Genomic DNA, 57,671 nt, shown 5'->3' on the forward strand with positions numbered 1-57,671 from the left:
CATAAGGTTTTATAATACCTTTTAATTTCTCGGTAAGTTCTTTTCTATCCATTTTAATTTTCAAATTTTTTAAATATTACGCATGCGTTTACATCTCCAAAACCAAAACTGGCTTTGGCAATTATTTTTGGATTATTATAGGTTGTTTTTAAAAGTACTTTTGAAGGATCAATCAGAGCAGCAATTTCAGGATGAAGATCGGCGCAATTTTTATTTCCAAACAAAAAACCTTCATAAATTTGCAGTACAGCTGCGACACTTTCGATACTTCCCGAAGCACTTAAACAATGACCTGTAAGACTTTTTAAAGAATTAGTATACGGAAAATCAATTCCACTTCGTTCCAATGCCTTTGTCCAGTTTTCAATTTCCAGACTGTCTTTTGTTGTCGCTGTTAAGTGGCCATTTATCGCATCAATATCATTTGAATTTATTCCAGAATTGACAATAGCATTTTCGATGCATTTCTGAACGGCAGTACTGTTGGGAGCTGTCATACTGCCACCGTTACGTTGTCCGCCAGAATTTACATTACCGCCCAATATTTCGGCATAAATTAAAGCATTTCGTGCCAAAGCACTTTCCAGATCTTCAACTACTACTGCGCCTGCACCGCTTCCAGGAACAAATCCCGCAGCAGAAGCGCTCATTGGTCTTGAACCTTCCTCCGGATTTTTGTTATATTTTGAAGGACAAACCCGAAGCGCATCAAATCCAGCCCAAATATACGGACCGCTGTCTGAGGTGCTTCCCGCAAGTATACGTTTTGCCTGTCCGGATTGTATTCTGTCATACGCCATCAAAATAGCTTCGGTGCCGGTTGTGCAGGCAGACGAATTTGTAGTCAGCTGATTCCCAAGTCCTATTTTTCCTCCAAGATAAGCACTTACACCACTGTTCATAGTTTGTGCAACAACAGTACTGCCAAGTCTGCGAGTTTGCAACTCATCAATTTTATAGATGCTTTCGCGAAATTTATCTATGCCCGATGTACCAGAACCAAAAATAGCACCACTATCCCAATCCGGATTTTCGTTTAGAGGCAAGCCTGCATTCGTCCAGGCTTCCATACCTGCAATAACGCCGTATAAAATACCGGTGCTGTTAAATCCGCGGAGTTCGAGTTCAGTAAAATATTGCGCTTTTAATTCATCGGATATTTGGGGTTGTCCACTAATCTGACACGAAAACTGCAATTCCTCAAGCTGCGAATTATGACGAATGCCTGAAACTCCGTTTTTAATCGCTTCCGAAAATGCGGGAATCCCAACACCGTTTGGTGCAGCTACGCCAAGACCTGTTATTACGATTCGTTTTTTCATAATTTTTGAGTTATCATTCCTGCCAGAATACCTCTGCAAACTTCTTGTCCAGCTTCATTTGTCATCACTGCACTGCATTTTAGTTTTCCGAAGCGAAAGAAAATTTTCTGTGAGCTTACCGTTACTTTTTCACTCGGATAAACCGGTTTTAAAAATTCCATATCCGCAGAAGTAAAGGCAATTACGGTATCTTTTTTAAGATCATTTCCAAGTAAATATATTCCCAAACAAACCATTCCTATTTGCGCCATTGTTTCGGTTAAAATGACACCCGGCGTAACAGGATTATCCTTAAAATGACCTTTATAAAAATCAAGTTCTTTTTTAAAAGTAAATGTTCCTGTTGCTCCATTTTCATCTGCATGCAGGAGTTCATCTACAAATAAAAAAGGCTCGCTGTAAGGAAGCTGTTTTATAATATCAGTTAATTCCATAATTTCTAAATATTACCATTGCAACAAAATTCGCTGTGCCGAAAATCCGGGACCAAAACTCAGCATTAATCCTTTTTCTCCTTTTTTGGGATTACGATTCATAATTTGTTCTAAAACATACAAAACAGTCGCACTCGACATATTGCCATATTGTCTGAGAACTTCTTTAGTATCATCAATATTTTTATCCAATCCAGAAAAAAGTTCCTCAACGGTGTTGACAATTTTTTTTCCGCCGGGATGAAATATCAGATGATCAATATCTTTAATATCAAGATTGTTTTGTTTTAAAAAAGGATGAATAATGTCGCCAAAATGACTGGCAATAGTGTCCGGCACTTCAATATCCAAAACCATTTGCAAACCTTTGTTGGTGAGTTTAAATCCCATCATATGTTCTGCATCGTAAAAATGATACATTTGTTCATCCAGAATTTCGGGTCCATTATCATCTTCTTGAGAAGACAAAAGACAACAAGCTGCACCGTCGCCAAAAATCGCAGCGCTGACAATATTCGGCATCGAAAAATCATCAAGCTGAAATGTAGCAGTAGGTGATTCTACAGCAATTACTGCAGCGCGTTTTCCCGGATTTGATTTTAGGAAATTCTTCGCATATATAATTCCTGATATTCCGGCAGCACAGCCCATTTCCGTAACTGGAAGACGTACAATATCCTGACGCAGCTTCATTTTATTGATGAGGTAAGCATCTAACGATGGAATCATAATTCCTGTACAGCTTACCGTAATAATGTAATCCAAACTCTGAGGTTCCCAACCAGTTTTTTCTAATGCTTTTTCAAGAACCTGATGTCCTAGAACAATCATTTCCCGACTGTAAATATCATTTTTTTCTTCAAATGAAGTTGCAGTAAAAACTTCCGAAGGTTCCATGATAGAGTAGCGTTTATCTACCGCCGCGCCTTCAAATATTTTTTTTACTTTTTTAATAAAACGCTCTTCCTGTCCTTCCAGCCAGACATCCAAAAAAGGAAGAATATCTTCTGTTGCACGTGAATATTGCGGAAGCTGTTTAACAGCTGTTATTATCTTTACACTCATATCTTTATAATTATCCACTGGTAGCGAAAAGCCCATTTCCAGCTTATGGTATAGTTTTTAAAATTTAGTTTTTTGGAGAAATCCTCCAGTTCATTCTTTTTAAACCCTCTTAGAATAGAAACCAGTCCGTCTTTGCGCGACATGTCATTCAGGTTAAAAATGCTGCAAATTATTTCAAAGAGTCGGTATGCTGTTTTACTGCGTTGCAGATCGTTTACTACAATTCCTGTTGAAACATTATTATAAATTTGTTTTAGAACGTCTTCTATTTGCGTACTTGTAAAATGGTGCAGGGTTAAGGTGCATAATCCGATATCATATTTCAGAGAATTAAATTCAGAGCTAAAAATATCCAAACATTTATATTCAATATTTTGAAATTCTTTAGAAAGATCTTCGGCATAACGTATAGTAAAAGCATTAGCATCTATGCCTATTAATTTAAAAATGCGTCCATTTTTTTTACCATATCGAGCCAGCATACGGAGCATATCGCCGTTACCACAGCCAATATCTACAATGGTTACAGGTAAAGAAATATCTGTTTTTGCCAGTAACTTTTTTAATCCATGAAGCGTTAGTTTATTACCTCCTAACAACTGGTTGATTTTTGCAATTTGGTTTAGAGCATCAATTAATTCTGCGCCTTCAAGCAAAAAATCGTCCATTATCTCCGTTTCTTCAGTTCTATATTTGGTGCTTAGACTCATTTAGTTAATTGTTATGGGGCTGCCATGTGTCTGCCTGATTATTTTTGAAAGTAAAAACGGCATTGATGCAGTGGCTGTTGTCATTATAGATGTAAAAGTTTTGTATGTTAAGGCATTGGCTAAAAGCCTGCCGATAAACAATCTCCTGCTAAAATGTTTTTTCCATTCCTTGGTATACTTTTTTTCTAATAAAATGTGTGATTCTATTTTACCGCTGTAAAAATCCAAGACCAGTTCTGCTGCAATTTTTGCGCTGTGTATTGCCATTGCCATTCCGTTACCGCACATAGGATGTATAAGGCCTGCTGTATCGCCAATCATTAAAATATGATTTTCTACAGGACTTTTTTTGTCAAATGAAATTTGGCTGATGGTAAGTGGTTTTTCGAAAACAGGAGTGGAACTTTCAAAAATAGATCTTAACTTTTTGTTTTTGAATACTACTTCTTTTTGATAATCATCTATGTTTTTATATTTTTTAAAAGTTTCATAATCGGCCAGATAACATATATTTATAATGTTTTTCTCCACAACCGAAACGCCGCAATAACCACCCTGAAAATTATGCAGCGCTACAAGACTATTGTCAAATTCTCCGGTATAATGACCTTTTACGGCTAACCACGGAGATTTTTTAGCAATAAAATTTCGAGCCAGAACCTGATCAATATTAGATCTTTTTCCGTAAGCTCCCAACACAATTCTGGAAGTCAAAACCTGCTGTGAAGTTTTTACAGTAAAAATGTTATCATCAAAAGAAACATTGGTTACGTTTTCTATAATTACAGTACAGCCATTTTCTAATGCCTTTTCATATAAAAAATTATCGAGCGTATAACGACTGATTCCAAAACCGCCTAATGGAAGTTTGGTGCGGGCTGTTTTACCATTTTCTGCCGAAAATTCAAAATTTGAGATATAAGACGGCTGTAGTTCTGAAACGTTTATGCCAAGCCACTGAAGGTATGGTAAGATTTCATTTGAAATATATTCGCCACAAACTTTATGTCGCAGATAAGGAGATTTTTCGATAAGAGTTACATTTAATCCTTTTTTAGATAAATGCAGTGCACCTGCGAGACCGGCAAGGCCTCCACCAATTATTAGTACATCTGGATTTACTCTCATACTACCAATTTACTCATAAAATATCAAATGATGTTAATGATTGAAGATAAAAATATTCTCTGCAGGTTAAAATATTTTCGCTATAAGTTTTTGATATTGAAATATTTATAATATCTTTAACATTGCACATGGGAATTATGTAAGATTTGTTTATAATTTTGCAAGCGACAAATCAGTTATATATTAAGATCCCAAATCTGCTGTTTAACTTTAGTTACTATAATTTATGAGAATACTTTTTATAGCACTTCTTTTATCTTTGAGTTCTTTTACAACTTTTAATGTAACGAACAAAAAAGTAATTTTATCTGAGATTGAATATACAAGACTCAACGAACATGTAAACGAAATTAAATCTTGTACTGCTGCTAACAAAGGTTACAGCAGGAAAATTGCTTTTCTGGTTGACATGAAAATCAAATCTGGAAAGAACCGTTTTTTTGTTTACGATCTGGAGAAAAATGAAATTATTGACCAAGGGCTGGTAGCTCACGGATCAGGTTCAGAAACTGGAATAAAAGGCGATATCCTTCAATTTAGCAATCTTCCTAATTCTAACTGCACATCACTTGGCAGATATTCTGTAGAGAAATCTTATAAAGGTGTTTTCGGAAAAGCCTTTAGACTTGCAGGTTTAGACGAAAGCAACAGCAACGCTATGAAAAGAGCGGTAGTTCTGCACTGTTATAAAGAAGTTCCAGATGATGAAAAGGAATATTATATCATCAATAGCCACGGCTGCCCTATGGTTAGTGAGCAGTTTTTTAAGAGATTAGAAAAAATTATTGATAGTTCGGATTCTAAAATAATGCTGTCTGTTTATTATTAAATAAAAGCCATCACAGCTAAAATATAAATACAAAAAAAGAGCTTCAAAGCTCTTTTTTTCGTTTATAGTGGTTTCGGAGCAAACAACCATTCCATCAATTACTTTTTTTCATTTTTAAGTTTCACGTTGAATTTACCTTGATAAGGATTATCTGCCATTTGTGAATGTCCGATAACCAAAATATAATTTCCTTTTTGCTCGAGCTTAATTTTTAAATCCATTCCAAAAGGTCCGTCTGAGCTTTTATCGGGAGAAATAATTTGATTAAAACGAATATTTCCTTTACCTGCAGCAGGAACGATTTCTGCTGTAAGTTCTGCAGGCTCTTCATTTTTAAATTTTAAGTATATTTTAGAATGAATAGAATCTAAAGCGCTTTCTGCAGTATAAAAGCCTTTTTCATCTTTAAAATTCATAAAGATAGTGTCGCCTGTCTGCTTATTGTATTCTTTACTTACCACTTTGCTTTTCTCCGTTTGATTTGTATCTGAAACCATGATAGAAGTAGAAGTGTTTTTGTTTTCTTTCTGCTGGCATGAAAGAAAAAACACAGCGATTAGAAGCATTAAGAGATTTTTCATAATAGTATTTTTTAATATAGCATCTCAAATTTACTTCCTTTTCATGAAAGTGTGTTACATAATAACATTTGGATTTTGTATCAATAAATAATTATTATCTCTTTTTATTGGGCTTTAATTTAAATAGCTCTTCAATAAGTTAGCAGAAAAAGGATCCATAATTTCTTTTAAATCAAATCTTCTTTTATTAGACATTACTAATCCTGAAAGATTAATTGGCTGGAATTGCAGGCTTTTTAAAAAAGCTCTTACAGTGTTTTTTGAATCTGCATGATCTGCTATAAAAAAGATTTCATCATCTTTTTTGTGTAATTCAGCAGTATTTATCTGCAGTTTTATTGGATTAAATAATTTAACGACATGCGCAGTAGGCAGTATAGAGGCAGTAATTTTATAAGTGAGAGCATTAGTAATACCCGATAGCAAATATTGTGGGTCAAATACAAGATTGCTTGAGTGAACCACTATTTTTCCTGTCATATCAGGTAAAGCATTAAGTACTGTTTCAAGATCATCTTTGGGAATAAACAGCAGTATAATATCCGCAGAAGCAGCCTTTTGTATCGTTGTGAGTTCTATATTGGCTTCCATTCTTTCAATGGTTTCCTGCACAAGGCTATTACCTCGGGGATTGTGTATTAAAATATCATATCCGGCTTGAGCAGATCTGCGTGCCAATTCAAGAGTTAAGCTTCCAATTCCTATAATTCCTATTTTCATATCTGTGAAATTAATTCTTATTCCATTTTAATACATTGTTAGGATGATGTCGATAGGAATTTATTTAACCACTTATATTTTAGTATATTACCGTATTCATCTTGGATATAAATTTATTAAAACGGAATAAGATACGAGTAGGTATTTCTACCTGTTTATAATTTATTTTCACTGTAATGACTTTGCTCAGAATTTCAGAATTAATATAGCATTCAATGTTATTTTTTACACTCAAATAGTCTTTATTACAAAACTTGATTCGTAATATTTGTTATCTTTATTAGATTCAATAATTTACACATTTAGACTATGGATAATTTGAAAGCAGTAAAAACTTCTATTGACAATATTTTCGTTAATGAAAGTGAAATTCCTGAACAATACAATGTACCGGTCATTCACCAGCGTGAATATCTTCTCAATGGCGAAATAGTGCCATGGAACGGACCGGTTACTGAAATTTTTTCTCCTGTATTTGTAAACGGTAGTGCAGGCCTGGAACGCCGGCTTTTAGGATCGGTTCCACATACAACTTCAAAAGAAGCAATAGAAGCCATGAATGCAGCAGTTGCGGCCTATGATGATGGTCAGGGTATTTGGCCGACTATGAGTGTTGAAGACAGAATAAAATGCATGCAGAAATTTGTAGGTCTCATGATTGAACAAAGAGATCTTGTAATTAAATTGCTGATGTGGGAAATTGGTAAAAGCAATCCTGATTCTACGAAGGAATTTGATAGAACTGTTGAATACATTGACGCAACAATTGATGCATTGAAAGATTTAGACAGACAATCTTCCAGATTTGAACAAGCAGAAGGAATTCTGGCACAAATAAGACGTTCTCCACTGGGAGTTGTGCTAAGTATGGGACCATTTAATTATCCGTTAAATGAAATTTTCACCACTTTAATACCGGCGCTTATAATGGGAAATACGATTTTATTTAAACTTCCTAAACATGGCGTTTTGGCGCATTACCCGTTATTAAAGGCTTTTAAAGAGGCTTTTCCGCCTGGGACGGTAAATACGCTTTATGGAAGAGGTGCTGAGATTATTTCGCCGCTTATGGAAAGTGGAAAAGTCAATGTATTAGCTTTTATTGGATCCAGTAAAGTGGCTAATGGCTTAAAGAAACTGCATCCGCAGGCCAATAGACTTCGTTCTATTTTAAGTCTTGATGCGAAGAATGCAGCTATAGTAACAAAACATGCTGATCTTGATGTAGCAGTAAACGAGTGTCTTCTAGGTTCTTTGTCATTTAATGGACAGCGATGTACAGCGTTAAAACTTATATTCGTACAAAAAGAGATTGCCGATACTTTTGTGAAGAAGTTAAGTGATGCCGTTGCCGCGCTTAAACCCGGACTGCCGTGGGACAAAGACGTAAAAATCACACCGCTTCCAGAAGTAGATAAACCAGATTATCTAAAGAAATGTATTGAAGATGCAGTTGCTAAAGGTGCAAAAGTTATTAATGAAAATGGCGGTTACACGAATAACTCTTTTGTTTTTCCGGCGGTAGTATATCCTGTTAATGATACGATGACATTGTATCACGAAGAACAATTTGGGCCAATTATTCCTGTAGTTCCTTTTGATTCTATTGAGGAGCCAATTCAATACCAAATTAATGCAAATCATGGAATGCAGGTTAGTATTTTTAGTGAAGATCCGGCCGAAGTTTCTAAACTTATTGATCCATTTGTAAATTTAGTGAGCAGAGTCAATATTAATTGTCAGTCACAAAGAGGGCCAGATGTTTTTCCATTCACAGGAAGAAAAGACAGTGCCGAAGGAACATTGTCAATATCAGATGCCTTAAGGTCTTTTTCAATACGTTCGCTTGTCGCTACAAAAGCTACTGAAGCCAATAAGAAATTATTCAATTCAATAGTGCACGATCACGACTCCAATTTCTTAAGTACAGATTATATTTTTTAAAATTAATTTAAATTTTACAGAAGCGCCATCTAGATAATGGCGCTTTTTTGTTGTAGTAATATCAGTAATTTTTATCTGATTTTAATTAAAAAAGTTTAGTCCAAGGATTATCGGTACGAAAAGGAACTGCTGGAAATCCTTCTTTATTGATGAAATTGGATTTGGCGGTTTCGTTCCATCCAAAACGTGCGGAAATGGGATGCGGAACTTCGACTGCAGTAAGAACTACTTGATTTCCTTTTATTTCTGCTTTTGCGGGTGCAAATTTCCCGTCTGTTCCGGCTATGCAAAACCAGTTAAGCGGTTTTCCGTCACGACTTGCCAGGCCACTTCCTATACTTTTAAAAGTAATTACAATACTTTGTCCGGTTGTCTTCATTTTTTCATATACAGGCCCAGAACAAACAATTTTCTTTTGTCCGTAGGTTTTGTTTGCGGCAAGAAGACTCAAACGTCGGCCTACTTCCCATTTGTATCCGGGATGGAGATCGGGGATACTGTCGACTAAATCTGTAATGGCAATTCTCCCCGTATTTTTTATATGCAAGGCAAGCTCCTGTGCTTCCCAAAATTCAGGAAGACTTTCTGTAGTATGTGGATGTTCATCTTTGGTGGTAGAATAGGAGTAAGGAGCAAGTTCAACAAAGTAAAAAGGCATTTTTTTGTCATTCCAGTCACTTCTCCAGCTTTCTATCAGTGTTTTAAATTTGTAGGTATAGCTGATATTTTCGTTTAAGAAACAACTTGATTCTCCTTGATACCAAAGAAAGCCCTTCAAAGCAAAAGGAATTAAAGGCTGTATCATTGTGTCATAAAATTTACCAGGCTTGCCGTCATCGGTGTTGGGTTTATCCAGCATTTTTTCATTTTTCATCTGAATAAGTACTTCCATTTTTGAAGTTTGAATCCAAGGTTCAATTCTGCTGCCCGGCACTGCCGCTGAAATCATTCCGATGGGCACATGTAATTTTGAATACAAATCTTTAGCAAAATAGTAACCAACAGCCGAAAAATCTACTAAAGGTTTTCCCATTGCGTTGTCCCATCCCAGATGCTCAGGACTAGGATCCATGTATTTTCTACGGTCGAGAAAAATACGGATATTTGGATTGTCTGCCTTATTTAAATCATCTTCCGGCGGTTTGTATCCTTTTACAGCGGTTTCAAATTTACTGTATTTTCGCATGGCATATTCCATGTTTGATTGTCCAGAGCAAAGCCAAACTTCTCCGATCAGTATATTTTTAAGAACAATTGTATTGGTTCCTTTAATAGTCATCTCGTGCGGAGTAAAAGATGCTTTCATGGGTTTTAGTTTCACTATCCATTTACCAGAATGGTCAGCAATCGTTGTTTTATTTTGCCCGGCAAAATCTACCGATATTTTTTCGCCAGCACTGGCAGTTCCCCAAATCGGTACTTCTTTTAACTGCTGTAAAACCATGTTGTGTCCCAGGATTTTCGGAAGGTTAACCTGACTGAAAAGATTAAAAGTATATAGAAATAAAATGCTTATTGACGGAAGAGTCCATTTATTGAAATACATATTTTTCAGTTTCTATAAAGTTACGGATGTCAAAAAATATCCGATACCTTTTTCTGTTAATGGGAAGGAGGTGTTATTATCCAGAATTATTATTAGTTAACTAATTAACTTTTAATGGATAGTTTCAAAAATAAGAAAATAGCGTTCTGTTTGTATCCTGTTGTATCCTGAGAGGTTTAATTATTATTTTTTAGACAACAACGGCTTGATTTTATCCTTTTAGAATGCTTAAAATATTTCACTGAAAAAAAACTTATATTTATGCTATGAAACTAGATAATAAAGCGGTCATATCAAATCTAAAAAACTTTTTTCAGAAGGAAGAAATTAGTGCTAAGACTGTTCTTGTACAAGAAGGAAAGATGGCGCAAAATGTCTACTATATCGAAAAAGGAGTTGCCAGAGCATGGCTCAATAGTGATGATGGAAAAGAAATTACTTTTCAATTTCTTTTTGAAGGAGATTTTATTTCCTCTTTTGAAAGCCTTCTTAAAGGAGATCTCAGCTGGTATAACATAGAAACTATCGAGCCGTCAATAGTATATAGTATCAAAACTGAAGAACTAAAAGAAAAATTCAATTCTTATGAACATATAAGAGAGTTTTATTACCAATACATTCAGGAGCGATTGATAAATTATCAAAAAATATTATTATCCCGTATTAAGGACAAACCAGAAAAAAGGTATCAAGAATTAAGAAGACAGTCTCCGGAAATTATACAGCGAATTCCACAACACTATATCGCATCTTATCTTGGAATAACTCCTGTTTCATTAAGCAGAATTAGAAATAGAAAGTGATTAATTAACAATTGTTATCGTAGGGAAGAATCGTCCATAGTAATTTTGCATAAAAATTATACATTATGACAATCTCATTTTCAACTTTATCAATTTTACTTCCTGCTGCTATTATGTTTCATGTAACGGAAGAATTTTTATTTCCTGGTGGTTTTTCAGAATGGTACGCAAAATTGGTACCGCCTAAAACGACAACAGGTGGTATTAAATATGGTTATCTTGTATGGATTAATACATTCATGATGTACGCCTGTATTTTACCGCTCTTCTTTGGTGAAACTAATCATGGAATTTCTATTTGGTTTGCTGTCAGTGCTATTGCAGCAATGAATGCTTGTTTTCATATTTGGGGAGTTCTTAAACTCAAAAAATATTCACCTGGTGTAATTACGGGTGTATTATTCTATATTCCACTTTTTATTATTGGAGGAATTCAATTGATCTCTTCTGGAGATCTTTCTTTAACCAAAGCAATTGTTTTTACAGCAGTCGGAGTGGCGTATCATATTTTTTCAGTTTTCAGACAGGGAAAGTAACAAAGCTTGTACAAACACAAATAAAAAAAGTCCTAATCAACGATTAGGACTTTTTTTATGAAAGAATAAAATTCTAACCTATACTTGCTAAACCTCCCGTATTTTCTTGGCTTTTTAGCAAAAAGATATCATCTCCGTTTTACCCGTTTCAGAATAAAGGCTTAAAAAATTAAAAAAATCACAGTCGTTTTTCATTACTTGTCTCAAGACAAGTTGCGCGGCTTTTATTCACACGTTCTTTGCATAGTAATAAACAAATAAATACTATGAAAAACGAAAACAACAACGCACAGCAGGAATTAAATTCCACATTATCTAAAAGTAAAAACACTATTGTAATAGTTCACGGTGCATGGTCATCAGCAAACGACTGGCACAATGTTGCGGGCTATCTTAATGCAGCAGATACTAATCTTATAACAGTAAATCTTCCTGGTCATGGTAATGATCAAACACCCGTATCGAATATAAGTTTACAGCTTTATGTATATGAAGTTTTAAAAGCAATTGGTAATGAAACTGATGTTACCCTAGTAGGTCATAGTTTTGGCGGAATCATTGTAAGTGAGGTTGCAGAGCTAATTCCTTCTCAGATAAAAAAACTAATTTACGTTGCTGCATTTATTCCTAAAAACGGAGACAGCTTACTATCAATAGCACAAACTGATTCAGAAAGTTACGTAGGTAGAAATCTTATTGTAGATGAATCAGCAGGACTTGCCAGTATAGTAAAAGAAGCTATTACAGAGGTCTTTTTAGCGGATGCACCAAAACCGGTTGCAGATTATGTAAGCAATAATTTAAGACCTGAACCTCTGGCTCCTTTAGCTACTCCTGTAACTTTAACAGATGCAAATTTCGGTAAAGTAAAAAAGACATATATCTATAGTCAAAATGATCGTACTATCAGCTACTCGGTGCAACAAACAATGGTTGCAGATGCCGAGGTTCTTAGAACATATTTACTTCCATCAAGCCATACACCTTTTATAGTTTTTCCCGAAATACTATCGGCTATCATAAAACTTGAATCAAACTAAACAAATTCAAAATTAATAACATTTTAAAACCAAGATCATGAAAAAATTCAAATTGATCCAGATGGCCATTGTTGCCTGTATCTTTATCTTATCCTCTTGTTCTAATGATGATGCTCAGAGTAAAAAATCTAATTATGTTCTTGTTCATGGGGCATGGCAAGCTCCTTATGTATGGCAGAAGGTGAAAGAAAATCTTGAGAAAGACGGAAATCAGGTAATCGTTGTCGAACTTCCGGGCCATGGCAATGACCATACTTCACCAAGTACAATAACATTAGATCTTTATAAAGAAAAAGTAATTGATGCCATTTCAAAAGTTAATGGCAAAGTTATATTAGTCGGACACAGCCTTGGCGGAATAATTATTTCTTCAGTAGCAGAGGCAGTACCTGCAAAAATTGAAAAGCTAGTTTACATCGCTGCCTATTTACCAGCTTCTGGCCAGACACTTGATGAACTGGCGCATACGGATCGTGATTCACAGCTGGGTATTGAAGGTAATCTGATAGTTGATAAAGTAAATTATCTGATTGATGTAAAACAAGACCAGATCGCTAATCTTTTTATTCAGGATGGCTCTTTAGAAATTCAAAATCTTGTAGTAAAAAATTACCGCACAGAACCGCTTATCCCTTTTGTAACTCCTGTAACTGTGACAGCAGCAAATTTTGGATCGGTTAAAAAGGTTTATATCAAAACATTACAAGATCACGTTGTGTCGCCCTATTTGCAGGACAAAATGATTACAGCTGGAGAGGTTAAATCTGTATATAAAATAAATACCGGACACAGTCCATTTTTATCACAACCTGATACTCTTAGCTCACTTCTTATCGAAATTTCAAATAACTAAATATCACATAATCATGAAAAAATTAATTTTTGTAGTAACAGTACTTTTATTTTCAGCAGTCACTATCTGCGCACAAAACAGTAAAACCAAAAACGAGGCGACAATTGTTATAGTTCATGGAGCATGGTCATCGTCAAATGACTGGCAGCATGTAACCGAAGATTTAACAGTAGGAGGAAGTTCCGTAATTTCTGTTAATCTTCCCGGACATGGGAGTGATAATACACCAATTTCCGCTATAAGCTTTAAGCTCTATGTAGACGAAGTTAAAAAAGCAATTGGAGACAGACAAAATGTTATTTTAGTAGGGCATAGCTTTGGTGGTATTGTTGTAAGTCAGGTAGCGGAAGAGATCGCTCCTCAGATAAAAAAAATAGTCTATGTTGCGGCTTATGTACCTAAAAATGGAGAAAGCCTGTTGTCAATTGCTCAAACGGATGCAGAGAGCCACGTTGGTAAAAATCTTATTATTGATGAAAAAAATGGGATTGCAAGTATAAAAAAAGAAGGTATTGCTGATGTTTTCCTTGCCGATGCGCCTAAGCAGGTAGCAGATTATGTAGCACAAAATTTAAAGCCAGAACCTTTAGCACCATTAGCAACTCCTGTTACTCTTACAGAAGGAAAATTTGGAAAAATAAGTAAAGTTTTTGTCATGACTTTAAATGACCATACTATCGGATATACGCTACAGCAAAAAATGGCTAAAGACGCTAATATAGAAAGATTGTACAGTCTTCCATCAAGTCATACACCTTTTATAATGTTCTCTCACGTATTGGCTCAAATCATTGCTTTGGAAGCAAAATAAGAAAAATTAAAATAACAATTTAAAATTAGGAATCATTTACTCATTAGAAGTATTAAAAGATGCATTCAGATAAATTATGGTTCCTGACTAAGAAATAAATTAAAATTTAAATGAAAACAAAAGAAAACATTTTTACAACAAAAGAATTTTTACATCAGACTGCTCCAACAAAGGTTATAAAGGTAAATGATGTAGATTTTACATACCGTTCTTTTGGTAGAAAGGAAGGCATACCAGTTGTATTTTTACAGCATTTTACAGGAAACATGGACAACTGGGATCCGCAACTGACAGATGCAATTGCTACTGACTATCCGGTCATATTATTTAACAACAGAGGAGTGGGAAGCTCTAAAGGAATTACTCCTGATAATGTTTCGGCTATGGCGCAGGATGCTGTAGATTTTATTCACACTTTAGGTTATACAAAGGTTAACCTTTTAGGATTTTCTCTTGGAGGATTCATAGGACAGCAAATAGCTGCAGATTATCCTGAACTTGTTTCTAAACTTATTTTAGCAGGCACAGGTCCTAAAGGAGGAAAAGCGATTGCCCAGTTAGAATCACATTTGCAAAAAGCCTATGTAGATGGACCAGACAGGGTATTGATTAATCTGTTTTTTAGTAAAACGCCAAATAGCATTAATGCGGGCGAAGCTTTTTTAGAAAGACTGGCTCAAAGAGATAATGACAGGGATATGCCAAGTAGTCCTGAAACCATTACCAGTCAGGCTAAAGCGATAATTAATTATGGTTCTGCTATAGATAATGATAATACACAGCTAAAATCGATAAAGCAGCCTGTACTTATTGTTAATGGGAATGAGGATGTTATGGTAGATTCAAGTAATTCCTATACAATGCTTCAGCATATTCCAAATGCAAAATTGGTACTTTGGAGCGATTCAGGGCATGGGGTGATTTTTCAATACAGTAAAGATTTTGCACAGGAGGTAAATACATTCTTGTCTAATTAAAATGAATTTATAAAAGGAAATACAGGCTATTGTGTTGTTGGAATTGAATTTTATTTAACTTGCAGCATCCACCAGCACGCCTGTAATACTCTCAGAAGTCTAATGTTAAATATGAAATAAATGGATAAACAGGGATTAAAAAATTATATTATAAAAAATCTACCATTTCCGGATCGCACCTTAGATGATGTAGTGGAATATTTTGAAGAGATTTCCATTTCTAAAAATGATTTTTTTCTTAAAGAAGGAAAAGTAAACGATCGCTATTTCTTTTTGCAAAGCGGTTTTATGAGAGCTTTTACATATGATACTAATGGCAATGAGATTACAACAAATTTTTATAAAACAGACAGCGTCGTATTTGAAGTATCATCATTTTATCTAAAAACACCATCTACGGAAAATATACAAGCGGTTACAGACTGCAGAGGATATGCAATAAGTTACGACCAATTGAATTTATTACTGCATACCATTCCGGAGTTTAGGGCTTATGGGGTTAAGATGCTGGCAAGAGAATATGTTTTGTATAAAAAACGTGCTTTAGAATTAATAAATCTCAGCGGTGAAGCACGTTATGAAAACCTTATCGCTACAAATAAAGAAGTTTTTCAGCATGCCCAACTTAAACAAATAGCGTCTTATTTGAATGTTACGGATACTTCCTTAAGTAGAATTCGCAGGGAATTCACGAAAAAATAATCTTGGAGAGAAGCTTAATTTTGCAACATCAACAAATAATTTGAGTCACTTATTTTATAAGAAGTTCAAGTATCGATTAAAGTTCAGTATGGAAATAAACCATCTCAGGAGTTAATTATGAGGTGGTTATTTTTTTTGATCTATAAAAAGGAAAAAGAATTATTATTCATAAAAAAAGAGATACAAGACTTTATAAATCTTTTTTATTTTTGCTTTATATCTTAATTATTAGTTTTTTTATTGTGAGTTAAGTTAAATTCGTATAAATAAAGTTAAGACTCATTGTGTTTATTAGCTAAATTATCAATTTATGGTTATTTGCTTAATAGATGATTAAACCATATTAATAAAAATAAAATGATTCAAAAAAAAATTATCCTGTTTATCATTCTGCTTCTTTTCAACACAGGATTCAGCCAGCAAAAACTAAAGCAGTCAATTAATGCAAATTGGAAACTGTATAAGGGTAAAACAACTCTTGTTGATTTAGAAAAAGATAAAAACCTGAATTGGGAAGAAATAAATTTACCTCACAGTTGGAATACACAGGATGTAATGGACGATCAATGGGGATATTACAGAGGAGAAGGCTGGTATAAGAAAACAATATTTGTGAATCCAGACTGGAAAAACAAATCGGTTAATCTTTATTTTGAAGGTGCAAATCAGACAACAGAAGTTTACATCAACGGAAAAAAAGTGGGTTCTCATATAGGAGGATATACCGCTTTTAGTTTTCCTGTAAATGATTATTTGGACTTTGAAAATCCTGAAAAAGGAAATGAACTTGTTATAAAAGTAGACAACAGTTTCAACGAAGATATTCCGCCACTTGAAGCTGATTTTACTTTTTTTGGAGGTATATATCGAGATGTTTATTTGGTTGCTGCCAATGAAGTTCATTTTGATATGGATAACCTGGCTTCGGATGGTGTTTTTGTAACGACTCCAAATGTATCTGCGGAGAATGCAAAATTTCAAATAACCGGAAAAATTGAGAACAAATCAAACCTTCCCAAACAATTAAAAATTACCACAACTTTATACGATGCCGATAATCTTGCAGTCGCAAATATTAGTTCTGATTTAAAGATAAAGCCAAATTCAAAAATCGACTTTAAACAACTTTCGGAGAATATTCAAAATCCAAAATTATGGTCACCTGATCAGCCGTATTTGTATAAGGCAGTTTCTGTTATTTCAGATAAGAAAACCAAAGAACAGTTAGATCTATTTACGGCACCAATTGGTTTCAGATGGTTTGAATTTAGTGCAGACAAAGGTTTTAAACTAAACGGAAAATCCATGAAATTAATTGGAGCCAACCGTCATCAGGATTACAAAGATCTTGCAAATGCTTTACCAGATGCTTTGGCCGAAAAAGATATGCAGCTCATTAAAGATATGGGCGGTAATTTTGTTCGCGTATCACATTACCCTCAAGATCCATCAATACTTGAAGCTTGTGACAGATTAGGTTTACTTGCGATGGTGGAAACTCCTGAAGTAAATAGAATTACTGAAACAGCTGCTTTTGAAACCAATAGTCTAGAAATGCAAAAAGAAATGATTCGTCAAGGCTATAATCATCCAAGTGTGATTATTTGGGCCTATATGAATGAAATTTTATTACGCCCAAGATATGATCAAAAATCTGAAGAAAGAAAAACGTATTATCGTAATCTTGCCGCGCTGGCGCAAAAACTCGAAGATTTAACACGACTTGAAGATCCTTCGCGATACACTATGATACCCAGCCACGGCAGTTTTGATTTGTACAATGAAGTTGGATTAACTAAAATTCCAATGATTGTTGGGTGGAATTTATACCCTGGCTGGTATGGCGGTACATTTTCCGGTTTAGAAACATTTCTGGAAAAACACCATAAAGTATTGCCGGATAAACCATTAATTATAACCGAATATGGCGCAGATGCAGACAGAAGAATACGTTCTAACAATCCGGAAAGATTTGATAAATCGATGGAATATGCAATGCTTTACCATAAACATTATTTAAATGCGATTCAAAATTTAGATTATGTTGCCGGAGGAGCGATTTGGAATCTGGTCGAATTTAATTCTGAAGGAAGAGCAGACAGCTGGCCGCACATGAACAATAAGGGAATTGTTTCGTGGGACAGAATTCCAAAAGACGCGTATTATTTCTATCAGGCAAGATTATTAAAAACACCAGTTGTGAGCATTGGTTCTAAAAACTGGGTCAATCGTTCAGGCACTTTGAGTTCTGAAGATGATAGTGTGTATTATGAAAATTTAGAAGTTTTTTCAAACGAACCAGAAGTAACATTAAAAATAAACGGACAAAGTTTAGGAAGCCAAATCGTAAAAGAAGGTTCGGCAATATTTAAAGTTCCATACAAAAATGGACAAAATTTAGTTGAAGCGTTTTCTACTAAAAATGAAAATGTAAAAGATTTTGCATTAATTAATTTTACACTTTACGGTCCAGATTTAAAAAGTAAAAAGCTTCCTTTTGAAAGTATCCGAATTAGTTTAGGAGATAAAAGAGAATACACAGATGAATTAACACATCAAAACTGGCTTCCGGAACAGCCTTATCAAAAAGGAAGCTGGGGTTATGTTGGAGGACAAGTGTACAAACTTCCGGGAAATCCATCAATTCCTTATGGAACCAATAAATTGATAAAAGGAACAGAAAACGAAGCCATTTACCAAACGCAGCGAGTAGGTATTGAAGGTTTTAATTTTGATGTGCCAGACGGAAAATATGAAGTTACACTTTATTTTGCTGAATTTCTTTCGGGTAATACCAGAGAAGCTTTAGTATATAATCTTATAGAAAAAACAGAGAAAGAAGAAAAAGCATTCCGAACTTTTGATGTCTTGATTAACGACGAAATATTTCTTGAAAACTTTGGAAATAATAATTATTTAGAACCTGAGAAAGCCATCAATATTAAAACAACAGTCTATGTAAAGGATGGAAAAGGAGTTAGGGTTGATTTCAGAAAAAAAACCGGACAAACCATTTTGAACGGAATCGAATTAAAGAAAATCTATTAATTTTTAAATAAAAGTGGATTCAATGGGCAAAGCTAAAGGCTTGTGTGGCTGAAAATGCAACATCTCTGCTATTAACTGCCCCAAATTTACTTTCTGGTTTTTTCATATAAACTTATTTTTATCAGAAATAATTTTAGTGTTTCAATGTGTAATTGATTTTAAAATAATGACTTCAGAATATGTATTCTAAAAAAAGTTTAGAATTTAAAAGGAATCAAAAATCAGCATTGCATTACAACTTTAAACTAACTGCTAAAAAATAATTCATGAAAAAATTAAGTAGAATTACGTTAGCGCTTACATGTGCTTTAGGATTTGCATCATGCTTTGAAAATTCCGGACAAGAACAAAAAGAGATGAGTTTAAATACCAATAATAGTGCTGATAAAAAAGCTGCATCTTCTTGGGTAAAACAATTTGAAGATACATTTGATGTAGGTTCGACACTTTCTAAATGGACAAAGGTACAGCGTACGGATTATAATTCTAATTATTGTGATTATAACAGTTCTGTTCCTACAATACAATTACGAGACGGAAAAGGGTGCCTGGAAATTAAGACCTCAAAGCTAAGTGCATCTAAATATCAATCGGGATTGGTTAAGTCTGTTTATCAATATAAACCAGAAAATAACACTGAATATGTACTGGCCGCTACTATTAAATTATTGGCAATGGACGGAGCTAATTATAGATCATTTACAGATACTTACGGAGCTTGGCCGGCTTTCTGGTCTGTTCAGGAAAACGGATGGCCTACGCATGGAGAAATTGATATTATGGAAGGTTATTCTTTTGCGCCAAATGCATCTCGTTTTGCATCAAATCTTTTTTATGGCACAGCCACGGGTGCTAATCAATTGGCAAATCAGGCAGAGCGACAATATCCGGGTACATTTAATGTAAATGCGAACAATGGATGGCATTTGTACGAATGTTACTGGAAAATGAAAGACAACGTTGTAACCGTAACTATAAAAGTCGATAATACAACTGTTTCTACTTATACTAACAGCAATGTTTCGAAACTTAATTTAAATAAATTTGAAAACCATAATATAATTTTAAATATGAATGTGGGATCAAATGATTCGAGTTTTATAGATCCTAATAAGATAAATTTATTTACAACTGTTATGATGTGGGTAGATAATGTTTCGGTTTCTAAGCGATCTATCTAACAAATAACAAACGATTAAAGTATTTAAAATCGAATAAAATTATCAAAATAAGATATAAAAAAAAAACACCACCTTTTAAAGTGGTGTTTTTTGTTTTTGATATCTATTAGAAATATTTACATTTAGTTTAAACCTTCCAAAAATCCTGTATGAGCGCTTTTTATAGCAAAATTTGAATCGTATAATAAAGGCCAGTCATTTCCTGTGTGATTTAGTTCTGTGCTGTACGGAATCCAGGATTCGTTGTCTTTCATTCCCCAAATCGTTAAAGCATATTTATTTGCCGCCGGAAGCGCATTATAAAGCTGAACGATCTCTTTGTATTTTTCTTTTTGAGCCAGTCTTCTTTCATTGGTAAAAGTAGATATATCATTAAATTGATTTACCTGTATATCCAATTCCGAAACATGAATTTTCAGCCCTTTTGCAACAGCTTTATTAAGATCAGTTTCTATTTGAGCTTTGGTTGGGCTTAAATAAGTGTTGTGCATCTGGAAACCAAGACCATCAATTAGTTTACTTGCTTTTAAGTCATCTACAATACTAAAAACTTTATCCTGTTTTGGGATATTAGTTGAGGTCGCATAATCATTATAAAACAATAATAAATTGGTATCACCTGCTGCAATTGCAGCGTTTCTAGCCCATTGAAAACAATCTTTTACATAATTTGGTCCCATTCGCTGCAAGAAAATAGTATTTCTCATAGCGCCGCCATTGTCATCTACAGATTCATTAACCACATCCCAGGACTTTACTTTTCCTGCATAATGAGTAACAACATCCGTAATGTACTTTTTAACTTCTGCAGCAAATGCAGCATCGGTACCAGAAAAATCTTTTAACCATTGCGGCACCGCATTGTGCCATACCAAAGCATGACCATGAACATTGATGCCATTGGTATTTCCGTAAGCAACAATTTTATCTGCTACAGTCCAGTTGTAAACACCGCTTGCAGTAGAAATTTGATCCATCTTCATTTCGTATTCGGCAGAAATACTGCTAAATTCATTTTTCAAAATAACATCATAAGGACTTCCGCTCGTTAATTGTGAAGCTTTTATTGCCATACCTACAAAGAATGGGTTTGCGAGTTTATTTACTTTTACCTTTAAAAAAGTTGGATCTTCCGGAATACCGTTTGTACCTGTAGTTACCACGCTAATAACATTAGAATAATCTGAAATTTCTGTATCTGATTTAGCTCTAACTCTGTAATAATACTTCGTACCTCCGGTTAGGCCAACTACAACTTCGTTTAAATCGGTAACTGGTTTTGCATTGTAGTTTGGGACAAAAGAGGCAAAATTTTCGGTTGTAGAAACATCTAAGAGATAGCTTTTTGAATTAGAAACGTAATTCCATTTTGCTTTAAAACCATTATCATTTACATCTTTTGGGGCGTTTGCAATTGGCGTTTCTAAATTAGCAGCAGTTTCGTTATCGTCTTTTGAGCAGGCATTTAAAAAAAAGACGAGGCTTGCCAGCGCGAGCACTAGTAAAAATTTAATTTTCATACTGTTTTTTATTATAGAATATCCTTTTAAGGGAATATTCTTATTTATATTTTCTGGATTATTGATTAGGATATAAAAGAGACTGCTTTAATCACAGTCTCTTTTAAGTTTAAAATGCATACCAAGAATTATTGGTAACGAATTTTAATATTATCAAATTTTATTGCACTAGGATTAGGTGTGTCTCCCTGAGCGATTCCAACTTTAATTTCATTAATTTTAGAAGGATCAAGCGTAGCCGCAGAATTTGCTCCAAAACCATAATTATCTTTAAAATCAGCTATTGATATTGTTTTTGTGGTCCAATTAACATCAGTTACTTTAAAATTGTAGCCATAGTTTATACCATCAATAGTATTCAATTGAATGGCAAATTGAGCACCTACAACATTTGCACTTACATCAATATCTATAAAAGCTCTTGTTGCATCATTATTTGATGTACTTAAGAAATTAGATCCGCCTCCGGCACTGCTTCCGTTATAACCATTGGCAGTTGAGCCAGTCCATACTAACGTTGCATAATTGCCTGTTGGACCGCCTGCAGTATTGGTGCTAAAACTATCTACATCGCCATAAGAAGTCCATGAAGTTCTTAGACCATTGCCATCAAAATCAGACACAAGAATTACCGTGGCAAATTCTATTGATTTTGTTGCTTTTCCTCCCGGTGTAGTAATGACAAGTTCAGATCCAGAGACTGCATTTGCAGGCAGACCAATAATGATTGAAGAAGAGGAATTTACAGAATAACTGACTGCTTTTCCTGCTAATGTTATCGAAGAAACGTTGTAAAACCAAGTACCTTGAATTTCTAGTGGAAATCCCGGAGTTGCTACTGCCGGAATTGTTTTTAGAATTGTTGGTAATGGCTGTAAAATTTCGATGTTTTTAGTTACCGAACCAGCCGCCGTTAAAAACGTAATAGGCTGTACTCCAAATCTGCTTCCTAATTTTTCATCAAAGGGAATGGTAAAAATAAACGACTTATCTGAATTATAGTTTGGATTAAAAGAGATGTCAATTTTATCATCCAGTGTTATTTTTTTTAATCCTTTTAAATTTTCACCTTCCACTCTAACTTTAGTCGAAGGAAACGTCTGATTGAGTAAGTCTCCCGGTTCTGCAACCATTGCATCTACATTTGGAGTAACCATATCGTCATTTTGACAAGCTGTAAATGCAGCCAGAGTCAAAAGAACTAAAATGCTATATTTTATTTTATTGATCATAGTTATAAAAATTAATTGAAGTTAAAAGGAACCGGAGGTTCTAATAAAGATGGATTCGTATCAATTGCAGACTGTGGCAATGGTAATTCGAAATAATTGCTTCCCGGAGTTATTTTTCTGGAAATTAAATCTGTTCTCGCATCGTCTGAATAAAAACCAACTTCCTGTTGCGAAATAATAGCTGTTGCTTCGGCTATACCGCGACGTTTTAAATCAAAGAAATATTGTCCTTCAAGTGCAAATTCAACCCTTCTTTCATTAAACAAATCATCTCTTGTAAGTATCGTTTTAGGAGATAATCCAGCTCTAGATCTTACTTCATTAAAAGAACTTAAAGCTACTGATGAAGTAGTAGAACTTGCTCCTGCCAAAATCGCTTCAGCATTCATTAATAAAATATCAGAATATCGTAATATAATCGTGTTTTGAGAAGTTCTCATAAAGAACACATCGTTTCTTTCGGCAGCAGAACCTACAATGTATTTTCTAAAATTAGCTGCAGTAGACGAGTATATTTTTTTATAAAGAAAACCTCCTTGATTTTTTAATAATTCAGGGTAAAAATCGCCATCGGTCATGATCGTATTTTTCTTTCTCGTATCCTTTGGTTCAAAACCATTTTGCAAAGAGATAGAAGGAAGGTAAACTCCCCAGCCGTCACCACCGCCTGTTATTCCGGTGCCTCCGGGAACAATATAGGCCTGATTTGTATTTTGTGTTCCCCATTCTGTAGCAATAGCTTTCCATTGCAGGGCAAACATACTTTCTTTGCTGTTGTTGTTTTCCGGACTGCTAAATAAATTTCCGTAATCCTGAATTAAAGAATATTGCTGTCCGATAATTTTTTGGGTTAAATCGGCACAGGCTGCATATTCATTTAGAGTTAAATGCACTTTTGCCAGTATACCCATTGCTACCGTTTTATTTACATATCCTTTCTTTGCAGAAGTTTCAGGTAAATTTGCCACAGCATATTCTAAATCCAGTTTTATAAATTTATAAACATCGGCAACAAGATTTCTTTTTGGCTGTGCCGCAGAACCCGCTTTGCTAATTATAGGAACAGCACCAAAAGTTCTTACCAGATAGAAATAGGCATTTGCTCTCATAAATCTTGATATCGCAATAGCATTTTTATAAGATGCTTCAGGAAGTTCGCTTTTTCGATCCTCAACTAAACTCATTAAATTGTTTGACTGGTCAATAACCGAAAACAATGAAACATATCCTTCTGTTAAGATTGGATTTTGTGAGGTTACCTGTGCATCTTTAAACTGCGCATAAGCACCATCAAATGTAAAAGCGTTGCCGGCATACATATCCCCAACAGCAATTAAGAATTTATCATTAAAAGTAAACCATGGCTTAAAATATAAACTCTCGGCTATTCCATCAAAAGCAGTAACTCCTTCCGGTAAATCGCCCGGTGTTAATTGATTTTCAGATGGTGCATCCAAAAAATCATCTGAACAGGAAAACAAGGAAAGCAATGGTATGAGCATTCCCATCATAAAAAGTTTAAAAAGTTTTTTCATAACTAATATTTTATGTTAATGATTGTAAATCATTGTGTTAAATGTGTTTTTGTTGAAAATTTTAGAATTCTAAATTCAGTCCTACAGAAGTTGTTCTTGGTACAGGATAACGTCCTAAATCAATACCGCTAAGGGTAATGTTTTGATCTAAATTTCCAAGCGCAGGATCAAATCCGGAATATTTTGTAAACGTGTATAAATTTTGAACATTTACGTACAATCTAACTTTAGAAATAATAGAATTTTCGAATATTTTGTTTGGCAGATCATAGCTCAACGAAACGTTTTGAATTCTTAAATAAGAACCATCTTCTACAAATCGATTTGAAATCCTTCCGTTACCATTTGGGTCAGTAAGTGAAATCCTCGGTTCATTTGTGTTTTCGTTTACTCCCGCCTCAAAAGAGTTTAATGCTCTTGTAGTTACATTGGCATATCGATCTCCAAATCCTGGGTAAATACCATCAGTATAATGACGTGTAAAATTGTAAATCTCGTTACCCTGACTTCCTGTTAATACAACAGACAGACTAAGGTTTTTATATTTAAAATTATTAGTGAATGAATAGGTAAAGTCTGGAATTGCACTTCCGATAGCGGCCTGATCTTTAGCATCAATTTTTCCATCACCATTAAGATCTTTAAATCGAATATCTCCAATTCCAGTTCCAGCTTCCTGAGTTGGTCCTGCGGCCAGTTCGGCAGCATTTTTAAATAATCCATCAGTAACATAGCCATAAAATTGTCCTACCGGTTGTCCTTCTGTAGTTCTGGTAACTGTATATAAATCAAATTGTACTTTTCCTAAAAGCGATTTTCCTTCACCCTGAAAACTAGTCAGCTCATTATTATATTTTGAGAAAATAATAGTACTGTCCCATGTAAAATTATCAGTAACAATATTTCTTGTATTTAATGAAAGTTCAATTCCTTTGGTAACAATTTCGCCTGTATTTAAATAGTAGTTAAGTGCACTTTGATTAGATTCATCGTTGATTTGTTTTGTCAAAAAGTTAGAAGAATTTTTAACATAATAATCAGCATCTAATTTAATTCGGTTGTTAAACATTCCCAATTCAAAACCGGCATTAAAAGACTTTAGCGACTCCCACTTAATATCCGGATTACCTAAATTGTCAATTGTTGGAGATACACCGCCAAATGGAGACGAAAGTAAAGATAGAATTGTCTGGTATCGGTTTGCCGGAATGTTTTGATTTCCTACTGCACCATAACCCGCTCTAAATTTTAAATAATTTACAGTACCTGATAAAGGCTCAAAAAACTTTTCGTTGCTTACTGTCCATCCACCCGAAAATGATGGGAAATAACCCCATTTGTTATTAGGTCCAAAGTTTGAAGAAGCATCTGCTCTTAAAGAAGCAGAGAACGAATATCTATCAGAAAAACTATAATTTAATCTCGAAATATAAGATGCCATAGACCATCTTCCAGAACCATTTCCGTTAAGAGCAGTATCAATATCACCGATGTTTAAATTGGTAAAATCCCTGTTTAAAAACTCACCGGTTCTGTAACCGCTTAAATATTCATAACGGCTTTCCTGTGCTTCCTGACCTAATAAGAAAGTAAAATTGTGTTTCTCATTTATCGTTTTATTATACGTTAGGTAATTTTTAATGTTCCAATAGTAACTTTGGTCTTGCTGTTTGAAGGATTTATTTAAAAGTTCAGACACATTTCCTAAAGTATACTTTGGGGCAAAAGAACTGCTTTTTGAAAAGTTTAAATCATATCCTAATTCTGATCTAAAAACCAAACCTTTGATAAGCGTAAAATCGGCAAATAAATTACCATTAATTTTAAATCTTTCTGTAGTAGCATTATTGTATTCTGATAATGCGATTGGGTTAGTAGCCTCATTTGCCGAAGATCCTAAACCGCTTATTGGTCCTGCAAAAGAACCGTCTGCATATCTAACCGGTAATTCTGGAGACTGTCTTAAAGTGTTCATAACCAAACCACCTCTGTCATCGTTTCTTACTACTTGCTGTGACGAATGACTTACGGATAAATTGTTCCCAATCTTTAGCCAGGACTTCACATTAGAATCTACATTTAAACGCATAGATAATCGGTTAAAATCTGAATTTAAAACAACCCCTTCCTGATCAAAATAGTTTAAGGAAGTATAGTAACGAGTTCCTTCTTTTTCGCCGGAAAAAGACAATTGATGATTGTACATTGTTGCCGATCTAAAAAGCTCATCCTGCCAGTTTGTTCCATTCCCCAATAAATTTGGTTTTTGATATTGATAGGGAACAGGCTCGCCGTTTAATTTGAAAATTTTTGTTTGATACGCAGCATATTGCGGTAAGTTTAAAACATCAACAGAATTTGTTACTTCCTGAGTGCCTAAATAAGTCTCGTATGTAAACTTTGATTTTCCTTTTTTTCCTTTTTTGGTTGTAATTAAAACAACACCATTTGCACCATTAGATCCATAGATTGCCGTTGCCGATGCATCTTTTAAGATATCAATAGTTTCGATGTCTGAAATATTTAAACCAGACAAGGCAGAGTTTTTAGTTTGTCCGTTTCCGCCGCCTAAAGCGCTAAATGAAAACGAGTCATTATTTTTGTCTGCAAAAACCGGAGTTCCATCAATAACATACAAAGGTTCATTTCCATTAATAGAAGTAATCCCTCTAATTTGAACAGAAATTCCTCCTCCGGGAGTACCTGAATTTTGAGTAACATTTACACCGGCAGCTTTTCCTACCAAAGCCTGATCTAAAGAGGTGAAAGGTTTGTCTTGAATATCAGAAGCTTTAATAGAAGAAACAGCTCCATTTATATCTTTTCTTTTAGAAGTTCCATATCCAATTACAACAACTTCATTTAATTTTTCGAGATCATTAACCATGCTTACCTGCATCGGTGATTTTGTATTTGCCGGCAATGATAAATTTCGATAACCCACATAACTAAAAAGAAGTATAGCTTGTGGTTCTACATTATTTAAAACAAAACTACCGTCAAAATCGGTTGCTGTTCCGTTTTTTGTTCCTTGTACTAGTACGCTGACACCTGGCAGACTTACACCGCCCGATGTTACTTTACCTTTAACAGTCTGCGCAAAGAAAAAATTCCCCCACATAAGTACTATTAAACACAATAGTTTTTTTAATGTTTTTTTCTGCATAAAATTGGTTTGTTAGAGTTTAAATAATTAGTAATCTTGGTTGAGAAATATTTAATAGAAGCATCTTTGATGACTCATTTTTTGGAGTTTAGAAAAGATTTCTTTTTCTTAAATATTTCTTAACGAAAGTAAAATGTAGAGGGGTGCTATTGTAGAACAGATGATGCATATTGTGCAACAGATGATGCAAAAAAAAGGCTCATATAAGCCTTACCTTCAAAAAAGGCAGATAATTCTTTAAAACAAGAAAATGAGGTATTGCTAGAAATAAATGAGAAAAAATAGTATTTGTTTAAAAAAAATGATAATATTTTTTAATATCTGAATTTTATAAACGAATCTAAAAGATTGCTTTGAAAGAAAAATTTACCTCAAAAAAAAGAGCTCCGATGTTAAATCGAAGCTCTTTCTGGAAGTAATTATAGTCTTTTCACGACAGTTTTTGGTGCTTTATTCCTTTGTTCTTTTTTCCTGAGTAGGCAAGTGGCCATATTTGATTTTATAACATTTTGCAAAATAGGAGGGAGAAGTAAAGCCAACTTTATAGCTTATTTCATTAATATTATTGTTTCCCTGTTCTATTAATTGTTTGGCTCTTTCTAATCGTACATTTCTAATAAATTCATTAACAGAAACACCAGTCAAAGTTTTTATTTTTCGATACAGCTGACTTCTGCTTAAGAATATTTTAGAAGATAATAACTCTACGGTCAATTCAGGTTCACTGATATTTTCATTAATAAAGTGTAGAATTTTTTGAATGAAATCATTATCCAGCGACGTTGTTTTTTCTTTTCCAAGTTTTGTAATTCCCCTGTAAAATTTCTTAAACATGATTTGTCTGCTAGTAATAAGCTGTGCCAGACTAGATTTTAAAATATCCAATTCAAATGGTTTACTTAAATAGATATCAGCACCAGAATCGATGCCTTCTAAGCGGTCTTTTACCATTGCTTTTGCAGACAGCATTAACAACGGAATGTGACTTGTTTTTAAATCTCCTTTTATGTTTTTGCACAACTGCAGTCCATCCATTACCGGCATAATAACATCTGTAATGATTAAATCGGGTAATTTTTGCACAGCAAGATCGTAACCTTTCTGGCCATTTTCGGCAACAATAACCTTATACGATTTACTTAGTTCCTGTTTTAGATAATTTCTTAATTCAGGATTATCTTCAACAATCAATACTGTATAGGATTTTGCAGTTTCAACGACAAGGCTTTCTGTAATTTGATCGGCAAAATCATCTTCTTCTAATTGAGTATCAGCAGAATCAAATAAGAAATTGTTTTTAGTTTTTTCTATTTTAAAAACTTCATTAATAATTTCACTTTTCTTATAAAAGGATTTACCTAAAGGAAATGTTATCTTAAATTGTGTGCCTTGTCCGACTTCGCTTTCAACATCAATTTTTCCTTTATGAAGTTCAATAAATTCTTTTACAACCTCTAAACCAATTCCCGTACTGCCATAATAATCCTTATTTACATTATTAACCTGATAAAACCGGTCAAAAATTCTATTCAAATCTTTTTTGCGGATTCCCGAGCCGGTATCTGTAATTGTTATTGAAAATGAAGGCACTTTATTTCCGTTAATCAACAGTTCGTTGTCTGCAGCTGATTTGTCTACAGCAATAGTGATAGCACCATTATCGGGAGTAAATTTAAATGCATTTGAAATGATATTAAACAGCACTTTTTCTAACATTTTAGGATCCAGCCAGTCTTCAAGTTCATCAAGCGGCGATTCAAAATTAACAGTGATATTTCGCGCAGCAGCTTCTTCATCAAAATAGCCGATAATTCCTTGTGTAAAAGCGATGACTTCAATTTTCTTAGCCTGAAGTGAAATTTTGTTAAACTCTAATTTATTAAAATCCATAAGCTCATTGATAAGCCTGGAAAGCCTGTCTGAGCTTTTGTGTACTATTTTTAGTTTATTATGTATTTCCGGTGATATTTTCTTGCTTCGCAATATATCTTCCAAAGGATTAATAATTAGTGTAAGCGGTGTTCTGAATTCATGCGAAATATTGGTAAAAAACTGCAGTTTCTTATTGTTTAATTTCTCTAACTGAATTGATTTTTCTTTTTCTAAAATGATGGCCTGTTTGGCTTTAAAACGATTTTGATAGATTTTATTAAGATAAAATATCACGAAAATAAGAATAGACAGATAAAGTAAATAAGCCCAGAAAGTTTTCCACCACGGAGGTAATATTTCTATTTTTAGTTCTAATTGAACGTTGCTCCAGGAACCGTCTGCATTGGCAGATTTTACTTTAAAAATATAATTTCCGGGCGCCAGATTTGTATAGGTTGCAGTTCTTTTATTACCAACATAATTCCAGTCATTTTCAAAACCTTGCAGATAATAGGCATATTGATTTTTTTTGGCATTATTATAATTAATTCCCACATATTCAATCGTAAAAACCGACTGTGTATAGTTAAGAACAATTTCTTTTGTCTGAGAAATTACTTTGGTTAATGGCGACGAATCTTCATTTGGCTTGACAGAGCGGTTGAATAATTTGAAATCACTGAAGTAGAGCTTTGGCGCTTTTTCTGATTTTTTAATTTCATTCGGATTAAAATAATTTACACCCTCGTAACTGCCAAAATACAATTCTCCATTCCCATCTTTAAAAGCTGCATTATTATTAAAATCGTTGTCAACCAGACCATCGTCAGTATTAAAATTGGTGCTTTTTTTATTTTTAAAATCAAGCTTTGTCAATCCAGAGCCGCCGCTTATCCATAGAGAGCCGTTATTATCTGAAATGATTGCACGAACGGATTTTTCTTTATATCCGGGAAAATTATTGTAATCTGAAAAATGCTTATTTTTTTTATTGTAACTAAACAAACCTTCGCCGTCTGTGCCTATCCAGATTGTTTTATCGTTAGTCTCATAAATGGATAGTATAGTTTGAATACTGTTGTATTTTGTTGCGTCACTGAACATTGCATTGCGCATATTGGTTACTTTAAAACCTGAGTCGCCTTTTAAATTGACCTGATATAACCCTAAAATGGTTCCTACCCATAGCACATTGTCTGAGTCTACAAAAACTTTACGAATAAAAGCATTATCCAGTGTATTGTCTGCAAAGGGTTTAGAGTCACAATGAACAAATTTGCTGCTTTTGTTATCATAATAATGCAGTCCTTTTATAAAAGTTCCAATCCAGATTCTGCCGCTTGAATCTTCAGAAAAACTAAAAATACGATTCGATTTTAATGCCTCTGTATTTGCGGTGTTGTAGTTTATGAATCTGGTTGTTCCGTTTTTCAAAAAATAGATACCGCGATCCCAGCTTCCGATCCATATATTTTCTTTACTGTCTATAAATATCGTCTGGATATCTACCGCATCTAAACCAGCATAATAATTCTGGTTGTTTTTGTTAACATGAATGTAGCGTTTATCGTTTAGATTATAAATATCAAGCCCGCCGCCTTCATTACTAATCAATAAATTGCCTTTTTTATCTTTTATTACAGAAGTTACATAACTGGTCTGTAGTGAATTATCGTTATTTACGATTGATTCCAGCGAATTGAATTTGTTGTTAGGTTTGTCAAATACGCCGAGACCTTTATTAAAATATCCCAGCCAAAGGCGTTTTTCTTTGTCTTCAAACAAAGACCATACAGAATTAGATTTTAAGCTGAAATTATCATACTTACTGTGCAGGTATTTTTGCAGCAGCTGTCCTTTATAATTTACGACCAACAATCCATCATTTTCAGTACCGCAGACGATGTAATCCATGCTGCTTTGTACAATTGATAAAATTTTGTTTTTGGTAATAGGAAAATTTTCAAATTGATAATTGTCTGTTTCCGGTTTAATTTTTATCAGGCCATTTTCAGTTGTTCCAAGCCACAGATAGCCAAATTTATCTATAATGATAGTTTCGGTATCTTCTAATAAAGGTTCTCGTTTAAATTTATCTTTATATACTTGTTTTATCTTCCCCGTCAGGTCAATCTCCAAAAGACCATAACTAGTTCCTACATAGATAATTCCCTGCTTATTTTTAACGAAACATTTCACTAATATATTGGGCTTGCTTAATAAGTCTGAGTGAACTAAAGAAGATTTTAAAGTCTTAATATTAAGTTTGAATAATCCAAAACCATACGAGCCAAGAATTAAGTTGCCATTATTATCCTCGATGATTGTTTTTACCGTAATAGGCTGATCATAACCTTTTGTAATGGCATCCTCAATATTAATTTTAGTAAAATTATCCAGCTCTCTATTGTATAAACACAAGCCTTCATCGGTACCAACCCATAAATTATTATTGGAGTCAATAAAAGTCGTATAAATAAAATTGCTGTTTACAGAACCTGGTTTTTTATTGTATCCGTACCCAAAATAATTTACACCATCATAACGGTACAAACCTGCACCGCTTGTTCCGATCCAGATAAAGCCATCGTTATCCTGAATTATAGATGAAATGGCCCTTTTTGAAGTGGTTTCCTGTATGCTTCTAAATTGGTAGTTGTCAAACTTAGCTTGTGAAAACAGACTATTTATAACTGTAAAACAGCATAAAAGGATATATTTTATATTTCTCATTTCCATAGTATTGATCAACTTTTTTTGAAAATAAAATTTGAAGTGGTTTTGGTTTAAGCGATTGTAAAACAATATTACTAAATGTAATGCTTATATTTTGATCTCAATTTACATATTGCCAAAAACCTGAGTACAATTAAAATTCCGAAAGAATTAATCGTACTCAGGTTGTAGAATTGTTTAAAATAAATCCTAGTTTCTGAAAGGATTTATTTTAAATCTCATGTTTATTTTAATTCAAAACTGTCGGTAAGACCTTCATTAGAATTCCAGCCAACCATAATTTTAAAAGTTCCCGGTTCTACTAAATAATTTCCGTTATTATCATAAAAACCAAGTTCTTTATCAGTCAAAGTAAAAGTTACGGTTTTAGTTTCTCCTTTTTTTAAATTCACTAATTCAAAACCTTTTAATTCTTTTATTGGTCGAACGATGCTTGCAAATTCATCATGAATATACAATTGTACAACCTCTTTTCCATCATAATTTCCAGAGTTTGTTACTTCAACCGAAACTTCAACTTTTTCTCCTTTAGCGAAAGCGGCTTTATTCAATTTTAAGTTTTTGTAATCAAATTTAGTATAACTCAATCCAAAACCAAACGGAAACTGAGGCGTTTTCTCGACATCCATATAATGTGACCAGAAAACATTTTTATCACTGTCAATTGGTCTTCCTGTGCTGTATTTGTTGTAATAAATCGGAACCTGGCCCACATTTCTAGGGAACGACATTGGTAGTTTCCCACTCGGATTATAATCTCCGTATAAAACCTGAGCAACGGCATTTCCGGTCTGAGTTCCTAATTGCCACGCTTCTACAATTGCAGGGATATTTTCTGCAGCCCACGGAATTGACAACGGACGACCGTTATTTAAAACTAAAACTACATTTGGGTTCACTTTATAAATTTCTTCTAATATTTCCTGTTGCAATCCTGGAAGATTTAAATCGGTTCTACTGCGTGCTTCACCGCTTTGAAAACCATATTCTCCTAAAACCATTACCACAACATCGGCATTTTTTGCGGCTGTTTTTGCTGCTTCAAATCCGCTTCTATCAGTTGTATTGAAAACAGTTTCAGTTAAGAAAGTTGCTTTTTGCGAAAGTAAATCTGCTCCTTTCTCAAAAGTCAGTTTATTGTCTTTGTATTGCTGCATTCCTTCTAAAACCGAAATGGCAGTATTATCATCTGCTGCAATTCTCCAACTTCCAAGCGGACTGTTTTTATCGTTTGCCAAAGCTCCGATCAAAGCGATTTTTTGTCCGGATTTCTTTAGTGGTAACAAATTCTTTTCGTTCTTTAAAAGTACAATTGACTTTTTCGCCATATCCAAAACTCCGTCGTTATTAGCTTTGCTTCCAACAACTTCTTTCTCACGTTTTTCGTCGCAATATCTATACGGATCATCAAATAATCCTAATTCAAATTTCACTCTAAGAATTCTGCGAACGGCATCATCAACCAAACTTTCTTTTACTTTTCCAGATTTTACCAAATCGACCAATTTTGCAACATACAGATACGATTCCATATCCATATCAGAACCTGCAATTACCGCTTTTGCTGTAGCATCTGCTTCATCTTTTGCGTAACCGTGAGCGATCATTTCGCGGATAGAAGCGTAATCCGAAATCACAAAACCGTTAAACTTCCATTTTCCTTTTAAAATATCTCTTTGCAAAAAGGCATTTCCAGTTGCAGGAACACCATTCAAAGTATTAAATGAATTCATAAACGTACGAACTCCTGCATCTACAGTCGCTTCAAACGGAGGCAAAACCGAATTATACAATTTAGAATTGCTGATATCTACAATATTATATTCCAATCCGGCTTCAACAAATCCATAAGCAGCAAAGTGTTTCGCACAGGCTGCAATAGTATTTACTTTTGCAAGATCGGCAACCGTTTCTCCTTGAAAACCTTTTACTCTTGCGTAACCTACTTTACTTCCTAAATACGGATCTTCTCCTGCGCCTTCCATCACACGTCCCCATCGCGCGTCGTTTGCAACGTCTACATTTGGCCCAAAAGTCCAGTTTATTCCAGATGCCGAAGCTTCATCTGCTGCAATAGATGCCGATTTTTTAATCGCCTCTAAATCCCAGCTCGCCGCTTCTGCCAGCGGAATCGGACTTAACGTTTTATAACCGTGTATTACGTCAAAACCAATAATAAGCGGAATTCCCAATCGGGTTTCTTCAACCGCAATTTTCTGTACGGCACGAACTTCTTTTACTCCACGAACGGTAAGCATCGAACCGACTAATCCTTTTCGTAAATGTTCATATTTTAATTCGGCTGTTCCGCCTTTTGGTGCAGGTCCTGTAACATCCCAAAAACCGTTGTATTGGTTCATTTGACCGACTTTTTCCTCTAAAGTCATTTCTTTCATTAGAAGTGAAATTCGTTCCTCAATTGGTTTTTTAGGATCAAGATGTTTTTTCGCTTGGGAATAACCATTTGCAGAAACGATTATTAATAATAATGCATATTTTTTAATCATGTTTTTTGTTTATATGTGGTTGATGTTAGATTTATTGAAATAGTAAGTTGTAGAATTTAAAAGTCAAAAAGTATGAAAACAGTTGAAATTTACAGCTGTAAATGTAGTTTTAGAGCGGTAATTAAAGCAGCAGATTTGAAGCATTATGTGAAACAAATGTTGTATCTGCAGTTGTAACACTCTAAAATCAAATATTTTATTATCTCAGAAGGAATAAAATATTGTAAACTGGCGGTAGCCACAATTCACCATTTTATTTATACTGGTTTTTATTTTTTCAAATTCAGTATAATGGCTGATGATTAGAATATTTCAGGATTTTTTTAGGCAAGTACATTATTTCCGAGTAAACGAAGTGATATAATAAAGAAGAAAAATTTATTTGTTTAGCCTGAAGAAGTGATATAAATTAATTAGCTATTATAACTGAAGTTTTAAAATAGCTTTAGCTTTTTTGTAGCAAAAATGGTATAAGGTGCACTTAGATTTTAAAGACAAAAAGACAATATTCCATCAAAAAATTAAAATAATAGCAACAATAAATGGATATGCAAACAAGAATATCTTAAGCTGTTTGCATATCCAAAAATACTAAGGCAGTTTACAGCGCACTAATCTTTACAGAGCTGGCTTTATCATTAAAACTTCCTAAACAACTATTATTTCCTGTTACTACAATAGATTCTCCTCCAAAATTATCATTCTGATACATTGTAATTTTGTAACCGTTTTCTAAACGAACAGATGACAAATCATCATTTGCGATACCATACGATTTTAACTGAGCCAATGTATAATTACCAGCAGGCAAAGCGATTGCATAACCCGTATAATTGCAATTTTGATAAAGTGTTACAATACCTCCGGCACCAGCATTGTATTTATTGTTGATATAAGTGCGCGATAAATTACCTACACCATCAAAATAATTATCTGCTAATTTAGCAGGGTCAGTTGCAAATTCGCCTCCTTGTACGATAGCGTCATTTCCATCATTCCATGCCCATGGAGCATTGGCACCACCAGTTTTAAAATCATTTCCTGTAAATCCACCACCCGGACTAGAAAACAATTGAGTGTTAAATCGTTGATCCCACAAACCTCCGCTTTCAAAAATATCAACCAGTTTATACTCTACATAATTATCATAATTATCAGCTGGTATTTGTGCAGTTCCGGTTGCAGACGGATAGTAAATAATTCCATCTCCGTCAATATCATGCTGTGGCCATGCTTTAAGACTGTGTCCTTTAGCGTCTTGTGCAGTAACAGGATGCAATTCTCCATTATAATCCCTCATTTGTAATGTTCCATCAATACTTTCCAATCCGCTTACAAAAGAACTGCCGGCTGGCACGTATGAAAAGAAATCAGAATGACTTACTGTAACAGCTCCTTTTAAAGAACCATAGGTAGAACCATCTTTTTCAACAATCATTAATACGCCTTCTAAATCATTTTCATGTTGATCTAAAGAGTATAAAAGAGGATTATCTGTCCAATCTCTTGGAGAAAAGAAAGCGTAAGTAATAAACCAGTGTGTATTTGATTCTACTATTGAATAGTAACAATGTGCCGCTAAAGAATTGGCAAAAGCAGGAAGATTGTTCCAGTTGTTTAAGCCATTCCAGTCATTATCGTAATTTATAGCAGTAAGGTAATCTGATTTTCCTCCTTCTGCATAAGTTCCTGTAGCGTCAACATCTTTATAATGAATAGGCGCCCATCTTCTTGCCAAATCAGAAATTGCCGATGTACTGACTTTTTTTGTGATGTTTTGCTGTTCTTTTACCACAGTAGAGTTGATATCTGCTTCATCAAGAGATGTGTCCTGACATGAAAATGTAATTGCAGATAACACCATAATTAAGACTTTGCTTAATACATTTTTTTGATTCTGTTTTTTCATAATTCTAGTTTTAATTGTTTATAACCTATTTAATTCATTGATTTAATAACTTTTTTAAGCAATAATCAGCCGAGAAAAAATAATGATCAGCAGTTGGAAACTTTATTCTGAAATTTTATTGATAGAACCTATTTGAATTATAATTCTTACTGTTTATAAGTACTATAAAAGAGAAATCGTACTATCTAAACATGATTACGATATGGTTAACAAAAAGTTAACAAGATTTAGATTGTTTATTTATGGTAGCTGTAGAGATATTTTAGTAAATATTGTAGTGAAAAAACACTTATTGTAGAAGAAGTAAATAACAGTAAAATGTTCTTTAGTGATAATAAAATGTAAATTTAAGTTGTTGTATTAGAGTAAAATAACTATTTTTAAAATCCCAAAAAACAAATTTTTACAACCTATAGCTAACCATCTTAAATTCAGTTATCATGAAGCGGTTTATAAGTTTAACGTTGAAAAAATTCAAAATTAATTTTTTTGAAACCACAATTCCAGAAGGAAAAAAATATATAGAAAAAGGAAAACAGTCTTTTTTGCTGCATCAGTTTCAGGATGCACTGCTGTTTTTTAATAATGCAATTGATTCTGGTTTTGAAGACGAAGTTTATGAATTGAGAGCTTGCTGTCTTCAGAAAATGAACTGCCACGAAACGGCAATTGAAGATTTTGATAAGGCTATAGAATATAATCCTTTAAAGTTTTCCAATTATTACAGTCGCGCTTTGTCTAAAAAAGCAATTTTAGATTATGCAGGATTGGTCGAGGATATTAATAATGCAATATATTATTATAAAAAATCTTTAATTTTAGATAATGTTATATTGAAGAAATTTGAAAGCGAACTCCTTAATGTAAAGGCTGATTTAGAGAAACTAACTCCCAATTTCCATCATATAAATAAAAGACCTTTACTAGAAATCAGAAATTTAATTGGAGATTCGTTAAGACTTATTAGAAAAGCCAGGTTTAAAAATCATAACCGAACGAATTTACCAATTATAAGTATAAAAAAAGCTGTCTAATACGACAGCTTTTTAACTTTCCAATTTAAAAACAAATAAAACAATTACACTGTATATTTTTTTCTCAGTAAAGCAATTTCTTTTGGTCCAATACCCATTTCCTGCTGAAGGAAATTTTCAATACTTCCGTATTTGTTTTTAAGCCCATCAAAAAAAGCACGAATAAGTTCTGGTCTTAACGCCATTTCTTTTTCTATTTCTGCTTCTGTAAGACCGCTCATCTGAGCCAGCGGTGCCAGCATTTTTTTATTCATCTGAAGAAGGTAAACGTTTGAAGCAACATAATCTGCTTCGATCGTTTCCTGTGGTACCTGCAGCACATATAAAAATAATGCAGTTGCCATACCGGTACGGTCGCGTCCTCCTGTGCAATGGTACATTACGGCTTCTTTATTATCGGCAGTTAAGAGCTTAACAAACAAAGGGCGAAATCGGTCTCCGCTGTATTTTACAGCATCAACACCATAAAATTTTTCAAGAAAATTCCCTTCCTTTAGAAACTTAACCATTTGCGTTGGATTCGGCAAACTGTCACTTCCTGCAGGACTCAAAGTGTAATCTGTGTTTTTAGGCAGACGATCTGGTGCAGCTTTTGCTTCTGCTACACCTCTAAAGTCTATTACAGTATTAATTTTTTTCTTTTCCAATAAAGCTAAATCGGTGTCTGTTAATTTATCAATTCCTGCGCTTCTGTATACTTTTCCCCAGGCAACTTGTTTTCCGTCCGTAGTTTTGTAACCGCCAACATCTCTAAAATTCATTCCTCCTTTTACCGGTACCAATCTTTTAATACTGTCGGTAAGTTGTGCTGATGCTAACATTGGTACTAGAATTGCCATTGTGATTATTGCTTTTTTCATTTCGTTTATTTATTTGTGTTTATTATTTTTTAAAAAATATCATATCTAAGGCCTGCTTGTCCACGGCTTCCGTACCATTCCTGAGAGGTAATACGACGCTTTTCGTTACCCATGTACATTTTTACAGGAGAATCGGTCAGGTTATTTAACTCAACAAAAACTTTAAGTTTTTTTGTAATGCTGTAAGTTGCAGACGCATCAAGAGTAAAGTTTGAATCTGTCCAGATATAATAATCAGGACCCAATTGCTGGTTGATGCTTTCTACAGAATTTCCGCGGTAATTCCCTGCAAGACGAATCATTAAACCATTTCTTTCATAAAATAGAATAGCATTAAAAAGGTTTTTAGACTGATTCGGCAGACTGGTTTTATCATTTACGACAGTTGTTCCGGCAGTACGGGGAACTTCTGTTTTAGAATCGATAAAAGTATAATTGAATTCTACACCAAAGCCGCTCCAAAATCCGTTAAGGAAATCGAATCTTTTGTTGATTCCAGCTTCAAATCCAGCCAAAGTCGCCTTGTTTAAGTTTTTTGCCTGCGTAACTAAATAATCTGTTCCGGCAATATTCTGCATGCTGACATCGGTGAAAACCACATCGGTAATATTTTTATAAAAAGCACCTCCGGAAATTAATCCAACATTATCAAAGAAATATTCGCCCATTAAATCAAAATTGTTGCTGAATGTAGGCTTCAAATCAGGATTTCCCTGTGTTATGGTTTGTGGTGAAGATGTAGTATTGGTAGAACTTCCTGGTGTCATATCACCAAAATTCGGACGTACAAATGTGCGGGTGTAAGCAGCACGAAGATTTGATTTATCGCTTAATTTATATTTTAAATGAAGCATAGGAAGAAATGCATTATAATCATTTTCAACTTTTGATGGACTTAAAGTCACCACGGCCGGCGTTCCTTCTGTAGTTGCTTTTGTTCCGTTTAAAGTCATATCAGTGTATTCATTACGAAGACCTCCAACTATTTTTAGATTTTCTGTTGCATCTATTTCTGCCATGGCGTAACTTGCAATTACACTTTCGTCTCCTGTATAAAAAGAAGTTGCGTTAGTTTTAGAAGTAAAATCCATAATTCCGTTCGCAGTCTGAAAAGATTGTCCAAACATATTAAACAGCTGATCTTTAGTTAATGGATTTACAATAAACTGGCTAAAATCTCCATTCATGTTGCCAAAGAATTTACTTCCGCTAGGAAAATTGGCTGTCTGCAAATTAGATAGCGGAACCAAAGCAGGCGAATTTGGAACTCCGGCTGCAGCTCCCGGAAGATATACAAAATTAGATCCGTAAGTGTTTGTTCTGTCTTTGTGACGGTATTTGGCACCAAACTTCAGATTTACTTTAGAACTGGCTTCGACTTTTAAATTCAACTGACCAATTTGATCTCTTTCACTATTATCTAATTGCGCAATTACCAATTGACTCAATAATAGTTTAGACGGATCCATAACTTCATTTGGATCGGTTAAACCCGTTTCAAAATTATTAACTGTTCCGCCGACTCCGTTTGGAGAATCAAAGCCCCAATAACGTTTTCCGTCGCTTGAAAGATCATTGAAGCCGCCTGTAATTTTTTGGCGGAAAGTTGCAATAGGAAGACCTTTATTACCAGAAGTAGGAGGTGTGTCCAGATAATATTCTGATTTGTGATTGCTGTAACTCCAGTCCAGTTTGAATTTTTCGCCTAATTGATGATCACCACCAACTTCAAAACCATTTAATGCCGTTTGGTAATGAGAATATCTGTAATTGTATTGAAAACGGCTGTTGGTATAATCGATATAAGATTCGTACACTGGGCGAATGTCATCAAATTTGTTCGCCATTCCTCTAAAAAATATTTTATCAGAAGCTGTTATTTTATATTCTGCACCAACATTTAAACCTTTAGTTTCGCGTTCGCCCATGTAACGTTTGAAAAGTACTGTATTAAGAGATCTTTTTTGTTCTACAACAGTTGCGCCCGTATTATATGTTGCTTCAAAGGCATCAGAACCCCATTGTCTGCTCCAGATTGCTCCAGAAACAATTACGCCTAATTTATTATTGAAAAAACGGTCTCCGTAAGTTACAGAAGCATTATAAGTTCCGTTTTCACTAAAAGTATTGTAACCTCCGGCTGCACTTACGTTTAATGTACGTTTAGATGGTGCGGTGCGGGTAATAAAATTAATAGAACCTCCAATTGCATCGCCTTCCATATCTGGTGTAATCGCTTTGGCAACTTGCACGTACTGAATCATTTCAGACGGAACGGCATCCAGAACAGAAGAACGGTTTCCCATAACATTTGAACTTGGCAGACGATTTCCATTAAATAAAGTAGAAGTCCAGGCAAAAGGCGTACCTCTTACCGTAGCCTGATCGGCTTCACCGTGATAACGGGCAACGGCAACTCCCTGCATACGCTGAACAGCTTCGGCAGCATTACGATCCGGAAGTTTACCAATCGCATCGGCAGCCATAACATCCATAATAGCAAGCGAATTCTTTTTGATGCTGTACGCTTTTGCCTGCGATGGCGCCATTGTACCAGAAACTACAATTTCTTTAAGCGTACTGGAACCATCTGGTGACATTTGTACAAAACCAATATCATTGATTCCTTTTACTAGGTTTACAGTAACCGATTTTGTCTCAAAGCCAATATAACTGATTTCGATTGTAACTTCTCCTGTACTTGGAGCGTTAAACGTAAAGGCACCTTGTAAATCTGAAATAGTTGAATTTTGAAATGTCTTACCAACAATATTAGCCGTTGGCAGAGTACCAGTATCGCTGGTTACGATTCCTTTAATAATCTGGGCATTTGCCGGTAATAGAAAACCGACTGTAAGTAACACAATAAAAAGAGCTTTTGTGAAAACCTGTTTTTGCTTGTGTTTAAATTTGCAAGAGTTTTTTAGTAACATGGTTGTGTGATTTTTTGGCAAATTTGTTACGAAATATAATGTACCACGACCGTCTAGATTTATAACTACTTAATACAGGTGCCAATTTGTAGATTTCTTTATAAAGGCTTGTTTTATAAAGGATTTAAGATTGTTATTAAATTGTTACGAATCAGTTTTTTTGCAATTTGAAAACATTTATTTAACCCCGCAGAAGTACTTTAGCACAAAGATTTCAGATGAAATATATTATTGCTATAGGAATATTTCAGGCATTACTAGCCGTAGTTTTACTTTTAAGAAGCAGGTACCGCACCAACGCCGATGATTTGCTGATTTCGCTCGTGGTTTGCATCGGACTTCATCTTTCTATCAAATTTTACATTTTTAGTTTTATAAAAGATCAGGAAGTATTAAATATGCTTAATACTTTTATAGGTTTCTCTTATATTCCGCTTCTATACCTTTATATGCGGAAAACCATCAACCCGGAATTTGTGCCTTCCTCAAGATGGTATCTTTTTTTTCCTTTAATGCTTGGTGCAATTGCCTATTTTTCTACAATATGTGTTTTGGCGGCTGGATCTCCAAAAGGACATCAGTTTTTATATTGGTACAACACAATAACACTTTATACATTACTTTCGTCAGATATAATTTTTTCCTGTACTATTATTTATATAGCAGTAAAAAAATTATCTTCCAGCTGTGTTGAGAGAAAATTGATTGTACAGCTTGCTTCGCTTTTTCTATTAATTGGTCTAATAGGTTCATTTATGACCATTTTTATGCCCAATGCTTTTTCTCTTAGTTACCTCGGCAGAAGTGTTATATATGCATTACTTATTTGTATTGTAATTAGAATCATCACTCATAAATATACGGTCACTATCGAGCCTTTGTTAGAAAACTCTAAAGACGAAAACGTATTTAATGAGATTGACTTTTCTGCCACTACAGAACTGATAAGCCACGCAGATTTACAAATAGATACTATAAGTTTATTTACAACACAGCCAGTATCAAACACAATTGTTATATCCAAAAAGGAGCGCCCCGCACCACAAAAGCGAAAAGAAATTCTGCGCGAGAAAGAAATGTTTAAAATACTGCTCAAACTTGAGGCAGCAATGGAAGCAGAAAAACATTTTACAGACAGCGAATTAACAATAGACAAACTTTCTAAGCTTACAAATCAGAAAAAATATCATGTGAGCGAAACGTTGAATCATTTTGTAAATAAACCATTCTATACCTTTATAAATGAGTATAGAATTCAATATGTAAAAGACAGATTAGCGCAATTGACTATGCAGAATAAGAGTGTAAATATTCTTGAATTAGCCTATGAAGCAGGATTCAATTCTAAGTCTTCCTTTAACAGGTATTTTAAAGAAGTGACCTCAAATACACCAACAGAATATCTTAATTTGATTTCTAAAGAAACTGTAAATTGAAAAACATAAACCAAATTATATTTTCGTAGGATTATATTTATGTTTCGATTCAAATATTCGATTTTTTTCTAATAACAGCCTCTTAAAAGCCTTCTAAGCTTTGCTATAAAAACTTAACATTGAAATACATATAATACTATTTAGATTTGCGCTCGACAAAAAAACAACATAAAAAAATAGACCAACAAAAATGGAAATCTTAAGTTTTTTAAAACCTAAAAAACAGAAACGATTAGTTTCTGAAAATGATTTAACAGCCAATCTGGGCAAACACTTTAGACTTGCAACAGAATCACTTGTAAGTTTACGTGATGCATCTGTTGAAGAAGAGGATGAATTAAAAATTGATTATTTTTTTTACTCAAATTCTCTTGAAAAAGCACAAAAATTAGAAAAGGAAATCCAAAAAATGGATTACATAGTAAATTATGGACCTGCGCCACAGGATAAAAATCTTTTCGTAATTTCCGGAAGAACCACAGAAATTAAAATGATGCACGAATCCCTAAGTAAATGGGTTGGTGAAATGTGTGAATTAGGATATAAGTATGATTGTAATTTTGACAACTGGAAAATTGTTTCTGAGTCGAAATAATCTAATCGTATAGCTAATGATAAAAAAAATCCTAATGTAAATTAGGATTTTTTTTATTGTATTTTTAATAGAAATCCTTACCACATTATCAATGTTAGCTGAGGTTTAAATTATAGTTAATAGCTGATTGAATTTAATATTAAAAGATAAATAATGTTGAAATTTACTTCTAATTAATCTTTACTCCTTAACACCATTATAATGCAGCATCACCTTATTCCCTCAGAGATTTCATGGCTTTCTTTTAACAGCTGTATTTTAGACGAAGCAGATGATACTGCAAATGCCTTATATGAACGAATTAAATTTTTGGCCATTCATTCTTCTAATCTTGATGAGTTTTTCAGGGTAAAAATTAATAAACTGCAGAGAAAAAAAACAAAGAAAAACAGTGAGTTACTAGATAAAATTTTAGCCGAAGTTAATCTGCAGCAAAATAGATTTGGAAAAATTTGGAGCAGTTCTATTCTACCAGAACTCCGTGCCAATAACATCATATATTACGAAAATCAGGAAATCCTGCCTGAACATCTGCACGAGATTGAGTATTTTTTTAAAAGTATAATTCTCTCCTACATACAAGTAATTTACATTTTAGAAAAGAAATCAAAAGTTCATTATCTAAAAAATCGCGGCTTATATCTACTCGTAAAACTTAAAGATATTTCAGGAAATTTTAATTATGCTTATTTAAACATTCCATCAGATAAAGTAGATCGTTACAAGCAATTAAAAAGTATTGAAAATCAAAACTATATCATTTCTATTGACACCATTATCAAAAATTGTTTGTCTGTTGTATTTCCTCATGCAGAAATTGTTTCCTGCAACGCTGTAAAATTGAACAGAGACGAAAACTATCAGATAGAAGATGAAAACTCAGGAGATTTAATAGCCAAAATCGAAGCTAAAATCGAGCAGAGAAAAAACGGATCATCCACCAGATTTCTATATGATTATAATATGGATTCTGAATCAATTCTGGTATGCAGAAACACATTTCGCTTAAAGGAAAATGAAATGATAAAAGGAGGAACCCATCATAATTTATACGACTTATTTAAATTTCCCAATCCTTTAAAACCAGAACTTCAAGGACCAAATTATCCAAGCCTCAAACATACTGCTTTCGAAAACAGTAATTCAATTTTTGAAATTATCGAAAAACAGAATCAGTTGCTGCATTTTCCTTATCAGTCCTATTTTTACGTTCTTCAGTTTTTTAATCAGGCCGCTGTGCATCGGGATGTTACCGAAATACAAATAACTTTATATCGTATTTCTTCCCAGTCCTTAATTGCAAACGCTTTGATAAGTGCAGCAAAAAATGGTAAAAAAGTAACAGTATTTGTTGAGGTTAAAGCTAGGTTTGATGAATACAACAATTTATTCTGGTCTAAAGAAATGAAGAATGCCGGAATAAAAATTATCCAAAGCATGCCAAATTTAAAGGTTCATGCTAAAGTGGCAATGGTTACAATGAAAGACCAGCTTGGTAAAAAGAAATATTTCAGCTACCTGTCAACGGGAAATTTCAACGAAAGTACGGCAAGCATTTATGCAGATTTCGGTTTTTTTACTTCCGAAAGAAAATATGCAGCAGATTTGACCCGCGTATTTACGTTTTTAAAAACGAAAAAGAAATCAAAAGTAATAAAACATCTTTTGGTTGCAGGATTTGAAATGAAAGAGCGATTAATAAAGTTGATAAACAATGAAATAAAAAACAAAAAAGCTGGAAGACCTGCATCTGTATTTTTAAAAGTAAATGGTGTAGACGAAAAAGATATTATTGATAAACTGATAGAAGCAAGCAGGGCAGGTGTCGAAGTCACGCTTATTGTACGCGGAATTTGCACGTTATTGCCGGGAATTAAAAATACATCCGAAAATATAAAAATATACAGGATTGTCGATATGTTTTTAGAACATGCCAGAATTTACAAATTTGCAAACAATGGTCATGAAAAGATCTATTTGTCTTCTGCAGATATGTTAAGCAGAAATCTAAACAGAAGAATCGAGGTTGCTTTCCCGTTGCAGGATGAAAATCACATTGCAGCAATTAATCAGATTATTGAAATCCAACTTGGTGACAACACCAAAAAAAGAACGATCAATAACTGCGGAACAAACGACATAATTAGAGAGGAGAACGCAATAAAACGCAGAGCACAAACCGAAATTTACGACAGATTAGCAGAACGTAATTAATCTTAATATTTTTTGTAATGATGCACCATTATATAATCAAAAAGCTCTGTAAAACAGAGCTTTTTGATTATAAGTGTAAATACACTAAATTTTATACTTAATTAATCTTAACCAAATGCGCTTCAATTGCCGCTCTGTCAGATTCATATTGTGCAGGAAGTTTTAAGTTTTTACCTAATTCTTCTACACTTTCATCTACCATAAATCCAGGATTTTCTGTAGCGATTTCGAATAAAACACCGCCCGGTTCTCTAAAATAAAGAGAGTGGAAATAGTTTCTGTCAATTTGTGGTGTAATAGACAATCCAAATTCTTCGATTTTTTCACGGAAGTGCATTAAAATTTCATCATTTGCAACTCTAAAAGCAACGTGATGAACCGTTCCGTTGGCATTTAAACCGCGTTTTTCTTCAGCCAATTCTACTAAGTCAACAATAGCAGCATTTTCTACAGCATCTGTAGCATAACGGTAACGGTTTACATCTTGGTCAATCAATTTATAACCAAATATTTCGGTTAAAACTGCAGCAGTTGCTTTTATGTTATTTAAAGTCAAAGTAATATTGTGAAAACCTCTTGTTGCTACATCAGCTTTTACTTCGTCAGTTTCCCAGGCTTTTCTGTTATCCTCTGTTTTAGATTCAATTAACTCTAATTTCAAACCGTCGGGATCTAAGAAAGTCAGGTATTTTTCTCCGAATTTTTCAGAAGGTTTATTATAAATTACATTGTATTTTTCAAAACGTTGCTGCCAGAAATCCAAACTTCCTTTTGGTACAGAATAACCAATTTCTGTAGCCATTCCAGAACCTTTTCTTCCCTGTTGAATTCCTTCTCCCCAAGGGAAAAAAGTTAAGATTGTTCCTGCGCTTCCTACTTCATCACCAAAGTAAAAATGGTAAGTTCCCGGATCATCAAAATTGACTGTTTTTTTGATAAAACGAAGTCCTAATATATTAGAGTAAAAGTTGAAATTACGTTTAGCGTCACCTGCAATTGCAGTAATATGGTGTAAGCCTAAAATTTTATTTTCCATGGTATTTTTATGTATTAAATTGTTATTGATTTTGTTTTACAAATTTACGACCGTTATAGTGCTGCATCGATTAACCTAGATTAAGAAATAAAAAGGAATCCTTTTTTTATTGCTCAAACAATATCCAAATAACATTCCGTTTGTTGTAATGTGTTGTTTAGTAATGATTTATATTGTTTAACATGTTTTTTATTCTACGATATATCGTAATTTTATAGCTGTAGAATTTCTTTATTTCTAAAATCGATAGTAATTAAACAAAGGCTATTTCTTAAATTTACAAAATACCACACCAATTACGATTTATGCAAAACCCGACAGATCAAACTGCAATAATGTTAAACAGACTGCAGGAAAGAGAACGAGAACAAATAGCGATTTTGTCGATTTGCAAATCACTTTCTGAGGCTTTAACCAAACAAGAGTTTCATAGCGTTGTAAATGATATTTTAAAAGAGCATTTTTCTTTTGAAGATTTTATTTTGGCTTCCGCGAATGAAAATGAAACCGACTACGAAATCTTCTATCAATATTCGGAACAAAAAAGAACTGAAAACAAATCTTATACTATAAACGACGGCTTTTTTGATCTTTGCATGGATTCTGCCGATACTGTTATTTTCGACTTAAAAACTTTAACAGAGAAAAAAAATACACTTCCAGATTATCTTCATTCGATAAACAATAAAAATTTTAAAAACGGAATCGGGATTTGTCTCCCGTATATAAAAGGAAATCGAAATGTACTTTTTCTCTTCTTTAAAAACGCTGTCACATTTAGCAGAGAATCCAATCGAATTATTCGTGGCATTGCTACACAGCTTTCTATCACGGTTAGAAATATTAAAATAGCATCAGAATACGAAAACAATTTATCTGAATTAAGATTTTTGAAAAAGAATTTAGGTGAAAGAAAATCAGAAACTGTAAATACGGATGCCGAAGGTTTTTACGGAATTGTTGGCAACAGCAATGCAATGAAAAACGTTTACGAATTGATTTCGCAAGTTGCACCATCCAATGCTACTGTTTTGATTTTTGGAGAAACCGGAACTGGAAAAGAATTAATTGCGAGTGCAATTCATCAATTATCGTCGTTTTCTAATGAAAGAATGGTGAAAGTAAATTGCGCCTCGATTCCAGAAAATTTAATAGAAAGTGAATTGTTTGGACATGAAAAAGGCGCCTTTACAGGAGCGACAGATTTAAGAATCGGCAAATTTGAACAAGCCCAAAACAGCACGATTTTTCTCGATGAAATAGGAGAACTTCCTTTGGAATTGCAAGGAAAATTGCTCCGCGTTTTACAAGAAAAAGAAATTGAAAGAGTAGGAGGCAATAAAAGCATAAAAGTAAAGGTGCGAGTAATTGCAGCAACAAACCGATCGCTCGAAAAAGAAGTTGCCGAAGGCCGTTTTAGGAGCGATTTATTTTACAGACTGAATGTATTTCCCATTTCACTTCCGGCTTTGCGCGAACGTCCGGGAGATATTGAAATCCTTGCAAATTTTTTCTTGGAAAGACATTCGCATAAAATCGGAAAAAAGATAAAAGGTTTTTCTAAAAAAGTATTAAATAAAATGAATGCAAATGCGTGGCCGGGAAATGTGCGTGAATTAGAAAATATGGTAGAACGCAGTATTTTGTTTGCCAAAGAAGAGGTGATAAAAGAAATGACTTTTTCGGAAATTTTTAGAACAGAATCTTCAAATTCTGAAACTGATTTTTGTACCAAAACGTTACAGGAAATAGAGAAGGAACATATTCTAAAAGTCGTAAAAAAATGTGGCGGCAGAATTTCGGGACCGCAAGGAGCAGCTGTTTTATTAGATTTGCCGGGAACAACTTTGATTTCTAAAATGCAGAAATTAGGCATTAAAAAAGAACATTTCTTAAGCTGATTTTATTCCTGAACCACATTAATTTTTCCTGAAGAAACGGCCCAAAATACCAATAAAAGCATATTAATAACGAGCGCAATTGCCGGAAACTCAAACGAAATTGCAAACGCAATTAAATAAGTTGGGAACCCGTACAGATAATTATTTCGAATTTTTCTGATAGCAGAATCTGTAATATCGGGACGTAAAAGGTTTCTGTTTTTACTCGCAATAAACCACAAAAGATTGTACGAAATATTGATAAAAACAAAGATTCCCGTATAAACTGCAACAGCAATATTGGATGCTTCGCCATTAAAAAAACGTGCCAGTAAAGCAGTCGGAAACGAAACAGCAGAAACCAGAAAAAGAATCAATCCGTTGGCAAACATAATGGCGGTATTACGGCTGTAAATCTGCTTGAAAATCTTGTGATGATTGACCCACATGATAAAAATGCTGAAAAAAGAAAGCGTAAACGCCAGATATGTTGTCCATTCACCTTTTAAATAAGCTAATAATTGTGCACCGTTTTTTACGATATCGGCATTCGGCGTGTGAAGATCTAAAACTAAAAGCGTGATCGCAATGGCAAAAACAGCATCGCTGAAACCTTCGATTCTTACCGTTTCTTTTTCCATTTTATAAATTTTTTAAATAATTGAGTGTAATTGTTTTAACACGTAGGAACATAGTTTTTTAGGTTTTAAAAAAGACGTTATGTAAACGTAATTCATTCCGAAAGCTTTGTCAAAGTTCAAAACTTTGACAAAGCTGCCATCGCTAAAGCTATGTGTTTAAAATAATTTTATAAATATTGATTTCCGGAGTTTTGGTTCAATATTTTTTGTTTTGTGTCCTTTACCGGTTGTGTCTTCCACCAATAATATAGAACCGGTATTAAAAGTTCTTTTTTCTCCCAATGAAGTTTCGATTTCTACACCGCCATCTAATAAAACAATATATTGGCGATCGGGCGCATTATGAAAATCATAATCGTAAGCAGGTTTTACTTCTCTAAAAACAATTGATTTTACGGGTTCATCTTCAGATAAAAACCCGATATCGCCATTATTTTTTAACGGAACTTCGAAGTCTTCAAAATGACTTTCGCCATTTTCGTTGCTGTAAACTCTCGTAATCTGAATCATTATTTTTTAGAAAAAACAAGTTTATTTGCCCAGTCAATTTCATCCTGACTAATGGTGTGTCCCATATTTTCGTAGATTTTTTTGGTCACATTGGCGCCCATTTTTTTAAGAAGTGCTTCAGATTCGTTTACGCGTTCTACCGGAACATGAAAATCGGGATCGCTCGTTCCGATAAAAATTGGTGTGTTTTCAAAGTTTCCGTGATAATGCTCTTCGTACACTTTATCACCAATAAGACCGCCAGTAAAAGCGACAACGCCGCCGTATTTTGCAGCAAGTCTGACTGTAAATTCTAAAGCGAGACAAGCACCTTGCGAAAATCCCAGGAAATAAATATTTTCTTTTTCGATTCCGTTTTGTTGTACCGCTACTAAAACCTGATGTACGGCTTCTAATGAATTTGAAAAGGAAGGTTCGTTCTCCTGAATTGGCACCAAAAACGAATACGGATACCAGGTTCTGTTTTCTGCCTGAGGCGCAACCAGCGCAAAATCTTCAACATCAAGATGTCTGGCAATCGAAAGAATATCGTGTGGCGTTGCACCGCGTCCGTGAAGCATTATTAGTGCTTTTTTTGCTTCGTTTAAAGGTACTCCGGCTGTAATTGTATCTAAATTCATAGCTTAATTTTTTTAAAATTATTTTTTCCAGATATCCAGATATTCATCCGGATTCTTTGTGAATTGTGCATGTACATACGGACACAATGCTTTAACCATCATTTTATGTTCGCGTACATAAGAAACCATTTCGTTTAGCAGTTTTTTTGCGTATCCTTTTCCTTCACCTTCTGGTTCAACGCCTGTGTGGTAAACGGTTAGTAAATCGTCTTTTAGGCTTACGGTCATTTCTCCCAGTTTTTTATCATCAACATAGAGATTAAAATTCCCGTGTTTTTTTTCGTCTAGTTCAAGTTTTATTGTTTCCATATTTTTATTTTTTTTTAACCGCAAAGTGCGCAAGGTTTTCGCAAAGGTTCACAAAGTTTTTTTTGTTGGTTTTATAATTACAAAGTTCGCTAAGCTTGCGGTAAAGTCAGCTTAACCTAGATTAATAATATCTCTATTTTTTTATGTTATTTGTATAAAAAGCTTTGCGAAAACCTTGCGCACTTTGCGGTTAAACAACACAAAGCAATTTAATTATATCCTTGTTTAATCCCCAATTTTTTCATTTTTGAATACAAAGTCTGTGGCTGCATTTGCAATACTTCTGCTGCACCGCCCGGACCCGAAACTTTCCCTCCACAATTTTGAAGCGCATTCATAATATGTTCTTTTTCCATTTCTTCCATCGACTTCATTTTGCCGTTGTTTTCCTGAAAAGGAGTAGAAGAAACATTTGAGGGAAGATCAAATTTTTCGATTTCGTTTGATTTACAAAGCAATACATTTCGTTCTATTAAATGTTCCAGTTCGCGAATATTTCCCGGCCATTCATACTGAAGCAATTGCTGTAAAGCCGAAGCACTGATTCCCGAAACATTTTTCCGTGAACTCGCAGCATATTTATTTAAGAAATAATGCGCCAAAGCTTCAATATCTTCTTTACGCTCTTTTAAAGGCGGTAATTCTATCGGAAAAACATTCAATCTATAATATAAATCCAGACGGAAACGGCCTTCTGCCACTTCTTTTTCTAAAGATCTGTTGGTTGCGGCAACAACGCGAACATTAATTTTTATGGTTGAATTGCCACCCAATCGCTGAATTTCTTTTTCCTGCAAAACACGTAATAATTTTACCTGAGAATCTAGAGGTAATTCACCAATTTCATCTAAGAAAATAGTTCCGTTGTGAGCCTGTTCAAACTTTCCGATTCGTAATGTATTGGCTCCTGTAAAAGCACCTTTTTCATGTCCAAAAAGTTCCGATTCTACCAAAGATTGTGGTAAAGCAGCGCAATTGACCACAACAATCGAATTTGATTTATGATTAGAAAGATCGTGTATGGCGTGCGCCACGCGTTCTTTTCCGGTACCGCTTTCACCCAAAATCAAAACCGAAGTTTCTGCCGGAGCAACGATTTTTATTTTTTCAATTACTTCTTGCAGCACTTCGCTGTTTCCAATAATGCCGTTGATTTCTTCTTCTCTAATTTCATTCGGAATGGCAATGAAACTGCCTTTTTCTTCATTGTATCTGTATTTGGCAATGTCCAGCATAACAACAAGGTCACGTTCGCGAAAAGGCTTTACCATAAAACCGTACGGATGCGTTTCTTTCACCGCTTCCAGAGTCGATTGGTTGGTATTCGCAGAAATATACAGAAACGGCAATTGCATTTCGCGCAATTCCCACGCAAGGTCAATTCCGGTAAGATCGCCTTTCAGCATAATATCGAGCAAAACCCAGTCTGGTCTTTTTTCTGAAATTAATTTGCGTGCCTGAACCACAGAAGAAGCTATGCCGGTTATCTCGTAACCCGCTTTGAGCAGCATGATTTTTAAGTCGTTTGCTACAATAAATTCGTCTTCAACAATTAGAATTTTCTCCTTCATTACTTGATTTATATAATTGCAGCAATTTCTGCCGTTCCTTCAAATTCTGTATTTCTTGTAAATGTGATTTTGATTTTCAGACCGTCATCGTTTTTCATTTCAAAAACGCCGTCAATTTGGTCTGTTAATCCCATCATTAAATTCATTCCAAGTGAATTTCTTTCTATATCTTCAAAATTTTCAGGAAGACCAATTCCGTTGTCTGCAATAATTAGCGTGTAATTATTTTCTCCGGTATTATTTAATTTAATATTGACATTCCCTTTTCGATCTTCCGGAAAGGCATATTTTATCGCATTATTTATCGCTTCGTTTATAATTAATCCCAGCGGAACAGCTTGTGCTACATCAAGATACACTTTTTCTGTGTCTAAAACAAAATTGATATTCTTGTCGGTATCAAAACATTCTTTCATGTAACTGATTAATTCAAAAATATACCACGACATATCGATATTTGCCAGATTATCAGATTGATATAATTTTTGATGAATGAGCGACATGGCGTGCATTCTGTGCTGGCTATTTTGTATCGCCATCAAGGCATCTTCATTGTCCAGATAAGCCGATTGTGTATTTAATAAACTAATGACAATCTGAAGGTTGTTTTTAACACGATGATGAATTTCCTTTAAAAGCCATTCTTTTTCGATCAGCATTTTTTTGTTGAGCTCGTTCTGTTCGTTAATTTCCTGACGTTTGATTTCCAGCAGTTCGTTGTTTTTCTTTTTCAATCGAAATTGATTGTATAAAAGCGATAAGAAAAGCAGCAAAACAGCAACACTTCCTATAAAAACATATCGAATTACGCGATCATTCTGAATTTGTATTTCTTGTAATTTTCCCTGTTGTGTGAGCAGTTTAATGTTTTTGTCTTTTTTCTCTGTTTCAAATTGAAGCTGTAATGCGGCAGATTGTTTCAATTTTTCGGAATTAAAAATAGAATCGCGAAATGACTGATGTCTTTGCAAATGTTGTATCGCAGATTCGTATCTTTTACTGGCATGATCCGATTGAAAAGACAAAAGTTCGATCTGTGAATAAAGAATCAGCTTATTTGATTTTTTAGCAAATTCTTTAAATTTTTCGATATAAGCGTACGTTTTTTCAACCTGACCAGACTGCTGTAAATAAATGATAATTCCGGTCAATTTATAAGCCAGACCAGCATCAGATTCCTGATAGTCTTTTAGCATTTGGTCGTAATAGGGTTTTGCTTTATCAAGCTGTTTCAGCATAGAATGACAAACCAAAAAGATAAAATTCTGCCTCAATTTAATAATCGCATCTTGCGGCGGATAATCTTTTGCCGTGAGCGTTACAACCCGAAGTGCCTCACGATATTTTTTTTGCTGGCAATACAAAGACGACATATTGTAACTAATGGTGTTTATGTCATTTATATTCTTGTTTTCGAGAGCAATTTTAAGCGCTTTTTCGAAATTAGAAAAAGCCAGATCGTATTTTAAAAGATCATAGTAGACTAGAGCAAGATGGTTGTAAATAGTACAAAGCTGATAACTGTTGTCGTGAACTTCTTCGGCTGTTTTTTCGGCCATCAATGCGTATTGCAAAGACAATTGTGTGTTTTGCAGAATACCGTAATTGTCAGACATTAACGTATAAACGCCTTGCAATTCTTTGTAATTGATACTTTTATATAACGCAAGTGCATTGTCTAAAAGTTGCAAAGCTTTTTGGTTTTCTTCGATACTTCCGTAGTAATCGGCCAAATCTTTTAGGGCATCGGCTTGTTTTTTGTACGCTCTGCTTTTTTTGTAAAGCGGTACCGCCATTTCCAGATATTTGATTTTTTCTTTTACATCTTCGGTTTCGTAACCTTTGTACGCACAAAGTTCTTTATAAACATCGGCTTGCAAAACCGTAAGATTGTTTTTTTTGGCATACGTCAAAGCATTATTCGTAATAACCAATCCCATTTTAGAATCGCCTTTCTCTCTTAGAATCTGAGCTTCCAGAAGAATGGTTTTTCCTTTTCCTGCCTTATAATCAATTTCGTCGCTTACTAATTTGGCCTGCGCATTTGCTATTGCAGCATTGTCAAGATCTTCCTTAAACTCGCCTGGTTTAGTAAGATAATAAGTGCTTAAAGCTAAAAGCAATTCGACCTTTTGGTTGTCGCTTTTAGCTCTGGCAATTTTCTTTTTTAAGAGAACAGGATCTTCTTTAGACTGTGCAATTGTATTAGGATTTGCAAATAAAAATATAGACAAAGTACATAAAAAGCGTACATGGTTTTTAAGGAAAAAAATGGTGGTATTATTCATTTTTTAAAGATAATCTATTATCAGAAATCTGCAAATCCAAATCCAGTTTTGTCTAGTTATTTCGGTGATACATGTAGCAAATTATCATTGCTGCGCCTGGCAGAACCAAAGTTCCCAAGCCAAAAAACTTTCCGGCAACGGCACCCAAAAAACAGCCTACAAGAAACCCCAAAATGGTAACTAATTGTTTCTTAAAACTTAACACAAGTTCAGGATCTTTAAGTCCGTTTTTTAGCAGGTTTCCTAAATCAAGAGAAGCTTGTGTCACATTTCCCGTCATCATAGTTGTCGGGCCGTGTGTTTCTTTAGCATACAATTTTCCAAAAGCATTCTGAAGTCCCATTGCAAAAACGGTTGTCATCGCTACAACATATAAAGTCCATTGAGAAAAGATTTCTAAATAACCAAAAACATACGAAGCAATACCGCTTAAAACCAATATAATACCTTCCCAAAACAAAATCGTGTAGCGATTGGTGCTTTTTAAGGCAATTCTTCCTCCCGCAATTACTGCTAATATAAACACAGGAAAAGTCAGCAATTTTACCCAGGCATGAATATCAGAACCTTTGATGATTTGATAAGCAAACACAATAAAGTTGCCCGTAACGTGTGCCGAAAAAATCGAATCTGCAGCAACAAAAGTCACCGTATCGCAATAGCCTGCAATCATAGTAAGCAGCAGGGTTACGTACCAAATATTTTTTTGTAATTCCATAAATATTAATTTAAGTGAGCGCGAAGCATCCACGCCATTTTTTCGTGATTTTCTAAAAGTCCGGTAATGTAATCGCTCGTTCCGGCATCGTGAAGTTCTGCTGCAAAGCTGTTGATATTTTCACGTAAGTGAATCAAAATGCTTTCGTGATCGGCCAATAAATCTTTGATAAAACCTGCAGCATCATTTTTTTCTCTTGATTCTTCTGTAAGGTGTGTTAAGGCTAGAAATTCTTTTAAAGTTCCCGGCGCATAATGACCTAACGTTCTGATTCTTTCGGCAACGGTATCCATAATTTCATCCAATTCTTCGTATTGTTTTTCAAAGAAAAGATGTTTGTTGTAAAAATCTGGACCTTCGATATTCCAATGTGCTTTTCTTGTTTTGGTATATAATACAAATTCGTCTGCAAGAACTTTGGTTAAAACATCCACTACTTTTGAGATGCTTTCTTGTTTGATTCCGATGTTTGCTTTCATTTTTAAATTAGGTTTAATAAATAATAATCAAGTGAATATTTTCCTGCTCCAAGCGCAAGAATTAGTAATAAGGATAAAGTGTACATATAAGGAACGTCGCGAACTTCGAGCGAATCTTTTCTGTGCACTACAAAATAGCCTACGGCTGTTACACCAATGGTTGGCAAAACCACAAGTCTTGTTGCAACGCCCAGAATAATCAGAAACGGAACTACAGTATCGGAGAAAGTGGCAACTAATCCGTTTAGTTTTTCCGGCAGATGTAACGGATTCGGAACGTGTTCTCTTTGTCCGTTTTCAACTCTGAATTTCTTCATTCCGTGAACTCTAAAAAGTTCTACGGCCAATAAAACTCTGAATATTAAAAGAGCAATATTATTGAATGAAGTTCCTAAATCAGAGTAAAGGATTTGTTTTATAAGGTCTATCATTTTATTTCGATTTAAAAAGCAAAACAAGAACAGCCAAGCGCGCCCCAGAATGCATTATAATTATTGACTGGAACATTGCTTAATCTTGCGGCGTCGTGATTGTGTAAGTGAACATCGCAGCTGCCACTGCAACTGTGTATTTGTGATGTTAGAGTTGGTTTTGCATGAGTATGAGCATTTTTCTCAATCGTACTCTGAAAACTGTTTCTCGCCGGATATCCGTTGTAAATATTGGTTGGCGACCAATCTGGCAGAATCGGAATGTGCGGTGGTGAAAACGAAGAAAAATCTCCATTAGCGTACACAATTTTTCCGTCGACAATCGTTAAATCGGCTTCGATTTTTTTAATGTCTTCATCATCAATATTAAAATAATCACGATCTAAAACCACTAAATCGGCAAACATTCCCGTTTTAATATCACCTTTTTTGGCTTGTTCCTGCGAAAACCAGGCGCTTCCTCTGGTGTATAATTCCAGTGCAGTTTCTCTGCTTAATCTGCTTTCGTTGTACAATTGTAAGCCGCCAACTGTTTTCCCAACCGTCATCCAATACATAGAAACCCACGGATTGTAGCTGCTTACTCTGGTAGCGTCTGAACCGCCGCCAACGGGAACTTCCATTTCAATCATTTTTTTGATTGGAGGTGTGTTTTCTGCTGCTTTTGCGCCGTATCTATCTGTAAAATATTCGCCTTGATACGCCATTCGGCTTTGTACTGCGATACCGCCGCCAAGATTTTTTACACGTTCGATGTTTCTTTCGTCAATCGTTTCAGCGTGATCAAAAATCCAAGGCAGTCCGTTAAAAGGAATTTCCTGATTTATTTTTTCGAAGACATTCAAAAATCTAGTAATGCTTTCGTTATAAGTAGCGTGAAGTCTAAACGGCCAGCGGTTTTCGACCAAAAGGCGAACCACTTTTTCCAATTCGGCTTCCATGTTTTCTGGTAAATCCGGTCTTGGCTGTAAGAAATCTTCAAAATCTGCAGCAGAAAAAACCAGCATTTCGCCCGCACCATTATGTCGGTACATATCGTCACCCTGATATAATTTTACGGTATCAATCCAATCGGAGAAATCTTCAAACTCGTGTTTTGGTTTTTGGGTGAAAAGATTGTAAGCGATTCTAACCGTTAATTGTTTCTTTTCATTCAATTCATTCACCACTTTATAATCGTCTGGAAAATTCTGAAATCCACCGCCGGCATCAATAACACTTGTAATTCCGAAACGGTTCAATTCCTTCATAAAATGACGCGTCGAATTGATTTGATGTTCGTACGAAAGCGTAGGACCTTTTGCCAAAGTCGAATACAAAATCATGGCGTTTGGCGTTGCGATAATCAATCCGGTTGGTTCGCCTTTAGAATCTCTTTCAATTTGTCCGCCTGGAGGCGCAGGTGTATT

Annotated in this window: 45 protein-coding genes (2 of these 45 only partly in view); 16 read left to right on the forward strand and 29 right to left on the reverse strand. The window is 34.4% G+C overall.

Translation table 11 applies throughout. The annotated features are described in order from the left end of the window. The 6 genes in view from EV144_RS14655 to EV144_RS14680 are tightly spaced (at most 12 nt apart) and all read right to left on the reverse strand, a layout consistent with a single transcriptional unit that may run on beyond the window. On the reverse strand, positions 1-52 hold the 5' portion of the coding sequence (locus EV144_RS14655) for an acyl carrier protein (protein WP_134149894.1). 203 nt of this gene lie to the left of the window's left edge; the window shows 52 of its 255 coding nt (coding positions 1-52); it begins with the start codon at positions 50-52; the stop codon falls past the left edge of the window. 1 nt (position 53) lies between these two features. Beyond that, entirely contained in the window at positions 54-1,322 is a 1,269-nt protein-coding gene (locus EV144_RS14660; RefSeq protein ID WP_134149895.1) for a beta-ketoacyl-[acyl-carrier-protein] synthase family protein, read from the reverse strand. Further along, on the reverse strand, positions 1,319-1,756 hold the full coding sequence (locus EV144_RS14665; RefSeq protein ID WP_134149896.1) for a 3-hydroxyacyl-ACP dehydratase FabZ family protein: 438 nt from the start codon (positions 1,754-1,756) through the stop codon (positions 1,319-1,321). Before EV144_RS14665 ends, EV144_RS14660 begins: the two co-directional genes overlap by 4 nt. A gap of 12 nt (positions 1,757-1,768) precedes the next feature. Then, entirely contained in the window at positions 1,769-2,821 is a 1,053-nt protein-coding gene (locus EV144_RS14670; RefSeq protein WP_134149897.1) for a type III polyketide synthase, read from the reverse strand. Beyond that, positions 2,818-3,531, reverse strand: coding sequence for a methyltransferase domain-containing protein (locus tag EV144_RS14675; protein WP_134149898.1), 714 nt, complete (start codon positions 3,529-3,531; stop codon positions 2,818-2,820). The genes EV144_RS14670 and EV144_RS14675 overlap by 4 nt, the downstream gene beginning before the upstream one ends. Next, on the reverse strand, positions 3,532-4,659 hold the full coding sequence (locus tag EV144_RS14680; RefSeq protein ID WP_134149899.1) for an NAD(P)/FAD-dependent oxidoreductase: 1,128 nt from the start codon (positions 4,657-4,659) through the stop codon (positions 3,532-3,534). It abuts the gene before it with no gap. A 226-nt stretch (positions 4,660-4,885) separates the two neighbouring features. On the opposite strand from EV144_RS14680, the gene EV144_RS14685 reads away from it, so the two are divergent. Beyond that, entirely contained in the window at positions 4,886-5,488 is a 603-nt protein-coding gene (locus tag EV144_RS14685; protein ID WP_134149900.1) for a murein L,D-transpeptidase catalytic domain-containing protein, read from the forward strand. A gap of 98 nt (positions 5,489-5,586) precedes the next feature. Here the strand turns inward: EV144_RS14685 and EV144_RS14690 are convergent, their stop codons facing one another. Both EV144_RS14690 and EV144_RS14695 read right to left on the reverse strand, forming a co-directional pair. After that, positions 5,587-6,069 carry a hypothetical protein gene (locus EV144_RS14690; protein WP_134149901.1) on the reverse strand — a complete coding sequence of 161 codons (483 nt, stop codon included), beginning with the start codon at positions 6,067-6,069 and terminating at the stop codon, positions 5,587-5,589. Between the two features lie 114 nt (positions 6,070-6,183). After that, positions 6,184-6,789, reverse strand: coding sequence for an NAD(P)-binding domain-containing protein (locus tag EV144_RS14695; protein WP_134149902.1), 606 nt, complete (start codon positions 6,787-6,789; stop codon positions 6,184-6,186). A 309-nt stretch (positions 6,790-7,098) separates the two neighbouring features. Between EV144_RS14695 and EV144_RS14700 the strand changes: the two genes are divergently transcribed. Then, positions 7,099-8,733, forward strand: a complete 1,635-nt coding sequence (locus tag EV144_RS14700) for an NADP-dependent glyceraldehyde-3-phosphate dehydrogenase (protein WP_134149903.1) — start codon at positions 7,099-7,101, stop codon at positions 8,731-8,733. Positions 8,734-8,818: 85 nt separating this feature from the next. Here the strand turns inward: EV144_RS14700 and EV144_RS14705 are convergent, their stop codons facing one another. After that, positions 8,819-10,279 carry a sialate O-acetylesterase gene (locus tag EV144_RS14705; protein ID WP_134149904.1) on the reverse strand — a complete coding sequence of 487 codons (1,461 nt, stop codon included), beginning with the start codon at positions 10,277-10,279 and terminating at the stop codon, positions 8,819-8,821. Between the two features lie 266 nt (positions 10,280-10,545). Between EV144_RS14705 and EV144_RS14710 the strand changes: the two genes are divergently transcribed. The 9 genes from EV144_RS14710 (at position 10,546) to EV144_RS14750 (ending at position 20,230) form a co-directional block, all read left to right on the forward strand. Further along, positions 10,546-11,082, forward strand: a complete 537-nt coding sequence (locus EV144_RS14710; RefSeq protein ID WP_134149905.1) for a Crp/Fnr family transcriptional regulator — start codon at positions 10,546-10,548, stop codon at positions 11,080-11,082. Positions 11,083-11,147: 65 nt separating this feature from the next. Continuing rightward, positions 11,148-11,618 (forward strand): HXXEE domain-containing protein, encoded by a 471-nt coding sequence (locus tag EV144_RS14715; protein ID WP_134149906.1) that lies wholly within the window; start codon positions 11,148-11,150, stop codon positions 11,616-11,618. 266 nt (positions 11,619-11,884) lie between these two features. Further along, the gene (locus EV144_RS14720; RefSeq protein ID WP_134149907.1) at positions 11,885-12,658 is read left to right on the forward strand and encodes an alpha/beta fold hydrolase; all 774 of its coding nucleotides are present in this window, start codon (positions 11,885-11,887) and stop codon (positions 12,656-12,658) included. A gap of 37 nt (positions 12,659-12,695) precedes the next feature. Then, entirely contained in the window at positions 12,696-13,511 is an 816-nt protein-coding gene (locus tag EV144_RS14725) for an alpha/beta fold hydrolase (RefSeq protein WP_134149908.1), read from the forward strand. A 13-nt stretch (positions 13,512-13,524) separates the two neighbouring features. Continuing rightward, positions 13,525-14,322, forward strand: coding sequence for an alpha/beta fold hydrolase (locus EV144_RS14730; protein WP_134149909.1), 798 nt, complete (start codon positions 13,525-13,527; stop codon positions 14,320-14,322). Between the two features lie 110 nt (positions 14,323-14,432). Then, on the forward strand, positions 14,433-15,299 hold the full coding sequence (locus EV144_RS14735) for an alpha/beta fold hydrolase (protein WP_134149910.1): 867 nt from the start codon (positions 14,433-14,435) through the stop codon (positions 15,297-15,299). A 120-nt stretch (positions 15,300-15,419) separates the two neighbouring features. Further along, complete coding sequence (locus tag EV144_RS14740) at positions 15,420-16,001, forward strand: Crp/Fnr family transcriptional regulator (RefSeq protein WP_134149911.1); 582 nt, start codon at positions 15,420-15,422, stop codon at positions 15,999-16,001. 357 nt (positions 16,002-16,358) lie between these two features. After that, the gene (locus EV144_RS14745; protein WP_134149912.1) at positions 16,359-19,049 is read left to right on the forward strand and encodes a glycoside hydrolase family 2 TIM barrel-domain containing protein; all 2,691 of its coding nucleotides are present in this window, start codon (positions 16,359-16,361) and stop codon (positions 19,047-19,049) included. A 266-nt stretch (positions 19,050-19,315) separates the two neighbouring features. Beyond that, positions 19,316-20,230: a family 16 glycosylhydrolase gene (locus tag EV144_RS14750; protein WP_134149913.1), complete on the forward strand. Its 915-nt coding sequence runs from the start codon at positions 19,316-19,318 to the stop codon at positions 20,228-20,230. Positions 20,231-20,352: 122 nt separating this feature from the next. On the opposite strand, the gene EV144_RS14755 is transcribed toward EV144_RS14750, so the two are convergent. The 7 genes from EV144_RS14755 to EV144_RS14785 all read right to left on the reverse strand — a co-directional run bounded on the left by EV144_RS14755 (position 20,353) and on the right by EV144_RS14785 (position 36,707). Next, positions 20,353-21,750: an endo-1,4-beta-xylanase gene (locus tag EV144_RS14755; protein ID WP_134149914.1), complete on the reverse strand. Its 1,398-nt coding sequence runs from the start codon at positions 21,748-21,750 to the stop codon at positions 20,353-20,355. 128 nt (positions 21,751-21,878) lie between these two features. Continuing rightward, entirely contained in the window at positions 21,879-22,982 is a 1,104-nt protein-coding gene (locus tag EV144_RS14760) for a hypothetical protein (RefSeq protein WP_134149915.1), read from the reverse strand. Between the two features lie 11 nt (positions 22,983-22,993). Further along, positions 22,994-24,517 (reverse strand): RagB/SusD family nutrient uptake outer membrane protein, encoded by a 1,524-nt coding sequence (locus tag EV144_RS14765; protein WP_134149916.1) that lies wholly within the window; start codon positions 24,515-24,517, stop codon positions 22,994-22,996. Positions 24,518-24,578: 61 nt separating this feature from the next. Then, positions 24,579-27,683 carry a SusC/RagA family TonB-linked outer membrane protein gene (locus EV144_RS14770; protein WP_134149917.1) on the reverse strand — a complete coding sequence of 1,035 codons (3,105 nt, stop codon included), beginning with the start codon at positions 27,681-27,683 and terminating at the stop codon, positions 24,579-24,581. A 450-nt stretch (positions 27,684-28,133) separates the two neighbouring features. Then, positions 28,134-32,288, reverse strand: coding sequence for a hybrid sensor histidine kinase/response regulator transcription factor (locus EV144_RS14775; RefSeq protein WP_134149918.1), 4,155 nt, complete (start codon positions 32,286-32,288; stop codon positions 28,134-28,136). Positions 32,289-32,515: 227 nt separating this feature from the next. Beyond that, the gene (gene bglX, locus EV144_RS14780; RefSeq protein ID WP_134149919.1) at positions 32,516-34,798 is read right to left on the reverse strand and encodes a beta-glucosidase BglX; all 2,283 of its coding nucleotides are present in this window, start codon (positions 34,796-34,798) and stop codon (positions 32,516-32,518) included. Positions 34,799-35,399: 601 nt separating this feature from the next. After that, complete coding sequence (locus tag EV144_RS14785) at positions 35,400-36,707, reverse strand: hypothetical protein (protein WP_134149920.1); 1,308 nt, start codon at positions 36,705-36,707, stop codon at positions 35,400-35,402. 440 nt (positions 36,708-37,147) lie between these two features. Between EV144_RS14785 and EV144_RS14790 the strand changes: the two genes are divergently transcribed. Beyond that, positions 37,148-37,741, forward strand: coding sequence for a hypothetical protein (locus EV144_RS14790; RefSeq protein ID WP_134149921.1), 594 nt, complete (start codon positions 37,148-37,150; stop codon positions 37,739-37,741). A gap of 44 nt (positions 37,742-37,785) precedes the next feature. On the opposite strand, the gene EV144_RS14795 is transcribed toward EV144_RS14790, so the two are convergent. Both EV144_RS14795 and EV144_RS14800 read right to left on the reverse strand, forming a co-directional pair. After that, positions 37,786-38,601: a tyrosine-protein phosphatase gene (locus EV144_RS14795; protein WP_134149922.1), complete on the reverse strand. Its 816-nt coding sequence runs from the start codon at positions 38,599-38,601 to the stop codon at positions 37,786-37,788. A gap of 29 nt (positions 38,602-38,630) precedes the next feature. After that, positions 38,631-41,534: a TonB-dependent receptor gene (locus tag EV144_RS14800; protein ID WP_134149923.1), complete on the reverse strand. Its 2,904-nt coding sequence runs from the start codon at positions 41,532-41,534 to the stop codon at positions 38,631-38,633. 218 nt (positions 41,535-41,752) lie between these two features. Here EV144_RS14800 and EV144_RS14805 point away from each other — a divergent pair, with 218 nt between their 5' ends. The 3 genes from EV144_RS14805 (at position 41,753) to ppk1 (ending at position 45,779) form a co-directional block, all read left to right on the forward strand. Next, positions 41,753-42,970 (forward strand): helix-turn-helix domain-containing protein, encoded by a 1,218-nt coding sequence (locus tag EV144_RS14805; RefSeq protein WP_134149924.1) that lies wholly within the window; start codon positions 41,753-41,755, stop codon positions 42,968-42,970. A 190-nt stretch (positions 42,971-43,160) separates the two neighbouring features. Next, positions 43,161-43,565 carry a ribonuclease E inhibitor RraB gene (locus tag EV144_RS14810; protein ID WP_134149925.1) on the forward strand — a complete coding sequence of 135 codons (405 nt, stop codon included), beginning with the start codon at positions 43,161-43,163 and terminating at the stop codon, positions 43,563-43,565. Between the two features lie 201 nt (positions 43,566-43,766). Then, entirely contained in the window at positions 43,767-45,779 is a 2,013-nt protein-coding gene (gene ppk1, locus EV144_RS14815; RefSeq protein ID WP_134149926.1) for a polyphosphate kinase 1, read from the forward strand. 97 nt (positions 45,780-45,876) lie between these two features. On the opposite strand, the gene EV144_RS14820 is transcribed toward ppk1, so the two are convergent. Further along, the gene (locus tag EV144_RS14820) at positions 45,877-46,815 is read right to left on the reverse strand and encodes a ring-cleaving dioxygenase (RefSeq protein ID WP_134149927.1); all 939 of its coding nucleotides are present in this window, start codon (positions 46,813-46,815) and stop codon (positions 45,877-45,879) included. A gap of 305 nt (positions 46,816-47,120) precedes the next feature. Here EV144_RS14820 and EV144_RS14825 point away from each other — a divergent pair, with 305 nt between their 5' ends. Further along, positions 47,121-48,716, forward strand: a complete 1,596-nt coding sequence (locus EV144_RS14825) for a sigma-54 interaction domain-containing protein (protein ID WP_134149928.1) — start codon at positions 47,121-47,123, stop codon at positions 48,714-48,716. A 2-nt stretch (positions 48,717-48,718) separates the two neighbouring features. Here the strand turns inward: EV144_RS14825 and EV144_RS14830 are convergent, their stop codons facing one another. The 10 genes from EV144_RS14830 to EV144_RS14875 form a co-directional block, all read right to left on the reverse strand. Then, positions 48,719-49,336 carry a TMEM175 family protein gene (locus tag EV144_RS14830; protein WP_134149929.1) on the reverse strand — a complete coding sequence of 206 codons (618 nt, stop codon included), beginning with the start codon at positions 49,334-49,336 and terminating at the stop codon, positions 48,719-48,721. A 156-nt stretch (positions 49,337-49,492) separates the two neighbouring features. Beyond that, the gene (locus tag EV144_RS14835; RefSeq protein WP_134149930.1) at positions 49,493-49,846 is read right to left on the reverse strand and encodes a hypothetical protein; all 354 of its coding nucleotides are present in this window, start codon (positions 49,844-49,846) and stop codon (positions 49,493-49,495) included. Continuing rightward, positions 49,846-50,466: an alpha/beta hydrolase gene (locus EV144_RS14840; protein WP_134149931.1), complete on the reverse strand. Its 621-nt coding sequence runs from the start codon at positions 50,464-50,466 to the stop codon at positions 49,846-49,848. The genes EV144_RS14835 and EV144_RS14840 overlap by 1 nt, the downstream gene beginning before the upstream one ends. 18 nt (positions 50,467-50,484) lie before the next feature. Next, positions 50,485-50,775: a GNAT family N-acetyltransferase gene (locus EV144_RS14845; protein WP_134149932.1), complete on the reverse strand. Its 291-nt coding sequence runs from the start codon at positions 50,773-50,775 to the stop codon at positions 50,485-50,487. 209 nt (positions 50,776-50,984) lie between these two features. Next, positions 50,985-52,346, reverse strand: coding sequence for a sigma-54-dependent transcriptional regulator (locus tag EV144_RS14850; protein ID WP_134149933.1), 1,362 nt, complete (start codon positions 52,344-52,346; stop codon positions 50,985-50,987). 8 nt (positions 52,347-52,354) lie between these two features. Further along, positions 52,355-54,634: a histidine kinase dimerization/phosphoacceptor domain -containing protein gene (locus EV144_RS14855; RefSeq protein WP_134149934.1), complete on the reverse strand. Its 2,280-nt coding sequence runs from the start codon at positions 54,632-54,634 to the stop codon at positions 52,355-52,357. Positions 54,635-54,686: 52 nt separating this feature from the next. Further along, a complete protein-coding gene (locus EV144_RS14860; protein ID WP_134149935.1) occupies positions 54,687-55,352 on the reverse strand; it encodes a YoaK family protein in 666 nt (221 codons plus the stop codon). Positions 55,353-55,357: 5 nt separating this feature from the next. Then, entirely contained in the window at positions 55,358-55,831 is a 474-nt protein-coding gene (locus tag EV144_RS14865; RefSeq protein WP_134149936.1) for a Dps family protein, read from the reverse strand. Between the two features lie 2 nt (positions 55,832-55,833). Continuing rightward, positions 55,834-56,262, reverse strand: coding sequence for a DoxX family protein (locus EV144_RS14870; protein WP_134149937.1), 429 nt, complete (start codon positions 56,260-56,262; stop codon positions 55,834-55,836). Positions 56,263-56,273: 11 nt separating this feature from the next. Beyond that, positions 56,274-57,671 carry the 3' portion of an amidohydrolase gene (locus EV144_RS14875; protein WP_134149938.1) on the reverse strand. It continues 489 nt past the right edge of the window, so only the last 1,398 of its 1,887 coding nucleotides appear in the window; its start codon lies beyond the right edge, outside the window; the stop codon is at positions 56,274-56,276.

The sequence above is a fragment of the Flavobacterium sp. 270 genome, assembly GCF_004368785.1.
Lineage (GTDB): Bacteria > Bacteroidota > Bacteroidia > Flavobacteriales > Flavobacteriaceae > Flavobacterium.

Excerpts from the sequence above, each read along its gene's own strand:
- EV144_RS14660 (WP_134149895.1), bottom strand. The coding sequence starts at position 1,322 with ATGAAAAAACGAATCGTAATAACAGGTCTTGGCGTAGCTGCACCAAAC.
- EV144_RS14665 (WP_134149896.1), bottom strand. The coding sequence starts at position 1,756 with ATGGAATTAACTGATATTATAAAACAGCTTCCTTACAGCGAGCCTTTT.
- EV144_RS14670 (WP_134149897.1), bottom strand. The coding sequence starts at position 2,821 with ATGAGTGTAAAGATAATAACAGCTGTTAAACAGCTTCCGCAATATTCA.
- EV144_RS14675 (WP_134149898.1), bottom strand. The coding sequence starts at position 3,531 with ATGAGTCTAAGCACCAAATATAGAACTGAAGAAACGGAGATAATGGAC.
- EV144_RS14680 (WP_134149899.1), bottom strand. The coding sequence starts at position 4,659 with ATGAGAGTAAATCCAGATGTACTAATAATTGGTGGAGGCCTTGCCGGT.
- EV144_RS14685 (WP_134149900.1), top strand. The coding sequence starts at position 4,886 with ATGAGAATACTTTTTATAGCACTTCTTTTATCTTTGAGTTCTTTTACA.
- EV144_RS14690 (WP_134149901.1), bottom strand. The coding sequence starts at position 6,069 with ATGAAAAATCTCTTAATGCTTCTAATCGCTGTGTTTTTTCTTTCATGC.
- EV144_RS14695 (WP_134149902.1), bottom strand. The coding sequence starts at position 6,789 with ATGAAAATAGGAATTATAGGAATTGGAAGCTTAACTCTTGAATTGGCA.
- EV144_RS14700 (WP_134149903.1), top strand. The coding sequence starts at position 7,099 with ATGGATAATTTGAAAGCAGTAAAAACTTCTATTGACAATATTTTCGTT.
- EV144_RS14705 (WP_134149904.1), bottom strand. The coding sequence starts at position 10,279 with ATGTATTTCAATAAATGGACTCTTCCGTCAATAAGCATTTTATTTCTA.
- EV144_RS14710 (WP_134149905.1), top strand. The coding sequence starts at position 10,546 with ATGAAACTAGATAATAAAGCGGTCATATCAAATCTAAAAAACTTTTTT.
- EV144_RS14715 (WP_134149906.1), top strand. The coding sequence starts at position 11,148 with ATGACAATCTCATTTTCAACTTTATCAATTTTACTTCCTGCTGCTATT.
- EV144_RS14720 (WP_134149907.1), top strand. The coding sequence starts at position 11,885 with ATGAAAAACGAAAACAACAACGCACAGCAGGAATTAAATTCCACATTA.
- EV144_RS14725 (WP_134149908.1), top strand. The coding sequence starts at position 12,696 with ATGAAAAAATTCAAATTGATCCAGATGGCCATTGTTGCCTGTATCTTT.
- EV144_RS14730 (WP_134149909.1), top strand. The coding sequence starts at position 13,525 with ATGAAAAAATTAATTTTTGTAGTAACAGTACTTTTATTTTCAGCAGTC.
- EV144_RS14735 (WP_134149910.1), top strand. The coding sequence starts at position 14,433 with ATGAAAACAAAAGAAAACATTTTTACAACAAAAGAATTTTTACATCAG.
- EV144_RS14740 (WP_134149911.1), top strand. The coding sequence starts at position 15,420 with ATGGATAAACAGGGATTAAAAAATTATATTATAAAAAATCTACCATTT.
- EV144_RS14745 (WP_134149912.1), top strand. The coding sequence starts at position 16,359 with ATGATTCAAAAAAAAATTATCCTGTTTATCATTCTGCTTCTTTTCAAC.
- EV144_RS14750 (WP_134149913.1), top strand. The coding sequence starts at position 19,316 with ATGAAAAAATTAAGTAGAATTACGTTAGCGCTTACATGTGCTTTAGGA.
- EV144_RS14755 (WP_134149914.1), bottom strand. The coding sequence starts at position 21,750 with ATGAAAATTAAATTTTTACTAGTGCTCGCGCTGGCAAGCCTCGTCTTT.
- EV144_RS14760 (WP_134149915.1), bottom strand. The coding sequence starts at position 22,982 with ATGATCAATAAAATAAAATATAGCATTTTAGTTCTTTTGACTCTGGCT.
- EV144_RS14765 (WP_134149916.1), bottom strand. The coding sequence starts at position 24,517 with ATGAAAAAACTTTTTAAACTTTTTATGATGGGAATGCTCATACCATTG.
- EV144_RS14770 (WP_134149917.1), bottom strand. The coding sequence starts at position 27,683 with ATGCAGAAAAAAACATTAAAAAAACTATTGTGTTTAATAGTACTTATG.
- EV144_RS14775 (WP_134149918.1), bottom strand. The coding sequence starts at position 32,288 with ATGAGAAATATAAAATATATCCTTTTATGCTGTTTTACAGTTATAAAT.
- bglX (WP_134149919.1), bottom strand. The coding sequence starts at position 34,798 with ATGATTAAAAAATATGCATTATTATTAATAATCGTTTCTGCAAATGGT.
- EV144_RS14785 (WP_134149920.1), bottom strand. The coding sequence starts at position 36,707 with ATGAAAAAACAGAATCAAAAAAATGTATTAAGCAAAGTCTTAATTATG.
- EV144_RS14790 (WP_134149921.1), top strand. The coding sequence starts at position 37,148 with ATGAAGCGGTTTATAAGTTTAACGTTGAAAAAATTCAAAATTAATTTT.
- EV144_RS14795 (WP_134149922.1), bottom strand. The coding sequence starts at position 38,601 with ATGAAAAAAGCAATAATCACAATGGCAATTCTAGTACCAATGTTAGCA.
- EV144_RS14800 (WP_134149923.1), bottom strand. The coding sequence starts at position 41,534 with ATGTTACTAAAAAACTCTTGCAAATTTAAACACAAGCAAAAACAGGTT.
- EV144_RS14805 (WP_134149924.1), top strand. The coding sequence starts at position 41,753 with ATGAAATATATTATTGCTATAGGAATATTTCAGGCATTACTAGCCGTA.
- EV144_RS14810 (WP_134149925.1), top strand. The coding sequence starts at position 43,161 with ATGGAAATCTTAAGTTTTTTAAAACCTAAAAAACAGAAACGATTAGTT.
- ppk1 (WP_134149926.1), top strand. The coding sequence starts at position 43,767 with ATGCAGCATCACCTTATTCCCTCAGAGATTTCATGGCTTTCTTTTAAC.
- EV144_RS14820 (WP_134149927.1), bottom strand. The coding sequence starts at position 46,815 with ATGGAAAATAAAATTTTAGGCTTACACCATATTACTGCAATTGCAGGT.
- EV144_RS14825 (WP_134149928.1), top strand. The coding sequence starts at position 47,121 with ATGCAAAACCCGACAGATCAAACTGCAATAATGTTAAACAGACTGCAG.
- EV144_RS14830 (WP_134149929.1), bottom strand. The coding sequence starts at position 49,336 with ATGGAAAAAGAAACGGTAAGAATCGAAGGTTTCAGCGATGCTGTTTTT.
- EV144_RS14835 (WP_134149930.1), bottom strand. The coding sequence starts at position 49,846 with ATGATTCAGATTACGAGAGTTTACAGCAACGAAAATGGCGAAAGTCAT.
- EV144_RS14840 (WP_134149931.1), bottom strand. The coding sequence starts at position 50,466 with ATGAATTTAGATACAATTACAGCCGGAGTACCTTTAAACGAAGCAAAA.
- EV144_RS14845 (WP_134149932.1), bottom strand. The coding sequence starts at position 50,775 with ATGGAAACAATAAAACTTGAACTAGACGAAAAAAAACACGGGAATTTT.
- EV144_RS14850 (WP_134149933.1), bottom strand. The coding sequence starts at position 52,346 with ATGAAGGAGAAAATTCTAATTGTTGAAGACGAATTTATTGTAGCAAAC.
- EV144_RS14855 (WP_134149934.1), bottom strand. The coding sequence starts at position 54,634 with ATGAATAATACCACCATTTTTTTCCTTAAAAACCATGTACGCTTTTTA.
- EV144_RS14860 (WP_134149935.1), bottom strand. The coding sequence starts at position 55,352 with ATGGAATTACAAAAAAATATTTGGTACGTAACCCTGCTGCTTACTATG.
- EV144_RS14865 (WP_134149936.1), bottom strand. The coding sequence starts at position 55,831 with ATGAAAGCAAACATCGGAATCAAACAAGAAAGCATCTCAAAAGTAGTG.
- EV144_RS14870 (WP_134149937.1), bottom strand. The coding sequence starts at position 56,262 with ATGATAGACCTTATAAAACAAATCCTTTACTCTGATTTAGGAACTTCA.